At 44.9% G+C, this 56,286-nt stretch carries 60 protein-coding genes and 5 pseudogenes (2 of these 65 cut by a window edge); 54 read left to right on the top strand and 11 right to left on the bottom strand.

Annotated features, from left to right (window positions below):
- Both BLHYD_RS16800 and BLHYD_RS16795 read right to left on the bottom strand, forming a co-directional pair.
- A protein-coding gene (locus BLHYD_RS16800; RefSeq protein ID WP_005952195.1) for a hypothetical protein crosses the window boundary here: on the bottom strand, positions 1-1,143 show its 5' portion. 225 nt of this gene lie to the left of the window's left edge; only the first 1,143 of its 1,368 coding nucleotides appear in the window; the start codon lies at positions 1,141-1,143; the stop codon falls past the left edge of the window.
- Positions 1,144-1,246: 103 nt separating this feature from the next.
- On the bottom strand, positions 1,247-2,644 hold the full coding sequence (locus tag BLHYD_RS16795; RefSeq protein ID WP_005952193.1) for a hypothetical protein: 1,398 nt from the start codon (positions 2,642-2,644) through the stop codon (positions 1,247-1,249).
- Positions 2,645-2,923: 279 nt separating this feature from the next.
- Here BLHYD_RS16795 and BLHYD_RS16790 point away from each other — a divergent pair, with 279 nt between their 5' ends.
- From BLHYD_RS16790 to BLHYD_RS16755, 8 genes are all read left to right on the top strand, one after another.
- Complete coding sequence (locus tag BLHYD_RS16790) at positions 2,924-3,367, top strand: MarR family winged helix-turn-helix transcriptional regulator (protein WP_005952191.1); 444 nt, start codon at positions 2,924-2,926, stop codon at positions 3,365-3,367.
- Position 3,368: 1 nt separating this feature from the next.
- On the top strand, positions 3,369-4,784 hold the full coding sequence (locus BLHYD_RS16785; RefSeq protein WP_005952190.1) for an MDR family MFS transporter: 1,416 nt from the start codon (positions 3,369-3,371) through the stop codon (positions 4,782-4,784).
- A 198-nt stretch (positions 4,785-4,982) separates the two neighbouring features.
- Positions 4,983-5,933: a N(5)-(carboxyethyl)ornithine synthase gene (locus tag BLHYD_RS16780; protein WP_005952188.1), complete on the top strand. Its 951-nt coding sequence runs from the start codon at positions 4,983-4,985 to the stop codon at positions 5,931-5,933.
- A 22-nt stretch (positions 5,934-5,955) separates the two neighbouring features.
- Positions 5,956-7,503, top strand: a complete 1,548-nt coding sequence (locus tag BLHYD_RS16775; RefSeq protein WP_021844344.1) for a Na+/H+ antiporter NhaC family protein — start codon at positions 5,956-5,958, stop codon at positions 7,501-7,503.
- 27 nt (positions 7,504-7,530) lie between these two features.
- Positions 7,531-8,403, top strand: coding sequence for a YitT family protein (locus tag BLHYD_RS16770; RefSeq protein WP_005952184.1), 873 nt, complete (start codon positions 7,531-7,533; stop codon positions 8,401-8,403).
- Between the two features lie 649 nt (positions 8,404-9,052).
- Positions 9,053-9,730: a hypothetical protein gene (locus tag BLHYD_RS16765; RefSeq protein WP_005952180.1), complete on the top strand. Its 678-nt coding sequence runs from the start codon at positions 9,053-9,055 to the stop codon at positions 9,728-9,730.
- Between the two features lie 19 nt (positions 9,731-9,749).
- Positions 9,750-11,087 carry a hypothetical protein gene (locus BLHYD_RS16760; RefSeq protein ID WP_005952178.1) on the top strand — a complete coding sequence of 446 codons (1,338 nt, stop codon included), beginning with the start codon at positions 9,750-9,752 and terminating at the stop codon, positions 11,085-11,087.
- Positions 11,088-11,117: 30 nt separating this feature from the next.
- On the top strand, positions 11,118-12,083 hold the full coding sequence (locus BLHYD_RS16755) for a D-2-hydroxyacid dehydrogenase (protein WP_040350904.1): 966 nt from the start codon (positions 11,118-11,120) through the stop codon (positions 12,081-12,083).
- On the opposite strand, the gene BLHYD_RS16750 is transcribed toward BLHYD_RS16755, so the two are convergent.
- Positions 12,077-12,919, bottom strand: coding sequence for a helix-turn-helix domain-containing protein (locus tag BLHYD_RS16750; RefSeq protein ID WP_005952174.1), 843 nt, complete (start codon positions 12,917-12,919; stop codon positions 12,077-12,079). The genes BLHYD_RS16755 and BLHYD_RS16750 overlap by 7 nt on opposite strands.
- Positions 12,920-13,112: 193 nt before the next feature.
- Here BLHYD_RS16750 and BLHYD_RS16745 point away from each other — a divergent pair, with 193 nt between their 5' ends.
- The 7 genes from BLHYD_RS16745 (at position 13,113) to BLHYD_RS16715 (ending at position 20,169) form a co-directional block, all read left to right on the top strand.
- The gene (locus tag BLHYD_RS16745) at positions 13,113-14,183 is read left to right on the top strand and encodes an Ldh family oxidoreductase (RefSeq protein WP_005952172.1); all 1,071 of its coding nucleotides are present in this window, start codon (positions 13,113-13,115) and stop codon (positions 14,181-14,183) included.
- A 97-nt stretch (positions 14,184-14,280) separates the two neighbouring features.
- Positions 14,281-15,093: an HpcH/HpaI aldolase family protein gene (locus tag BLHYD_RS16740; protein ID WP_005952169.1), complete on the top strand. Its 813-nt coding sequence runs from the start codon at positions 14,281-14,283 to the stop codon at positions 15,091-15,093.
- A gap of 250 nt (positions 15,094-15,343) precedes the next feature.
- On the top strand, positions 15,344-16,861 hold the full coding sequence (locus BLHYD_RS16735; RefSeq protein ID WP_005952165.1) for a xylulokinase: 1,518 nt from the start codon (positions 15,344-15,346) through the stop codon (positions 16,859-16,861).
- A 75-nt stretch (positions 16,862-16,936) separates the two neighbouring features.
- Positions 16,937-18,307 (top strand): APC family permease, encoded by a 1,371-nt coding sequence (locus BLHYD_RS16730; RefSeq protein WP_021844397.1) that lies wholly within the window; start codon positions 16,937-16,939, stop codon positions 18,305-18,307.
- A gap of 45 nt (positions 18,308-18,352) precedes the next feature.
- Positions 18,353-18,679, top strand: a complete 327-nt coding sequence (locus BLHYD_RS16725; protein WP_005952161.1) for a cupin domain-containing protein — start codon at positions 18,353-18,355, stop codon at positions 18,677-18,679.
- A 49-nt stretch (positions 18,680-18,728) separates the two neighbouring features.
- Positions 18,729-19,559 (top strand): HAD-IIB family hydrolase, encoded by an 831-nt coding sequence (locus tag BLHYD_RS16720; protein WP_050769944.1) that lies wholly within the window; start codon positions 18,729-18,731, stop codon positions 19,557-19,559.
- A gap of 7 nt (positions 19,560-19,566) precedes the next feature.
- A complete protein-coding gene (locus BLHYD_RS16715) occupies positions 19,567-20,169 on the top strand; it encodes a sugar O-acetyltransferase (protein WP_005952159.1) in 603 nt (200 codons plus the stop codon).
- Here the strand turns inward: BLHYD_RS16715 and BLHYD_RS16710 are convergent.
- Positions 20,166-20,870 carry a FadR/GntR family transcriptional regulator gene (locus tag BLHYD_RS16710; RefSeq protein ID WP_040350903.1) on the bottom strand — a complete coding sequence of 235 codons (705 nt, stop codon included), beginning with the start codon at positions 20,868-20,870 and terminating at the stop codon, positions 20,166-20,168. The two genes, BLHYD_RS16715 and BLHYD_RS16710, sit on opposite strands and share 4 nt — an antisense overlap.
- Before the next feature lie 266 nt (positions 20,871-21,136).
- Here BLHYD_RS16710 and hypB point away from each other — a divergent pair, with 266 nt between their 5' ends.
- The 8 genes from hypB (at position 21,137) to guaA (ending at position 31,749) form a co-directional block, all read left to right on the top strand.
- Positions 21,137-21,805: a hydrogenase nickel incorporation protein HypB gene (gene hypB / locus BLHYD_RS16705; RefSeq protein ID WP_005952155.1), complete on the top strand. Its 669-nt coding sequence runs from the start codon at positions 21,137-21,139 to the stop codon at positions 21,803-21,805.
- 28 nt (positions 21,806-21,833) lie between these two features.
- A complete protein-coding gene (locus BLHYD_RS16700) occupies positions 21,834-24,581 on the top strand; it encodes an FAD-dependent oxidoreductase (RefSeq protein ID WP_242648415.1) in 2,748 nt (915 codons plus the stop codon).
- A gap of 5 nt (positions 24,582-24,586) precedes the next feature.
- Positions 24,587-24,940 carry a hydrogenase maturation nickel metallochaperone HypA gene (locus BLHYD_RS16695; RefSeq protein WP_005952151.1) on the top strand — a complete coding sequence of 118 codons (354 nt, stop codon included), beginning with the start codon at positions 24,587-24,589 and terminating at the stop codon, positions 24,938-24,940.
- Positions 24,941-25,454: 514 nt separating this feature from the next.
- On the top strand, positions 25,455-25,712 hold the full coding sequence (spoIIID, locus tag BLHYD_RS16690; protein WP_040350960.1) for a sporulation transcriptional regulator SpoIIID: 258 nt from the start codon (positions 25,455-25,457) through the stop codon (positions 25,710-25,712).
- 443 nt (positions 25,713-26,155) lie between these two features.
- The gene (locus tag BLHYD_RS16685) at positions 26,156-27,202 is read left to right on the top strand and encodes a macro domain-containing protein (protein WP_005952143.1); all 1,047 of its coding nucleotides are present in this window, start codon (positions 26,156-26,158) and stop codon (positions 27,200-27,202) included.
- Between the two features lie 76 nt (positions 27,203-27,278).
- Complete coding sequence (locus BLHYD_RS16680; protein WP_005952142.1) at positions 27,279-27,920, top strand: vWA domain-containing protein; 642 nt, start codon at positions 27,279-27,281, stop codon at positions 27,918-27,920.
- 814 nt (positions 27,921-28,734) lie between these two features.
- Positions 28,735-30,096, top strand: a complete 1,362-nt coding sequence (locus BLHYD_RS16675; RefSeq protein ID WP_005952138.1) for an MATE family efflux transporter — start codon at positions 28,735-28,737, stop codon at positions 30,094-30,096.
- A gap of 108 nt (positions 30,097-30,204) precedes the next feature.
- Positions 30,205-31,749, top strand: coding sequence for a glutamine-hydrolyzing GMP synthase (gene guaA, locus BLHYD_RS16670; protein WP_021844388.1), 1,545 nt, complete (start codon positions 30,205-30,207; stop codon positions 31,747-31,749).
- Between the two features lie 76 nt (positions 31,750-31,825).
- On the opposite strand, the gene BLHYD_RS16665 is transcribed toward guaA, so the two are convergent.
- Together BLHYD_RS16665 and BLHYD_RS16660 are read right to left on the bottom strand one after the other, a co-directional pair.
- Positions 31,826-32,896, bottom strand: a complete 1,071-nt coding sequence (locus BLHYD_RS16665) for a site-specific integrase (protein ID WP_005952134.1) — start codon at positions 32,894-32,896, stop codon at positions 31,826-31,828.
- Positions 32,897-33,331: 435 nt separating this feature from the next.
- A complete protein-coding gene (locus BLHYD_RS16660; protein WP_005952132.1) occupies positions 33,332-33,706 on the bottom strand; it encodes a helix-turn-helix domain-containing protein in 375 nt (124 codons plus the stop codon).
- A 145-nt stretch (positions 33,707-33,851) separates the two neighbouring features.
- On the opposite strand from BLHYD_RS16660, the gene BLHYD_RS16655 reads away from it, so the two are divergent.
- The 18 genes from BLHYD_RS16655 (at position 33,852) to BLHYD_RS16570 (ending at position 42,073) form a co-directional block, all read left to right on the top strand.
- Positions 33,852-34,052, top strand: coding sequence for a helix-turn-helix transcriptional regulator (locus tag BLHYD_RS16655; protein WP_260785128.1), 201 nt, complete (start codon positions 33,852-33,854; stop codon positions 34,050-34,052).
- Positions 34,053-34,095: 43 nt separating this feature from the next.
- Entirely contained in the window at positions 34,096-34,263 is a 168-nt protein-coding gene (locus BLHYD_RS16650) for a hypothetical protein (protein ID WP_021844290.1), read from the top strand.
- A 14-nt stretch (positions 34,264-34,277) separates the two neighbouring features.
- Positions 34,278-34,484: a hypothetical protein gene (locus tag BLHYD_RS16645; protein WP_005952127.1), complete on the top strand. Its 207-nt coding sequence runs from the start codon at positions 34,278-34,280 to the stop codon at positions 34,482-34,484.
- Positions 34,465-36,315 (top strand): bifunctional DNA primase/polymerase, encoded by a 1,851-nt coding sequence (locus BLHYD_RS16640; protein ID WP_005952125.1) that lies wholly within the window; start codon positions 34,465-34,467, stop codon positions 36,313-36,315. The genes BLHYD_RS16645 and BLHYD_RS16640 overlap by 20 nt, the downstream gene beginning before the upstream one ends.
- 193 nt (positions 36,316-36,508) lie before the next feature.
- On the top strand, positions 36,509-36,655 hold the full coding sequence (locus tag BLHYD_RS16635; protein WP_005952122.1) for a hypothetical protein: 147 nt from the start codon (positions 36,509-36,511) through the stop codon (positions 36,653-36,655).
- Entirely contained in the window at positions 36,655-36,825 is a 171-nt protein-coding gene (locus BLHYD_RS16630) for a hypothetical protein (RefSeq protein ID WP_005952120.1), read from the top strand. Before BLHYD_RS16635 ends, BLHYD_RS16630 begins: the two co-directional genes overlap by 1 nt.
- 105 nt (positions 36,826-36,930) lie before the next feature.
- Positions 36,931-37,191, top strand: coding sequence for a hypothetical protein (locus BLHYD_RS16625; RefSeq protein WP_005952118.1), 261 nt, complete (start codon positions 36,931-36,933; stop codon positions 37,189-37,191).
- Positions 37,188-37,376 (top strand): hypothetical protein, encoded by a 189-nt coding sequence (locus BLHYD_RS16620; RefSeq protein WP_005952116.1) that lies wholly within the window; start codon positions 37,188-37,190, stop codon positions 37,374-37,376. The genes BLHYD_RS16625 and BLHYD_RS16620 overlap by 4 nt, the downstream gene beginning before the upstream one ends.
- 227 nt (positions 37,377-37,603) lie before the next feature.
- Complete coding sequence (locus BLHYD_RS16615) at positions 37,604-37,780, top strand: hypothetical protein (RefSeq protein ID WP_005952112.1); 177 nt, start codon at positions 37,604-37,606, stop codon at positions 37,778-37,780.
- 195 nt (positions 37,781-37,975) lie between these two features.
- Complete coding sequence (locus tag BLHYD_RS16610) at positions 37,976-38,809, top strand: DUF2971 domain-containing protein (RefSeq protein WP_005952109.1); 834 nt, start codon at positions 37,976-37,978, stop codon at positions 38,807-38,809.
- Between the two features lie 150 nt (positions 38,810-38,959).
- Entirely contained in the window at positions 38,960-39,151 is a 192-nt protein-coding gene (locus tag BLHYD_RS16605; RefSeq protein ID WP_081447178.1) for a terminase small subunit, read from the top strand.
- 211 nt (positions 39,152-39,362) lie between these two features.
- Positions 39,363-39,563: a cold-shock protein gene (locus BLHYD_RS16600; protein WP_040350902.1), complete on the top strand. Its 201-nt coding sequence runs from the start codon at positions 39,363-39,365 to the stop codon at positions 39,561-39,563.
- Between the two features lie 12 nt (positions 39,564-39,575).
- The gene (locus BLHYD_RS16595) at positions 39,576-39,794 is read left to right on the top strand and encodes a hypothetical protein (protein ID WP_005952102.1); all 219 of its coding nucleotides are present in this window, start codon (positions 39,576-39,578) and stop codon (positions 39,792-39,794) included.
- Positions 39,795-39,811: 17 nt separating this feature from the next.
- Entirely contained in the window at positions 39,812-40,300 is a 489-nt protein-coding gene (locus BLHYD_RS16590; RefSeq protein WP_155799599.1) for a hypothetical protein, read from the top strand.
- A gap of 70 nt (positions 40,301-40,370) precedes the next feature.
- A complete protein-coding gene (locus BLHYD_RS16585; RefSeq protein WP_242648414.1) occupies positions 40,371-40,880 on the top strand; it encodes a hypothetical protein in 510 nt (169 codons plus the stop codon).
- The gene (locus tag BLHYD_RS16580; RefSeq protein WP_005952094.1) at positions 40,858-41,031 is read left to right on the top strand and encodes a hypothetical protein; all 174 of its coding nucleotides are present in this window, start codon (positions 40,858-40,860) and stop codon (positions 41,029-41,031) included. Before BLHYD_RS16585 ends, BLHYD_RS16580 begins: the two co-directional genes overlap by 23 nt.
- Positions 41,028-41,888, top strand: a complete 861-nt coding sequence (locus tag BLHYD_RS16575) for a sigma-70 family RNA polymerase sigma factor (protein WP_005952092.1) — start codon at positions 41,028-41,030, stop codon at positions 41,886-41,888. The genes BLHYD_RS16580 and BLHYD_RS16575 overlap by 4 nt, the downstream gene beginning before the upstream one ends.
- Positions 41,879-42,073 carry a hypothetical protein gene (locus BLHYD_RS16570; protein WP_005952090.1) on the top strand — a complete coding sequence of 65 codons (195 nt, stop codon included), beginning with the start codon at positions 41,879-41,881 and terminating at the stop codon, positions 42,071-42,073. The genes BLHYD_RS16575 and BLHYD_RS16570 overlap by 10 nt, the downstream gene beginning before the upstream one ends.
- Before the next feature lie 542 nt (positions 42,074-42,615).
- Here the strand turns inward: BLHYD_RS16570 and BLHYD_RS16565 are convergent.
- Both BLHYD_RS16565 and BLHYD_RS16560 read right to left on the bottom strand, forming a co-directional pair.
- The gene (locus BLHYD_RS16565) at positions 42,616-43,569 is read right to left on the bottom strand and encodes a hypothetical protein (RefSeq protein WP_005952049.1); all 954 of its coding nucleotides are present in this window, start codon (positions 43,567-43,569) and stop codon (positions 42,616-42,618) included.
- 221 nt (positions 43,570-43,790) lie between these two features.
- On the bottom strand, positions 43,791-44,162 hold the full coding sequence (locus BLHYD_RS16560; protein ID WP_005952048.1) for a helix-turn-helix domain-containing protein: 372 nt from the start codon (positions 44,160-44,162) through the stop codon (positions 43,791-43,793).
- Between the two features lie 139 nt (positions 44,163-44,301).
- Between BLHYD_RS16560 and BLHYD_RS16555 the strand changes: the two genes are divergently transcribed.
- The 6 genes and pseudogenes from BLHYD_RS16555 to BLHYD_RS17465 all read left to right on the top strand — a co-directional run.
- Positions 44,302-44,496, top strand: a complete 195-nt coding sequence (locus BLHYD_RS16555; RefSeq protein WP_005952047.1) for a hypothetical protein — start codon at positions 44,302-44,304, stop codon at positions 44,494-44,496.
- A gap of 17 nt (positions 44,497-44,513) precedes the next feature.
- A pseudogene (locus BLHYD_RS17475) lies at positions 44,514-45,552 on the top strand (tyrosine-type recombinase/integrase); the annotation flags it as partial.
- An 18-nt stretch (positions 45,553-45,570) separates the two neighbouring features.
- Entirely contained in the window at positions 45,571-45,951 is a 381-nt protein-coding gene (locus tag BLHYD_RS17470) for a plasmid mobilization protein (RefSeq protein WP_040350949.1), read from the top strand.
- Between the two features lie 101 nt (positions 45,952-46,052).
- Positions 46,053-46,250 (top strand): annotated as a pseudogene (locus BLHYD_RS16540) (AAA family ATPase); the annotation flags it as partial.
- 286 nt (positions 46,251-46,536) lie between these two features.
- Positions 46,537-46,878 (top strand): hypothetical protein, encoded by a 342-nt coding sequence (locus tag BLHYD_RS16535; protein ID WP_021844646.1) that lies wholly within the window; start codon positions 46,537-46,539, stop codon positions 46,876-46,878.
- A 41-nt stretch (positions 46,879-46,919) separates the two neighbouring features.
- Positions 46,920-47,557: pseudogene (locus tag BLHYD_RS17465) on the top strand (plasmid recombination protein); the annotation flags it as partial.
- 981 nt (positions 47,558-48,538) lie between these two features.
- Here the strand turns inward: BLHYD_RS17465 and BLHYD_RS16525 are convergent.
- Complete coding sequence (locus tag BLHYD_RS16525; protein WP_040350899.1) at positions 48,539-49,021, bottom strand: GNAT family N-acetyltransferase; 483 nt, start codon at positions 49,019-49,021, stop codon at positions 48,539-48,541.
- A gap of 341 nt (positions 49,022-49,362) precedes the next feature.
- Here BLHYD_RS16525 and BLHYD_RS16520 point away from each other — a divergent pair, with 341 nt between their 5' ends.
- The 3 genes from BLHYD_RS16520 (at position 49,363) to BLHYD_RS16510 (ending at position 51,237) form a co-directional block, all read left to right on the top strand.
- Positions 49,363-49,779 (top strand): YjdF family protein, encoded by a 417-nt coding sequence (locus tag BLHYD_RS16520; protein ID WP_005952025.1) that lies wholly within the window; start codon positions 49,363-49,365, stop codon positions 49,777-49,779.
- 581 nt (positions 49,780-50,360) lie between these two features.
- Positions 50,361-50,969, top strand: a complete 609-nt coding sequence (locus BLHYD_RS16515; RefSeq protein WP_005952023.1) for a nitroreductase family protein — start codon at positions 50,361-50,363, stop codon at positions 50,967-50,969.
- A 4-nt stretch (positions 50,970-50,973) separates the two neighbouring features.
- Entirely contained in the window at positions 50,974-51,237 is a 264-nt protein-coding gene (locus tag BLHYD_RS16510; protein WP_005952022.1) for a DUF1294 domain-containing protein, read from the top strand.
- Positions 51,238-51,267: 30 nt separating this feature from the next.
- Here BLHYD_RS16510 and BLHYD_RS16505 read toward each other — a convergent pair whose 3' ends face one another.
- Complete coding sequence (locus tag BLHYD_RS16505) at positions 51,268-52,158, bottom strand: Na+/H+ antiporter NhaC family protein (protein WP_260784610.1); 891 nt, start codon at positions 52,156-52,158, stop codon at positions 51,268-51,270.
- 45 nt (positions 52,159-52,203) lie between these two features.
- Positions 52,204-52,401: pseudogene (locus BLHYD_RS17580) on the bottom strand (Na+/H+ antiporter NhaC); the annotation flags it as partial.
- A 484-nt stretch (positions 52,402-52,885) separates the two neighbouring features.
- On the opposite strand from BLHYD_RS17580, the gene BLHYD_RS16495 reads away from it, so the two are divergent.
- The 4 genes and pseudogenes from BLHYD_RS16495 to BLHYD_RS16480 form a co-directional block, all read left to right on the top strand.
- The gene (locus BLHYD_RS16495; RefSeq protein ID WP_005952019.1) at positions 52,886-53,995 is read left to right on the top strand and encodes a helix-turn-helix transcriptional regulator; all 1,110 of its coding nucleotides are present in this window, start codon (positions 52,886-52,888) and stop codon (positions 53,993-53,995) included.
- An 84-nt stretch (positions 53,996-54,079) separates the two neighbouring features.
- The gene (locus BLHYD_RS16490; RefSeq protein ID WP_005952017.1) at positions 54,080-54,517 is read left to right on the top strand and encodes a zinc ribbon domain-containing protein; all 438 of its coding nucleotides are present in this window, start codon (positions 54,080-54,082) and stop codon (positions 54,515-54,517) included.
- A gap of 268 nt (positions 54,518-54,785) precedes the next feature.
- Positions 54,786-56,007 (top strand): annotated as a pseudogene (locus BLHYD_RS17460) (DEAD/DEAH box helicase family protein); the annotation flags it as partial.
- Positions 56,008-56,260: 253 nt separating this feature from the next.
- Positions 56,261-56,286: the 5' end (the start) of a nucleotidyltransferase domain-containing protein gene (locus tag BLHYD_RS16480; RefSeq protein WP_040350898.1), read on the top strand. 1,003 nt of this gene lie beyond the right edge of the window; 26 of the gene's 1,029 nt are visible here — the first part of the coding sequence; the start codon lies at positions 56,261-56,263; its stop codon lies off the right edge, out of view.

The raw sequence follows: 56,286 nt of genomic DNA, 5'->3' as shown, positions 1-56,286 counted from the left end.
ATATTCGTAACGCCACTGCACTCTGACAATCCTGTCATCGGTAAGGGTTAGAATCAAAGATGCGGGCCGGTCCATTAAAGTCTGAACGGGAATATAATAGGTATTTCCGTCCTCGCTTATTTTATAAGCCGGTTCCAAGCATTCTAGCATTTGCTCCTTGGACCAGCCGTAGAGCTCATTGAGTTTTCCGATACTTCTGCTGATTTCATCGTCTGTGGTGGTGACAGCGTCGGTGTCAGCGGTGGAGACAGGGGCTTTGCCGGAAACTGTCTGGGTGAGAGGGGCCTGGCCAGAGGTAGTGAAGGTCTGTACGGAACCGGGATATTCGATGCCGTCCTGAACAACGAAGAACTGATATTTGTAAGTAGTTCCCGGAGTCAGGGAAATGCCGAGTTCTCCCTGCACGTCGTACCACATATTAAAGCGGCTTTCAGGGCGAGTACAGTTTTCTACATGTTTTTTCAAAAGATTATCATTGGCGTCCCAGAGATAGCAGCCTACCTGGCTTACGGAATACCGGTTTGGATTGTCAACTTTGGCCGAGAGGACAGCGGTTGTCTCCTGAATTTGGGGATTTTGGTAGTTGACAGTGTAATTGCCGGCAGGTGTCTGGGACTGTGTATTTTCGCTCCAGGTGAAGAAGGTATACCTGGAATCCCCGTTTTGGACAGTGGCTCCTACCCATGCTTTGGTGTAATCTCCATTCCAGGCATTCTGCTGAATCACTGTGATGGTGTTGCCAGAGACTTCTTTGACAATTGCCCAGTGTACGCTCTGATTGTCGCGGAGGATATCCCCTACTTTCGGTGAACTAGTAGCCTGGAAGCTTCCTGAATCGATGACAGGCACGGAAGTGGTGGAATTCAGCCCGGAGACATCGCGACCGTACACCTGGCTGTAGAAGCGCTTTACGAAGGCGGCACAGCTGTAAGTGGAGTCGCTGTTTACGCTGGAATCATAGGGGCGGTAAAGAGCCTCTACGGTTATTCCGTTAACGGTGATACTGTCTGTAACTCCTGAGTCGATGGATACGAAATTATAATTTCCCATATCGGCGGATACGCTTTCAGGCTGGAAAGAGAACCCCACAGCGATCATAGCAAGGGCGCCGCAAAAAATAGATTTCATTACTTTACTTTTCATATAGATTTCCTCCTTCAAAAACGTTGCTTGATCTTGATGAGTTTAGTCTACAGCATTAAGAGTGTAAATTTGTTTTAATGGAGGCTTTTTTCAAAATTTCCGATTAATTTAATCCCATAATTTTTTTGTACTCTTGCTCATAGCTTTTGGAGTCCTTATACATATTGTAGAAAAAGAAATTCTCCTCATTCTGGGCATACCGGGTAACTTCTTCCATGAGAAGATCTTCCGGGGTGGAACTAGTCAGGTAACTGAGGATAAAGCTGTCAAAAGGTTGCTTATCAGTCAGTTTTGGAAATCCACATTCCAGGAGAATCGTATTCAAGCGTTCAGGAGTGATTTCAAGCTCTTTCGGCAGGAGACAGGAGTGGTTGAAAAATAAAAGAAAACAGATGAAAGTGGTTCGGTCTATATCCAAAGTACCTTTGATATACTTGCGGACGGTGTTTTCCCCGGAGCGGTTACGCTGATACCCTCGACTGTCTCCGTCCAGAGAATAGATGCTGTCGAGACGGTCCTCTTCTTCTTGCATCTGTCTCAGCTTCAGGCTAAGAATTTCCTGATCGCTGAGTTTTTTTAGTTTGGGGTCATAATGGCGGAGTGACTCGGCCAGTTTTTGCCTTTGTAGGTCGGAGAGAGCGTTAATATTCCCATAGTATTCCATCAGGACTTCCAGCCAGTCCAATGAAATGTAGCCGAAATAGAAATAATTGAGGCTGTCGAAGATTTCCCGGCAGGAGATTCCTGTATGCATGAGAAAATCCCGGATTTCATTGATGGACATTTTCTTTCTCTTCAGCTGTGTGATTCCTTTGAACACAGAGAGTTCGGATAGAGCTTTTGTAGAGTTCATGGAAGAATTCTGAGAAACTAGAAAGTCTTCTATCTTCTGTCTGAGATAGAAATACAGATATTTGCAGAAGTAATAGCGGGCTTTCTCGCGCACTGGGCTAAAAGACCTCAGATTAGCGTCCAAAAATTGTCGGAAATCTTCTTTTGAGCTTCCAAGCTGGGAGATTTTCTGGTTCAATACCTGGGTCAGATGTTCGGTCCGAAGATCAGCGGAGTCTTTTTGTGAGTTGGATTCCAGATATCGTTCTAATTCAGATAAGGTGATATGCTTTTCAAAATAATTTTCTTCAGATTGGTTCGTATCCAGGATGGAGCTGCATATGTCCTGGAGCTCTTTCCACTCTTGGTAAGAGAGACGGTTTAGGAACGCGAAAATCAGGCTGGCTTCCCAGAGACTTCGAGAATACAGCTGGGCGCATCCTTCCTGGGACAATTTCTCGTTGAGCTGGGAGAGAGATTCTTTTTTGATGAATCCTAGAGCGATCAGGCGGTAACGCAGTGGAACCTTCTGCATAATTTTTGTCCGAGACGCCGCGCCACGCCGAGATGGGCCGGCGGGCATACATTCTTCCAGCATTTGTCCGCCTAACGGTATATTCAGGATGTCATTTATCATTTGATCAAAGACAGAAGCAGGGTGTTTAGACATGATGTGATACCTCCTTCATTGGAATATTTATTTTCGTATAATACCTATGAAAAATAATATCACAGGAAAGGTGAAAAGGACAAGAGTCTCAAATACAAAGCCGGGGAAAGATACAAGAGGATACGCTGTCCAAAAGGCGAGTTGCCATATCTGATTATAGATGAAAAAAACAGTTGCGCTCATCGTAAGAACATGATAGAATACAAAACCAGATTGCTAATAGTGTTAGCTATTTGTAGAAGCTAGATTTAAAATAAAAAGATTAGGAGATGAAGAAACTTGGATTACCAGAAGTTGATTTATGAATTTGGAGATATTCAATACGAAATTGCGAAGCTGAAAGAGCTTAGCACGATTTTTGAGACTACGAAGGGGGAGAACCTTGTTCTTTCTTATCTTATGCAGCGTCGGTGTAACGTGAATCCAAAGGAGATCAGTCAAGAGCTGAACCTTACTTCCGCTCGTGTCGCGGCAGTCCTGAAAAAATTGGAAGAACGAAACTTTTTGGAGCGTTTCGAAGATCCTGAAAATCATCGGCAGACGCTTGTGAGGGTTTTGCCCGAAGGGGAGGCTTATCATCAGACCATGCATGATAACTTTTCCCTAAGTGTCAGAGAATTGCTGGAGATGTTAGGTAAGGAGGACGCGGTAAACTATCTGAGAATCCGCAGACGGATTGTATCCTACTACAAGGATAAGAACAAGAGACAAGGGGGAGATTGACATGAATATGACGAAAAAACAGAGAAACCTGACTTTTGCAGTTCTTTTGGTTTCATCCATAGGAACTTCTCTGCTCCAGACTGCCCTGACGACTGCTCTGCCGTCCATGATGAGAGACCTCTCGATCTCGGCTGCAACGGCTCAGTGGCTTACCAGTGTCTACAGCCTAACAGTGGGAATTATGGTGCCCGCAACGGCTTACTTGATAAAACGTTTTCCTACCAGAAAATTATTTTTAAGTGCGGTGACTCTGTTCGCGGCAGGTACGTTACTGGCAATTGTGACGCCTACATTCTCGCTTCTGATGGTGGCTAGAGTTATGCAGGCGATGGGAAATGGAATTGTACTTCCAATGACTCAGGTAGTGGTCCTGACTATATACCCGGTGGAGCAAAGAGGAACTGTGATGGGAATCTATGGTCTGGCAGTAGGAGCAGCTCCTGTCGTGGCTCCTACGCTGGCAGGCATCATCATTGATCTATGGAGTTGGAGGACTATTTTTGAGATCGTTCTTGTGATTGTGACTGTCGATATTTTGATGGCGCTGAAGGTGATGAGAGATATCACAGAGACAGAATACCAGAGCTTTGATATACTTTCTATGCTGCTTTGCACGGTCAGCTTTAGCGGAATTCTACTCGGACTTGGAAATTTAGGGGCTGCTGACTTTATAAGCCTTCAAGTGGGATTTCCTCTGCTGGTGGGGGCAGCAGCTTTGGTGCTCTTTAGCAGAAGACAGCTGCGGCTGGAAACGCCATTTTTGGAGCTGCGGGTATTGAAGGTGAAGGATTATCTGCTGGCGGTGATAATCAGTATGCTGCTCTATGCTGTGATGATGGCAGGTTCCACGTTGTTTCCCATTTATATCCAGACGGTCTGCGGCAAATCTGCGACGGTTTCCGGTTTAATCATGATGCCGGGCTCTTTGGTGATGGCTTTAATCAGCCCGTTTACCGGGAGATTTTACGATAAGTTCGGAATCCGTAAGCTGGTGGTGGGCGGGAGCCTTCTGATGCTGCTGAGTTGTTTTGGCGTTGTATTTGTGAATGCGGATACCTCCGTATTCTATATAGCATCGGTCTATATCCTGAGGCTGATCGCCATTGGCTGCATTATGATGCCGGTTGTGACCTGGGGAATGAGTGTGCTTGGACCAGAAAATACAGCTCATGGAACCGCGCTTTTGACATCGCTGCGCACGATAAGCGGTGCTTTTGGCTCGGCGGTCTTTGTGGCTGTTATGAGCAAAGTCACAGAGCTGACTAGCAGTCAGAAGGGTGTGGCAGCTAACGCCGCAGGGATTGATTTTGCCTTTGCAGGCATTACCGTAGTTGCGGCAGTTTTATTTGTAGTATGTGTATTTTGTGTCCGCAAACAGAAATTTCGTGGAGATTCTGTACAGAATGCAGTGAGTTAAAGGAGGAAAAACAACCAAATAAGGATAAGATTTTTGCTGTTTTGGGGTCAGAAGTCCTAAAAATTGCAGGGTAGATTTGACATATATGAGGGAAGAATTAAAAAAAAGTTTATGAAATTAAATAAGCATTAAAGTGGTTGTAATCTCCGCTTGAAGTGATATAACTATTGCAAATCATTAAAAAGCGAGGTTGCTGACATGAGAACGATAGGGTTTGTGAATAGCCATAAAGAAAATGAACGAAGGATTGCGCTTCTTCCGGAAGACTTGGATAAACTGTCGGATATTGCTTCACAAATTGTCTTTGAGAAGGGATATGCGAGTAGAATGGGAGTTTCTGATGAGGAATATCTCTCGAGAGGTGCGAAGATTTTATCACGTGAGGAGATTTTAAATAAGTGTGATATCATCTGTGATCCCAAGGCAGGTGATGCCGAATATTTAGAGGATCTCCAAGAAGGGAGAACAATTTTTGGGTGGGTGCATCCCCATGTGTGTGAGAATGTAAAAAATCTCTTGTTGAAAAAACATTTTGAGGTCTATGCTTGGGAAGAGATGATGGAAGACGGTATGCAAGTGTTTTACCGTAATAATGAATTGGCGGGAGAAGCCGCTGTGAATCATGGATGTCAGTGCTGCGGAATTTTACCGGAAGGAAAAAAGGCAGCGGTGATAGGAAGAGGGAACACTGCGCAGGGAGCGATCAGAGCTTTGGTCCGTGGAGGTGCTTATGTGACTGTGTATGGAAGGAAAAATGAGGAAAAGCTCAGGAAAGATATCGGACAATACGATATTATTGTAAATGCAGTGCTCTGGGACCCTAAGAGAACAGATCACATCATCAGCAGAAAGGAACTAAGACAGGCGAAACAGCAGGCTTTGTTGGTCGATGTCAGCTGTGATGAGCACGGGGCAGTGGAGACTTCTAGACCTACAGATTATGCACAACCGACTTTTGTGGAGGAAGGTGTCATTCATTACTGTGTGGACCACACGCCCAGTATTTATTATCGAGAGGCTTCTAAGTTTATCAGCAGCCAGGTGAAAAGGTTTATCCGTCCTCTGGTGACCGGCGAGACAGATGAGGTGCTGGAGAGCGGATGTGTGATACGTAACGGAGAAATGATTTTGGAAGAGAGCTGCCGATAGCGGAGAAAGGTGGTAAATAAATATGGTCGGAAGTGTATATACCTTGATACCTCCTCTGATTGTCATTCTTATGGTAATTGCGACGAAGAAAATTCTATTGTCAATTTCCTCTGGTATTGTAGCCAGCGCATTGCTGCTGAATCAGCTTCAGCCGACAGACACAGCCAAGGATATTGTGTCTACTGCAGTGGGAATCTTTTATGACGGAAAGACGGTGAATACAGATAATATTCTGTTGATATTGTTTATTTTGGGCCTGGGAATTATTACGGCATTTATTGAAAAAAACGGTGGAACAGTAGGCTTTGCCAGATGGGCTCAAAAACATGTGAAAAATGCTGCTATGGCGCAGATGGTAGCCGTTGTTTTGGGCATACTTATTTTTATAGATGATTATTTTAATGCACTGACAGTAGGTGAAGTGTCCAGAAGCCTGACAGATAAATATAAGGTATCCAGGGAAAAACTGGCTTATCTGATCGACTCTACCAGTGCTCCGGTATGCTCTATCTGTCCACTATCGAGTTGGGGAGCATACATCATCGCTCTTTATGCAGTATTATTGCCGCCAACGGCTGCTCCGCTGAATCAATTTATCAGCACAATCCCATATAATTTCTATGCAATTTTTGCTTTAGGGGTTGTTATTTTCAGCGCAGGGTTTAATATTAATGTAGGGAAAATGAATGATGTGGCGTCTATTTACCGCAAAGCTGCTCAGAGCCGCAAGGATGAGGGAATGGTACAAAAAGAAGGAGAGGAGAAAGCCTCTGACCTGGTGGTTCCTATCTTACTTTTGGCTTTTGTGAGTATGGCGATGATGTATGTGACCGGCTTTGTGAAAGCAGAAAGCTTTAACATCTTTCAGATTCTGGAAAATGCATCCACGTATTTGGCTCTGTTTATCGGCTGTCTGACGGCGTTGGCTTACTGTGGAGTCCGTTACTACAGACTGCATGGACACCATCCTCTGAAGGTGGCAAAAGAAGGCGTGCGAGCAGTGGCTGGGGCAACTATGGCTCTGTTGTTTGCATGGGTATTGATTGATATGATTTCTGCTATGGAGACGGGAACGTTCCTGTCAGGGTTGATTGTAAAATATGCAGTTCCGGCTGTAATGCTGCCATTTCTGCTGTTTGTGCTTTCTAGTGTCATGGCCTTGGCAACAGGATTTTCCTGGGGTGTGTTCGGAATTATGCTGCCGATCAGCGTACAGATGACGCAAGCACTGGGAATGCAGGATCAGATGGTATTCTGTTGCCTGGGGGCCGTATTGTCCGGTTCAGTATTTGGCGACCATTGTTCGCCAATTTCCGATACGACGATACTCTCTAGTGCAGGAGCTCAATGTAACCATGTGGACCATGTGGTTTCACAGATGCCTTATGCACTGTATTCAGGTATGATCGCAGCCTTGGGATTTCTTGTGATTGGCTTTACTGAAAATCTGTATTTAGCACTGGGAATTCAAGTTGTACTTTTGATTGTGACCATATTGCTGTTTCGCATCTCTGGTTCAGGTAACCGTGTCAAACGAGTCAAAAATAGAAGGGTGGCTGCAAGTATGTAGTGAAGAAAAGGGAGTGAGGTTGGCAAAATGAGAGACAAAAATGCTGTAAAAAATGTTGTGATGGATTTGCTGTGTGATATTGGTGGGAGTGTCCTATATTCAATAGGTATCTACACCTTCGCCAAAATGGCGAACTTTGCACCGGGAGGTTTGTCCGGCCTCGCTCTTATTATAAACTATCTGTGGGGGATTCCCATCGGTATAATGACTTTGATTTTGAATATTCCGTTTGTGCTAATCAGCTATAAGATTGTGGGAAGAAAGTTCATGTTCAAGACGGCCCGCACGATGATTATCTGTACGATTTGTTTGGATGTCATCTTCCCATACACACCAGCTTATACAGGTTCACCATTCTTGGCGGCTTTGTATTCTGGTGTTTTTCTGGGAGCAGGACTTGCGATGTTTTATATGAGAGGGTCTTCCTCAGGCGGGACAGATTTTCTTACGATGTCCATTAAGGTTCTGCGTCCGCATCTGTCCATCGGTTTTGTGACGATGACGATAGATTTGGTGGTCATTCTCCTTGGATGGCCAGTGTTCGGAAATGTAGATTCTGTGCTGTACGGATTGGCAGCAACCTTTGTGACTTCTGTTGTGATTGATAAAATTATGTACGGCATGGGGTCAGGTACTTTGGCGATTATTATCACCAATCATGGCCTTGATGTGGCGGAGAAAATCGGAGAGATCACTGGACGAGGTTCTACAGCAATCCGAGCCATGGGAACTTATACCCAGAAAGAACGGGATGTAATTATGTGCGCCTGCTCCAGTTCGCAGGCATACACGGTAAAAAAAGCCGTACATGAGGTAGACGAGGACGCGTTTGTTATGCTGACTGAGACGAACCAGGTATTTGGAGAAGGGTTCATCGAGACCGGAGGCGAGAGGCGATGACGAAAGAAATAGACTCTTGCATCAATATATGCGGGTTCGTAAAGTTGAAAAAGACAGGAGGCCGATGCGTCTAAAAGGCAAAATAAGAAATATAGTGAACAAAATAAAAAATCAGGAGAGCTTCTGCATTGCGCAGAAGCTCTTTTTTATGTAATAGGAAAGACCTTGTCACGCTAATGCGTGAAAGCCCTTTCCTATTACATAAACGCTCTGCTAGGGATGCACACGCCGTAATAAGGTAGTACACCGCAAGGCGGTGTTGCGGCGGCGCGCAAAGTGGGACTGCGCCCCTCAAAGATTGAGGGGTGGGGGGGGGAGTTGAAGTGGGCTTGCCCACTTTATTCTATATAAGCACGCAGGCGTATGTGCCGGAGTGCGAATGCCTGTCAGAATTGCGGGAGTGCGATGCGCGGAGCAATCCGCAGCTTATACTTTTTGAAGATACTGCCGACAGACGGCAGCGAATAGCAGAGCTGTGAGCTGGCTGAGGAATCGCAGCGGATAGGGGAAGAAAGTCTGCGTCATTCTCCTGAGCAAAATAAGAAATATAAATGACAACAGTCGGAATGGTTTTTGAAGAGGTGAAAATTTATAATAGCCTCAGATAAACGAAAAGCTAAGTTGATCTTTTATATGGAGGAATGAAGAGATGTTAGAGAAGTTAATCGTAATGCTGACACACAATGACGTGACGGTGGAAGACGCAAAAGAGATTTTTGAAGCCAACAAAGACTTGCCGGTTCAAAACTGGGGCTTCAAAGACGTGGGATTAGAGCCGGGAAAGATGAAAGAGCTCTGCGCCATGATGAAGGAGGCAGGAAAGACTACCTATCTGGAAGTGGTGACGTATTCAGAGGAAGAGTGTCTAAGAGGTGCGAAGCTGGCTGTGGAATGTGGCTTTGACTGCTTGCTGGGAACCATCTACTACGACTCGGTGATGGACTACGTGAAGACCACAGATCTGAAGTATTTCCCCTTTGTGGGAAAGGTATCCCAGAGTCCTTCGATTTTGGAAGGCTCCTGCGATTATATGCTGGAACAGGCGGAGAAATTTAAGAAAGCAGGTGCGGTAGGCGTGGACTTGTTGGGTTACCGTTATGTGGAAGGGGACGCAAACGTTCTCTCTGCCGCCTTCGTCAAGGCAAGCTGCATCCCCACGGTACTGGCGGGCAGCATCGGCTCAAAGGAACGGATGAAACTGGTAAAACAAATGAATCCCGCATACTTCACCATGGGTTCCGCTTTGTTTACCAAGAATTTCGTAAAAGACGGAACATTCAGAGAAAATCTGGAAGCAGTTACAGATTTTTTGAGAGAGCAGGCATGAGATAGGAGGGAAAAAGACTATGACAAACGCAAAGACAGGTCTGGTGGTGGTGGCCAGCCAGTATGAAAGCGGCGGACAGCGCGCGCAGGAGCTGGCAGCGCTGGCGAAGGCTTCCCTGGAACAGAGAGAGATCACAGTAGCTGAGGGGGCCAAGGTGGTCTGGGACGCGGCGGACGCCATAGATGTGTGCAAGGAGTTAAGAAAACAAGAGATCGATTCCCTCACGATTATTCTGAGCACCTGGGTGACGGACTCCCTGCTGTATGTGTTGGTACATGAGCTTCCGGTTCCGGTGGTATTCTGGGCGGTGCCCTACACGGAGACCTTCTCCATCGGCTGTATTCAGCATTTTGGCAGCGCGCTTACCACCCATGGAATTCCTTATGAGTATGTATACGGGCTTACTGACGATGCGAAGGCAGCGGACAAGGCGGCAAAAATTGCGGAGGCGGGCCGGATTATAAAGGCAGTAAAAAGCATGAAGCTGGCCCTGGTGGGACCGAGACAGACCTGGAGAGTGGCTGGGCCGCAGGATACCACCAATGAGGAGTGGGAATTTTCTCAGAAATTCGGGCCTACGCTGGTGCACATCGAGATGGAGGAAATCATGGAGCTGGCGGAGGGCATCTCTGATAAAGAGGCAAAGAAGGTATACGGCTGCCTGAAAAAACGCACGGGCAGAGTTTTGGCAGGCGAAGAGACCATGCTTCATATGACTAAGGTGTATATGGCGGTCAAGGAGACGGTGAAAAGATATTCTTTGGATGCTCTGGCGGCAGAGTGTTATCCCTTCTACAGCGGGCAGATGAATCTGCCTTCCAGCTGGCTGGCGGATGAGGGGATCATCGTGGACACAGAAGGAGACGTCGGCCATACCATGGTGATGTATATGCTGAATTTGGCTGCGAAAGGCGGAGCGACTGCTCTCGGTGAAGTGGGAAGTATGGATGATGAGAATCGGATTCTGGCTTTGGCCCACGAGGGGAGCACAGCACATTCTCTGGCGGAAGATGTGAGCAAGGTACAGATTTCCCCCAGCGGAGAAAAAGGCTGTTTTGTGGGACTGCCGCTGCGGGAGATGGCCCAGGTGACTGTATCGAGTATCCAGGGAAATGGACACGACGGATACCAGATGCTGGTGGAAAAAGGTCGGGTGATAAAGGCAGAGGAGCAGGAATGGATAGACGGAGGAGAAAAGCTGCTGGTGAAACTGCAGCTTGACAAAAAGGCAAGTGAAGCGGTGGACAGCCTGATGAGAGTGGGAATGGACCATCACCTGCTGGTGAAAGAAGGAGATCACAGAGAGTTGATGGCCCTTCTGTGCAAATATCTGAAGGTAAAGATGGTGACTTTTTAAAGGATGAAGAGCAGAGAAAGGAAGAAGGTCATGAAAATTGTGGTATTGGACGGATATACAGAGAACCCGGGAGATTTAAGCTGGGAGGAACTGGAAAAGCTCGGGGAGGTGACGGTCTATGACAGGACCTCCTATGAGGATTCTCCGCTGATAGCCCAGAGGCTTGAGGATGCCGAAATCGCGGTAGTCAACAAGACACCCATCACTAGGGCGACCATAGATCAGTGCCCAGGACTGAAGCTCATTGCGGTCCTGGCTACAGGATATAACGTGGTGGACTGTGCCTATGCAAAGGAGAAGGGAATTTCCGTGGTGAATGTTCCCACCTACGGTACGCAGATTGTAGGACAGTACGCGGTAGGTCTGCTGTTGGAGATCTGTTCCCATTACGGACATCACGCCCAGACAGTAAGAGAAGGAAAATGGGAGAAGAATCCAGATTGGTGCTACTGGGATTATCCGATGATCGAGCTCTACGGCAAGACGGCCGGAATCATCGGTCTGGGGAGAATCGGCCAGGCAACGGCTAAAATTCTAAACGCTATGGATATGAAGGTTCTGGCTTTTGACGCACATCCAAGCGACGCTGGGAAAGCGCTGGCAGAATATGTGGATTTGGACACGCTGCTTGCCCAGTCAGACGTGATCTTTTTGCACTGTCCGCTGTTTCCGGATACGGAAGGGATGATCAACAGAGAGAATATTGAAAAGATGAAGGACGGCGTGATTCTCATCAATAACAGCCGCGGGCAGCTGGTAAACGAGCAGGACCTGGCGGATGCCTTAAACAGTGGAAAGGTATACGCGGCCGGTCTGGATGTGGTGTCCACAGAACCGATCAAGGGGGATAATCCTCTGCTCACAGCAAAGAACTGTTTTATCACGCCGCACATCTCCTGGGCGGCCCAGGCGTCTCGGCAAAGGATTATGGACATTACCGCAGAGAACATCCGGGCGTTTTTGGCGGGAAAACCAGTGAATGTGGTGAATCAATAACGCGCCTGGTAGTCGGCAGGATTACAGCCGATGATTTTCTTGAAGGTCTTATAAAAATAGCTATAGTTGTTAAAGCCAACCTGTTCAGCCGCCTGGTTGATGGGAAGTCCGCCGCGAATCAGACAGGAGGCTTCCTCAATTCGCTTTTCCTGTATGTAGTTCGTCAGAGTTTTGCCGGAGATTTTCCGGAAAAGACGGCTTACATAGTATTCGCTGTAATTTACTTCGGCGGCCAGCTGCTCCAGGGTAATTTCCTCATTTAAATGGGTATTGATATATTTCAGGAGGGCGGCGATGGTCTGGGCGTGCTGGGCTTCTTTTTCATCAATGTGGCGGCCGCGGTAGCAGTCGCTGTAGATATAGGCCAGAAGCTGATGAATCAGCGCTTTTTCTAAGATGTCCTTTCCATTTTCCAGCTTGATCTTTCGATACTTGTCCAGAAGAGTCAGGTATTTTTGCAGCTGCTCCTGACTCAGGTGGTAGACCGGGAGACGGTCGCTGCAGTTGTGAAATACGTCCAGCAGGTTGGAACGGGAGGTGCTGAAGGAGATCAGTAAGCTTAAGTTGATGGACAGGCTGAACCTCTCGTAGAAGTAGTTTTTGTTGTAGGTGAGGGTGTGGGGCTTGAACATATCAATCAGAACGATATCTCCCCGCTTAATCAGGTACTCCTGATCTTCAATGCGGAAGATGCCTGCGTTTCCCAGATAGAGGACGCATTCGTAGAAATCATGGTAATGAAGTCCATAGTTAAATTCATTCTGAGGATTCCTCAGAATACAGCTGTAATCATCCTCATAGAGGGAACGCTGGGATAAAAATAATGAGCTGCTCATAGGACGGCCTCCTTTTTCATGGAATGTAAGATTAGGAATATTGTATGGGAAACATTGCCGGATGTCAAACGATCGGGAGTCACAGGACAAAATAGGAAAGGTTCTATGCAAGATTAAGTATGGCTGAAAAAGGGAAGCAGAGCTACAATAGCAGTAACAAAAATGAATAAGCAAAAAGAAGGAGACGGGTGAAATGCAGAACTATGTGGTAGATTCCGGTAAATTAAAAGAATATACGACGAAGCTGTTTTTGGCGGCAGGGCTGGCACAGACGGATGCCCAGGCGGTCTCAGAGCTTCTGGTACATGCAGATCTGAGAAATGTGCGCAGCCATGGAGTGCTTCGTACAGTTCCTTATCTGGAGAAGATTCAAAAGGGCGGAGCGTCTAAGACCAGCGCTTATCCGGTGGTAAAAGAGACTACCAACAGTGCGGTGATTGACGCACAGGGCGGCTTAGGAGCTTTAGCGGGAGAGAAGGCGGTGGCCATTGCCCGCGAAAAGGCGAAAACGGCTTTGATGAGTATGGTGGTGGTTCGAAACAGCAACCATTTCGGTATGGGAGCGCACTGGGCTCTGAAACTGGCAGGAAATGATATGATCGGATTCGCGTGTTCCACGACAGATTTGACCATGGGCCCTCCAGGCTGCAAAGAGCCGTTCATGGGCAACAATCCCTTCGCGGTGGCTTTCAAGGCGGGGGAAAAGTATCCGGAGTTCTGCGTAGACATGGCGACCAGCGGCGTAGCCCTCGGAAAATGCAAAGACTTGGCAAAGAGAGGAAAGCCGATTCCCAGCGGTTGGATGCTGGACAAAAATGGAAATGATACGACGAAAGTGGAAGACTGTTATATGATGACGCCCATGGCAGGGCATAAGGGCTTTGGCATTGCCTTGATTGTGGAATTGTTCGCGACTTTGCTCTCCGGTGGGGTGCTCTCGCCGGATATCAACAATCAGGATTTGCCGGATGTACCAGAGCTTTCCAGCCAGTGCTTCGGCTGTATCAACATCTCTGCATTCCGCGACCTGGCAGAATTCCAGGAGACGGCAGAGAATTACATTGACCGCCTGCACCAGATTCCTATGAAGGAAGGCGCCGGTGATGCGAAGTATCCAGGAGAGATTGAGTATACAAGTAAACTTATCAATTTGAAGGAAGGCGTGGTGCTTCCGGAGACTCTGACAGAGGATTTGATGGCTATTGGAGGAGAGTTGAAGGTGGACGGTAGCTTTTTGAGAGAACATAAGACGGAACGTCAGTGACGCGGGAGCTTTTCGTCGGCGGCACGCGGACGCGGGTCTTAAAATTTGAGAATAGAAGGTTTCAGAGAATAGAAAGGAAGAATCAGGAGGATAAGAGATGGTGACAATGGAAAATAAAATCCGCAGGTTATTGAAGGAAGGAAAACCAACGGTGAATACCAGAATTTGGAGTACCTGGGGGACTACTGTAGAAGCGGCGGCAGCCACAGGGAATTTTGACTATTTTGAATTCCTGGCGGAGTATGCGCCATACACCCTGCCGGAGCTGGAGAACTTCGTGAGAGCCTGTGAGCTTCATGGATGCGGCTCCATGATTAAAGTGGATTATCAGAATCGTTTCTTTGTGGCTCAAAAAGCGATTGCTATGGGATTTCAAGCGGTTTTGTTCACCGATCATCAGAATGCGCAGCAGGTAAGAGAAACTTTAACGGCAGTATCTCCGGAAGCGCCTGCTTACGGCGGCCGTTTCGGATATCCGAACGCACGCTGGCTGGGATATAACCCGGAACCAAAACAGATGGAATACGCTGCGATGAACGCCAGCGCGGTGAAGGCATTCATGATCGAGAAAAAAGAGGCGGTGGACAATATCGAGGAAATCTGTTCTGTGCCAGGCGTGGACATGATTCAGTTCGGCCCGTCCGACTACTGCATGAGCCTGGGGTGGAATACCTGTGAACACAAAGAGGAAGTAGCGGCGGCCGAGAAACACTGCATTGAGGTGGCTCTGGCCCACGGCGTACAGCCGCGTGTGGAGATTTACCATGTGGAAGATGCCGAGAGATATAAAGAGATGGGCGTGAAGCATTTCTGCATCGGGGATGAATTCGACATCCTAAAGGACTACTGGACTAACGTGGGGGCAGCCATGAAAAAATCGGCTATGGAGATGACAGCTGCGGAAATCTAAAAGACAAAAAAAGAAATGTAAAAAATATAGTTATTTTAGAATAAGACAAAAAAGGCTTGGATTTTATAAGAAATAATTCCAGGCTTTTTTTGCTGTTTATATCCTGAAAAAATGATGACAAAAAAAGAAATGCCCTATACAAGAATGACAATCGTGAGAGGGAGGATATTATGCTAGAATAAGCACAGAGATTAAGAAAGGCCGGCCATTTCAAGAATCGTGTTTTAAACATGGAAAACAGGAGGACGAGATGAAACTACTGATAGGACTGGATATTGGAACCACCGCATTGAAGGCGGCGCTGTTTGATACTGCCGGAAAACTGCTGGCGGTATCCACACAGGAGTATTCCCTGATTACGCCTCAGGTGAACTATGTGGAGGAAGCGGGGGAAGTGTATTGGTCTGCCTTTCAAGAGGCGGTAAAAGAATTAAAAGAAATTCATCCGATTCATGAAGATGATGAGATAGCGCTGGGAATCTCTGCGCAGGGTGAGACACTTTTCTTTATGGATAAAGAAGGCAGGCTTTTGAGAAACGCCATCGTGTGGATGGACAATCGAGCGGCAGAGGAAGCAAAGATGCTGAAAGAAACGTTCACGGACGAAAGATGCTTTCAGGTAACTGGACAGGTGAGTTTTGAACCTTGTTGGCCAGCATCGAAAATCCTCTGGGTGAAAAGACATGAACCGGAGATATTCGAGAAAACCGATAAATTTCTGTTAATCGAGGATTACTTCATTTACCGGATGACCGGGAAGTTTGCGACAGAAGGGTCTTTAGTGTGCTCTTCCACCTACTGGGATATCATACAGAAATGCTACTGGAAGGAAATGCTGGACTATTTGGGGGTAAGAAAAGAGCAGTTTCCGCCGGTGTATGAATCCGGTGAGGCTATTGGCCAAATCACCAAAGAAGCTGCACAGGAGCTGGGACTTCCCGGAAATCTTACAGTCTGCACCGGGGCTTTGGACCAGGCGGCAGGGGCGATCGGAGCCGGCAACTGCGAGGAAGGTATGTTTTCAGAGACGATCGGAGCAGCTTTGGCCATCTGTGCGCCGGTATCCCGTCCAGTGTTTGACCCTAACCGCAGAATGCCTCTTCACTATTTTGCGGTTCCTGACACCTATATGATTCACACGTTCACCAACGGCGGGATGACTTTGAGATGGTTCCGGGATAGGTTCTGTCCCATTGAGATGGAAGCCCAGAAGCTCGGGGTGGACGATGCCTATAATATGATTAGCAAAGAAGCTGCCAAGGTTCCGGCCGGGAGCGAGGGGTTGGTAATGCTTCCTCATCTGGCAGGTTCTAATGCGCCGGACGTGAACGCGAAGGCAAAAGGCGTCTGGTTCGGTTTTACACTCCAACATACCAGAGCACATTTTATGCGTTCAGTCATGGAGTCTTTGGGGTATATCGTCAAAAGAAATATAGATTCCCTGGGGGATATGGGGATTCAGGTAAAAGAAATCCGAAGTCTTGGCGGCGGTTCTAAGAGTCCGGTGTGGAATCAGATAAAATCCGATATCTGTCAGATACCTCTGGAAACCGTGACTTCCGTGGAAGCAGCTTCCCTTGGAGCGGCGATTCTGGCGGGCAAGGCGGTGGGGATTTTTGGAAATCTAAAAGAAGCAGTGGAGAATATGGTTGCGGTGAAGGAACGTACGGAGCCGAATCTGGATAATCAGAAGATCTATGAGGAAGGCTATGAAAGGTATCAGGAGCTCTTTCAAGATCTGTCCGGGTGTTTCGAAAAATCCATTTAGAGATATCTTTGAAAAAAGGTTCTCTACAACACAGTGCGTCAAGATGTGCGCAGACAAAAAGAGGAGGTAAACAGGGTGAAGAAAAAAGGATTGCTTACCACATCGTCTCTGGTGTGGATTACAGTTGGAAATATGGTAGGATCCGGTATCATGGTGTTGACCGGAGCAGCCGCCGAGGAGACCGGCTATGCGGTCTGGCTGGCGTTTGTCGTGGCGACGATTCTGGGATTTGTGGGGAGCTGGCCGCAGATTCTGGCTGCAGGCACTTCCGTCTTGGACGGCGGAATGTTTTCCTTGAACTCGTATTTCGGTCATCCGGTATTCGGCGGGCTTTATCTGATGGGAACCATACCGGAAATTATGGGACAGGCCTCTGTGGCTCTGGGAATTGGCATGTACATACAGACGATGATTCCCTCTACGAATGTCAGAATCGTGGCGGTTCTTGTGGCTGTTTTGTTTTATATCTGCAACATCCGAGGCGTCAGCATCATCGCTGGTGTGCAAAAGTACATGGTATATATTCTGTTCGCGGGACTGGGGATTTTTACGATCTTTGGACTGATGAATTTAAACCCGGAAGCGCTGGATTTCACCGGGCCTCAATTTATGACCAACGGATGGATGGGCTTTATCGTGGCGGTAAATATGCTGACTTTTTCCACCCAGTCTTACTGGGCGAGCCTTTCCTTTTCAAAATACGCAAAGAATCCAAAGAAAACGGTGCCAAAAGCGATGCTGATTGCCTTTCCGATCATTATGGCGATCTATGGTCTGGTCACCCTGGCGGGCGTCGGCGGTGTGGACCTGGAGACCTTTGCAGGAAATACGCTGGGTGATGTGGCTAAGGTGATTTTCCCTACCTGGATGTTTTATCTGTTCATTATCTGTGCGCCGATGATGGCTCTGGCGACTACGCTGAATGGAAATCAGTCGGCTTACTCTCTGATGATTGCCCCGGCGGCGGAAGAAGGGTGGCTGCCCTCTGTATTTGCGAAGACCAACCGAAAAGGAATGCCCTATGTATCGGCGTCTCTCGTGGGTCTGATTATTGTCCTGCCTGTGGTGTTTAACTGGGACATCACGTTTATCACTGCCAATGTGATGCTGTTTACGAACCTGGCGGGAATTTTACAGTACTTTGCGATGTGGAGGATGCCGGAGAAATTCCCGGAGCTGTGGGAAAAATCCACTTTCCATATGAAAAAGTGGAAATTCCACGGGTTGATGATTCTGGCCAGTCTTGTAAGACTCGTACTGTTAGGAGCGGCGGTCATCAGCCTCACACCGACCAGCCTGGCGGTGAATGTCCTTGTGGCTGTGGTTTTGGCGGCATTTTGTATCATCCGCTTTAAGATGGGGTGTGTGAATCCCACCACAATACAGCCTCAGAGAGAATATCTGTCAGAGGAAAATGTGCCGGATGAGGGAGAGCTTTGCCACTGAGAGTATTGATGAGAAGAAAAATATGAAAATGACGAGGAGAAGACAATGAAAGTAATTCATCCGCAGGATGCACAGTTTTTTATGGACGGACCGGAGGTGTGTCGTCAGTATATTGCCACAGAAAAAATTACCTTTGGGACGTCTACTTTGCTGCCTGGGCAGACAGGAGGAACCGACCCGGGACACGGTGAAGGACATGAGATCTTTTATTGCAGCAGAGGACATGTGGCAGTCTTTAACAGAGACAGTGAGAAGTATTATGAATTAAGAGAAGGGGATATTCTGCTGATCGAGGAAGGGGAACCCCATCAGATTTCCAACATAGGGACAGAGACGGCGGTAATCACGTGGAGCTGCGCGCCCCATGCGTAACGGCTTTGAGCAGGACAGTAAAAATTTATTCACCTGGGGGATTTACGATATGAAAAATACGTTGTATGTATCCGACTTGGATGGGACTTTGTTCAACAGCAGCAAAAAAATTTCAGAGAGAACCGTTCAAATTTTGAACCGCTGTATTGCAAAAGGAATGAAATTCGCGGTGGCGACCGCCAGAATGCCCTATGGCTGTGACTATCGCCTGAAAGAGATAAACATGGACACACCGGGAATTCTCACAAACGGGGTTTTTCTCTATGATTTTCAGAGGGAAAAAATCATTGCCGCTGAAGCGGTCAGCCAAAAGAGTGCTTTGGAAGCAGTGGATGCGTTCAGAAGGCATGGGCTGAGCTGCTTTGTCTACACCTATGAGGAAAACGGAATCTCGATCTATTATGAGGACGAGGTTCTTCAGGCCCAGACTCAATATTACAGCGACAGGGCGTTGGAAAGCTGTGAGGAAGTAAAGCTTGTGGAAGATGTGAGAGAGGTTTTGGCGGAAAAAAAGCCGGTCTACCTCGCCTATACCGGTTTTAAAGAAGTTTTGGAGCCAGTCTGTGAGGAACTGGACAATATAGAAGAAATCAGTTATTCTTTTTATCTGAATGTCTATAACGGCTGGTACTGTCTGGAAGTGTTCAGCGAGAAAGCCAGCAAGAAGAATGCGCTGCTGAAATTGCAAGACCTGCTGAAATGCCAGGAGATCGTAGTGTTTGGAGATAATCTGAATGATATTTCCATGATGGAGATTGCTGACAGAAGCTATGTACCTGCCAATGCGCTGGCAGAAGTGAAAAAGCTGGCGGCGCGGATTCTTGCGGACTGTGACCACGATGGGGTAGCGGAATTTCTGGCCGAAGAATGGGAGGTATAAAGTGGATATGACATTGGAACAACAATTGGAGAAAATAAAATCCGGAAAAATGTATAATGATTTGACCGAGGAGTTGATTCAGGCCAGGGCGGACGCGGTCGCCCTGACCAATCAGTACAATCAATCTTATGGACAGCCGCCGCAGGAGAGAGAAAAGATTCTAAGACAGCTTTTGGGGGCCATGGGAGAGGATGTATTTTTCGAGCCATCTTTTCGCTGTGAGTTTGGCCGGCATATTAAAATCGGGAATCATTTCTATGCCAATTTTGACTGCGTGATGCTGGATGGCGGCGGCATCGAGATTGGAGACAACGTATTGTTCGGGCCGAGGGTGAGTATTTATACTTCGAGGCACGCCTTTGACGCCGAGGAACGCAGCAAAGGCGCTTGTTTTGCCAAACCTGTCAAGATCGGCAATAATGTATGGATTGGCGGCGGGGTTCATATCGACTGCGGCGTGACTATCGGAGACAATACCGTGATCGGAGCGGGGAGTGTGATTACCCGTGATATTCCTGCAAATGTGGTAGCCGCAGGAGCTCCTTGCAAAGTTATCCGGAAGATAAGGGAGGATGAAAAGACCGGGTATCTGGAGGAGCTGAACAGTTAGAAATAGATGGTATATTTCCCCTCCGTAACTTCGTAAGTAAAGGTTTCAATCCAATCCAGAGCTGCCTGCAGATTTCTGTCCTTTAAGGCGTTCCAGATATGCAGGCTGTTCTCGTAGATCAGGTGAGCGCCATTCAGTTCATAAAAGCGAATCCATACGTCCATGACTGCTAAGTAGTATGAGCGAAAAATGAACGGGAGCAATGTATTTCCGGATAAAACAGAAAGCTCATGGTGAAATTCAAAGCCAGCGACCAAAGTGTCGTTGGCATTTTTTTGTTTTTTAATATTTTCAAGCTTCAGATATAGGGTTTGCAGATCTTCTTCTGTGATTCTGGGAATCAGGCGTGTCATAGTCAATCGGTCCAGGGCGCTGTGCACCTCAAAGATAGAGCGGATTTCCGCCTTGCTCAAATGGCCGTGGCTGAGCTTTAAGATGGCCTTCATCATTTCAAGATTGCCCTTTCTGCGGTAATCGGCCACAAAGGTTCCGCTTCTGGGTTTAATTGTGAGAAAACCCATTCTCTCGAGTTCTACGATACCGCTGTTTACCACGGAGCGGCTGATTCCCATGGAGTCAGCGAGTTCTCTCTCAGGCGGCAGCTTCTCTCCGACAGTCAGCTCACCGGAAAGAATCAGGGATTCCATCTGATCGATGAACATTTCTTTCAGGGAAGGGGCGACTAATTTTTTATATTTCATGTCAGAATTCTCCTTAAATTTTGAAAATGAACACAGGGGTATAAAAATCGGCATATCTGCGTCAGCATTTATAGTGTGAAAGTTTCTTGTGATATTGGTTGAACCATATACCAGTATTTGAATTATACATAGATATTATGAAAAAGTCAATAAAAATCCTTTATATTTTAAGGGGAAAGTAAATGCGTATAGTTGACGAAGCTTCCTTTTTTGTGCTAGAATGATAAAAACAAATATCTGGTTCAACCAGATGGAAAGGAGAAGGAATGGAAAAATACAGGGTGTTGGAAGTAAAAGAGAGTATCTTTAAGAATAACGATGAGCGGGCGAAAAAGTTAAGGGAAGAGATGAAAGAGCGCAAGGTATTTCTCCTGAACCTGATGTCTTCTCCCGGTTCGGGAAAGACGACGACGCTGTCCAGAACCATTCAGATGCTGGGAAATGACTTGAAAATCGGTGTGATGGAGGCTGACATAGATTCCGATGTGGATGCAGAGACGATTGCGAAGACGGGGGCAAGGGTTATTCAGCTTCACACAGGAGGAATGTGTCACCTGGATGCAGAGATGACCAGACAGGGTGTCGAGGCGCTGGGAACAGAGGAGCTTGATTTGGCTGTCTTGGAGAATGTGGGAAATCTGGTCTGTCCAGCGGAATTTGATACCGGTGCGGCGAAAAGCGCAATGATTCTGAGTGTGCCGGAGGGGGACGACAAACCCCTGAAATATCCCCTGATGTTTTCTGTGTGCGACGTCCTTTTAGTGAACAAGACCGACGTGCTGCCGTATTTTGACTTTGACCTGGCCAAGTGCGAGGAGAGAGCGAAAAAACTGAATCCCAATATTAAAGTGATTCCCATCTCAGCTAAGACTGGGGAAGGGATGGAAGAATGGGTGCGTTGGTTAAAAGAACAGGTGAATGAGTGGAAAAAATAACAACTATAAGGGTATGGAGGGTTTGAAAATGAGTAATTTGACAAAGATGCAGTTTCCAGAGGGCTACCAGTGTCAGTACAAAGAGACGGTCATGAGGCTCGCCAACATGATTGGACGCAAAAAAGAGGGAGTACAGCCGGGAGGAGAGGGGTCCTACCAATGGGACGATCCGGAGTATGTCTGTCTGGAGGCTGGAGTCACAGATGAGATGGCAGAAGTCGGGCTGTGCCTGGGGTCTTTTCAGAAAAAGACGGCGGCGCAGGTGGCCGAGATGATGGGGAAGCCGGAGGAATACTGCCGTGAAGTATTGATGGATTTGGCGGTGTACGGGGCCTGTAAGGTGGGAACTTTGAACGGTGAGGATGTCTTTTGGACAGAGACGTGGATTCCGGGACATATGGAGATGATTGTCAACAATCCCAACAATATTAAGAAATATCCTATTGTCGCCTACGCCATGGAAGCGTATGGGCGAGTGCGGGGCGGCGGCAGTGTCGGTTCATTTCCAGTGGGTGTGGGACTGATGCGGGTAATACCTATAGAATCCGCGATAGACGGAGACAGCCGGAAGGCGGACTACGAGGAGATCTCTAAATATGTGGAGGAGAATACAGTGTTTTGTGTCTCCGATTGCTCCTGTCGGACAGACCGGGAGGTCATGGGAGAGGGTTGCGGCCATCTGAAAGAGGATATGTGTATCCAGATGGGGACAGCCGCTGAGTATTACATAAGAACTGGACGAGCCAGACAGATTACCAAGGAAGAAGTCTATGAAATTTTAAAGCGGGCTGAGGAAAACGGACTGATGCATGAGATTCCCAACATTGACGGCTCGGGAAAAACTCATGCAATCTGCAATTGCTGCGGCTGCGGATGTCTGTCCATGCGAACGGCGACTATGTTCAAGAATGTAGATATGATACGTTCCAATTATGTGGCTAAGGTTGACGCGAAAAAGTGTACAGCCTGCGGCCAATGTGTGGAAAACTGTCCGGTAAACGCTCTGAGGCTGGGACAAAAGCTGTGTTCCTCTGAGCCTGTGGTGGAGGACATCACCACGACGGTCACGCCGCGGGATGAAGAATGGCCGGAGGAAAAGTGGACGCCGGAATATCGGACAAGCCGGGAAAATGTGGTTGATTCAGGCACTTCTCCTTGCAAAACGAACTGTCCGGCCCATATTGGAATCCAAGGCTATATCAAGCTGGCGTCACAGGGAAAATATCAGGAGGCACTGGATCTGATCAGAAAAGAAAATCCACTTCCCGCGGTTTGTGGCAGAATCTGCAACCGCAGATGCGAGCAGGCATGCACGAGAGGACAGATCGATCAGGCAGTAGCCATTGACGATATCAAGAAATTTATCGCACAGCAGGAGCTGGACCCTCAGAAGAGAGTGATTCCAAAGAAACGCCACGACTATCACGACAAGAAAATAGCGATTGTGGGCTCTGGACCGGCAGGTTTAAGCTGCGCCTATTTCCTGGCATTAGATGGCTATACCATCACTGTGTTTGAGAAAGAAGAGCGCCTGGGTGGTATGCTGACCCTGGGAATTCCAAGCTTTCGTCTGGAAAAAGACGTGGTGGACGCAGAGATCGAGATCATCCGCGGGATGGGTGTGGAATTTCGCACAGGAGTGGAGGTCGGCAAAGACATCACCCTAGATCAGCTGCGGGCTGAGGGCTATGACGCATTCTACGTGGCGATCGGAGCTCAGGGAGGAAGAAAGCTGGGCGTCGAGGGGGAAGAAGCCGAGGGCATATACTCCGGTATTGAGTTTTTGAGAGGAATCAACGCCGGAAACCGCCCATCGCTGAGAGGAAAGACCATCGTGATCGGCGGCGGAAATGTCGCTATAGATGTGGCACGCTCGGCAGTGCGCTGTGACTCTGGCGAGGTTTCCATGTATTGTCTGGAAAGCCGGGATATCATGCCCGCCTCGGAAGAAGAAATTCTCGAGGCACAGGAAGAAGGGGTCAGACTCAATAACGGCTGGGGGCCGAAACGGATTCTCACGGAAAATGGGCGTGTGAAGGCGGTAGAGTTCAAAAAATGTCTCTCGGTATTTGATGAACAGCATCGGTTCTCACCAAAATATGATGAAGATGACTGTGTTGTTGTGGAGGCTGACCAGGTGATTGTCACAATCGGACAGTCGATACAGTGGGGAGGGCTTCTCGAGGGTGCTGATGTTGAATTTAACCGGAATATGACGGTTATAGCGGATGCCTTTACCTATCAGAGCGGACAGGCCGACATTTTTGTCGGAGGAGATTGTTACTCAGGGCCTAAGTTTGCCATTGACGCCATTGCGGCGGGCAAGCAAGGAGCGATTTCTATTCATCGTTTTGTACATCCTGGCCAATCGCTGGTGCTCGGCCGTGACAGAAGAATCTACAGAGAACTGAATAAAGACGCGGTACTCGTGGATGACTATGACCATACGCCGAGACAGAAACCGGATACGATCAAAGAGGCTTCTTCTGACCGTTTCCATGATAACCGGGGAATTCTGGATGAACAGCAGATCCAGAAGGAGACTGCGCGCTGCCTCGGCTGCGGGGTGACGAAAGTCGATGAGTATATGTGCGTAGGGTGCGGCCAGTGTACCACGAAGTGTAAATTTGACGCGATTCATCTAGAGAGAAAATATGACGCGGAAGGAGTAGAATTTACCCAGATGCCTCCGGTAGTCTTCAGACATGTGATGAAGCGGAAGGAAAAAATCGCCCGGAAAAAAGAAGAACAGTTGGCTCAGAAGGAGGAACGGTAGACGGGATGCATGAACTAGGGCTTGTCTTTGAAGTGTTAAACAGGGTGAAAGGTGCAGTGGAGGAAAACCAGATAGAACCTCAGCAGGTGGCGGCTGTCGTCCTGGACGTGGGAGAGGCTTCCACAGTTGTTCCGAAGTACATGAAGGAGTGCTGGCCGGCAGCCGTTGACCGGACCGAGTATGAGCATGTGGACTTGAAGATCAATGAGCTGACGGCGGTTGTGGAGTGCAAGCAGTGCGGCAATCTGTATGAATACCTGAACAATGACAGGAAATGCCCGAAGTGCGGCTGTGAGAAAGCAGCGCTGGTGACGGGCAAGGAATTTCAGTTAAAGGAAATTCTGCTGTATGACGATTGAAGATAATGGACTTTGAGGATGCCGGCGGCCAGGTTAAAAGGCCGCCGGCGATTTGCTGCATAAGCTTCCGGATAGCGACTGGTAAACTTGCTTGCCGAGATGCACAGACATTGGACGTGGCAACAGGCAAGAGTACGCAGGCGTATGCATCAGAGTGCGAATGAGTGTCAGGATAGTGGGAGTGCGATGCACGGAGCAATTTGCAGCTTATACTTTTTGGAGATGCCGCCGACAGATGGCATGAGGGTTATGCAATAAAGCCTGGCGAACAGTGCTGCGTGCTAGTGGCACGCGTCTAGCACGGACTGTAGCGGAGAGAAGACCTGCCGTGTTCACACGAGTCGACATTAGCCGGGCAACGGACAGCAATGTTGAGAGCTTGTACAGGAGGCAGAAGCCGTGAACGGTTGTGTTTGGTGTGAAAGAGAAGAAAAATCTGCCGGGGCAAGTTAAAGAACATAAGGGGAAGGACCTCCGCATACATTGTAAAAACAGCAGTTTCGGGGGACCATCCTTGAAGGATTATATCGAGGAGAGAGCTATAGAGATAGCCAATTATATTGTCAAAGAAAATGCGACAGTGAGACAGACAGCAAAAAAATTTGGAGTTTCCAAATCTACGGTACATAAAGATGTGACAGAACGGCTTTGCCAACTGAATCCGATGCTGGCCTCTCAGGCCAGGAAGGTGCTGGATGTGAACAAGCAGGAGAGACATATCCGGGGCGGGCTGGCCACAAGGGAGAAATACCGACATATACATCAGAGATGATGCGAAGAAAAGAAGATATCTGAAAATCAGTATCAGTAAGACGAGTTCAAAACATAAATATTGAAAGGGTAGATTATACACGAAATGTATAACCTACTCTTTTTTATGTTATAGGAAAGACATTGCTACCCTAATGCGTGAAAGCCATTCCCTATAACATAAATGCTCCGCTAAAGATGCGCATGCCGCAAGAAGGTAGTGCACTGCAAGGCGGTGTTGCGGCGGCGCACAAAGTGAGCTGCGCCCCTCAAAGATTGAGGGGATGGGGAGATGAAGGGGAAGACGCTTTTTGGGTTAAGGGGGAAGAACAGCCATATGCTTCTGGCCGGAAGAAAGTTTGTGTGGAAGTAGAGATGAGTTTGCTATAGTAAAAGCGAGACGAGCTAAGGTGGTCTTGTCCACTTTATTATGATATACTGAAGAAAAGTTCAGGGGTGAGAAGTATGGGATTTTATATAGTGCATAATGATATTGTCAATATGGAGACAGATGCCATTGTAAACGCGGCAAACTCGGCTTTAGAGATGGGCGGAGGGGTTTGCGGAGCTGTATTTCGGGCAGCAGGAGTAAAAGAATTGCAGGAAGAATGCAGAAAGAAAGCTCCGTGTCCTACAGGGAAGGCAGTGCTTACAGCGGGGTATGGGCTGAAAGCCAGATACATTATTCATGTGGTGGGACCAGTATGGAAGAATGGGGAAGCAGGGGAAGAAAAGCAGCTGAGGATGTCCTACCGCAGCGCGCTGAAACTGGCGGAGGACTGTGGATGCCAGTCTGTGGCTTTTCCACTGATTTCCAGCGGCCTTTACGGGTATCCCAGGAGGGAGGCTTTGAAGGTTGCAGTAGAGGAATTTCGTAGATTTCTTCAGGAGAAAGAAATGGAAATCTACCTAGTCGTGATGGACCAAAAGGTGATTGTGCTGAGCGAGAGCCTGTATGGGAAAATCCAGCATTATATAGATACTTATTATACAGGGTATACGGGGAGCTCGGACAGGCGCAGGGATAAAGATTGGGAGATGATGTATGAGGCCCATGCCGACATTTCCAGGAAGGAGCAGAGTACTTTTGATGGGTTAGCCATTCCCAAGGAAACGGAAAAGTTCTCTGTCCGGAAGATCAAGAGGAGCTTGGAAGAGCTTTTAAGGGGACGGGGAGAGACATTTCAGGAAATGCTGTTTCGTCTGATCGATGAGAGAGGATTCACCGATGTGCAGGTCTATAAGAGATCGAATATGGACCGGAGGCTTTTCTCAAAGATTCGCAGTAACAAAGAATATGTCCCAAAGAAAACGACAGTGCTATCCCTGGCTGTTGCGTTGGAGCTATCCTTGGATGAAACGGTAGACTTGCTGGGAAAAGCAGGCTACAGTATGACCGATCATCTGAAGTCAGATATTATTTTGAGATATTTTTTGGAAAATCAAAGATATGATATTTATGAAATAAATGAAGTTTTATTTTGTTTTGGAGAGTCTTTGCTGGGGATGTAAATGTCGCCTGTCGTGCGACCAGTGTTTCCCATGATTTTGCTATAATGAGGGCAGAATAGAAAAGGAGGAAACAAAGATGAAGAGTACGAAATTGGTGTTTATTTTGGATAGAAGTGGTTCTATGATGGGACTGGAGTCTGATACCATCGGAGGATTTAATGGGATGTTGGAAAAACAGAAAAAGGAAAAGGGAGAAGCTTTTGTGACGACAGTCTTGTTTGACGATCAGTATGAGAGGATTCACGAGAGAATTCCCATCGCCGAGGTGAAGCCTCTAACTGACAAAGAGTACTATGTGAGAGGGTGTACCGCCTTATTGGATGCTGTTGGAAGGACCATCGGGTATATAAAAACTGTTCAAAAGACGCAGGAAAAGAAAGCGGATCAGGTGATCTTTGTGATTACCACAGACGGATATGAGAACGCCAGCCGGGAGTTTACCTATGAGAAGCTTCAGCAGATGATTCTCCATGAAAAGGAGCAGCACGGATGGGAATTCCTCTTTCTCGGGGCGAATATGGATGCAGTACAGGAGGCCGCACGATTTGGGATTGCACCAGATCGTTCTGTGACATTTTGTAATGACCAGGAAGGTATTCAAGCTAATTATGAGTCTGTTCACACGGCTTTAAGTCAGATGAGAAGCGGAGCGGCTCCCGTGGGAAGTCAATGGAAGGAGGCAGTGAAACGGGATATGGAAAGGAGAAAGAGGCGGTGAAGCGATGCGAAAGTGAGCAGTACTCTTCGAGATGGAGAGACTAGGAAGTCGAAGCGAGATTATCTATCCATTTTGTGCAGCTTAGTCGTGCTGTCTCGGATTCTCAGTTAACGCTTTTATTTCGCAGCTTATGCAGTTAAAATTTCAACGATAGTGAAACAGCCATGTGCTTGATGGTGTCAATAATTTTCGGTAAGTAGGTTTATACCGAATTTTGTCTTCGTCAGCCGCATGGCTGTCCGTTATTAAAAATTGTAACTAAATTCAGATTCGCAGCAGTAGTGTTTTTTATTGTATACGAATTTTGGTTTATAGTTAAGTGCCACATGTCAGATAAGATCAAACCTCCTTTGCAAGCAGACTTGCGCTGGATTATTGAGTGGATGGGGAGTTGAAGGGAGCTTATCTACTTTGCCTTTATGCAGCGTGGTTGAATAATTATCAAGAAATGTAACTATTCAGCCATAACAGCTCGGATTAGCTGCTGCGCAGCTTATATCGCCGCATATGCGGCGATATCCTCGCTTATGGCTAAGCGCCATATGCCTGATAAGAGCAAAACTCCTCTGCAAGCAAGCTTGCTCCGGATTTTTGTTCTTATCAGTCGCATGGCTGAATAGTTACCAAAAAATTAATGAAATTTTTATTTTCTATTGATTTCAATAAAATACAGGCATATAATAAATTTGCATCGAGTAACAGAAGGGAAAGAACCTGCACAGACAGGGCCTTCTTATTTTTTTGCTTAGAATTTAATTTTGCATAGTAAAGTGTTAAAAAGTCTTGTTTATTCAAGAGAGGGTGGAAAGAAAGTATGGGAAAGAAACAGAATGTGGACAGGAGCCAATACCTGTTTGACAATCACGCGTTGTTTGCTTTGATATTGCCTCTGGTAATTGAGCAGATGCTGGCGGTCTTGGTGGGGATGGCAGACTCCATCATGATTGCCAATGTGGGTGAATCAGCGGTGTCGGGTGTCTCGCTGGTTGACAGCGTAATGCTTTTGCTGATCAATGCGTTTTCCGCGCTGGCCACGGGAGGAGCGGTGGTTACAGGTCAATATTTGGGACAAAGAAATACTCAAAAAGCCCAGGAGGCAGCTCAGCAGCTCATCTGGTTTTTGGCTTTTTTGGCGATTGGCGTTATGGCGCTGATGTATTTGGCAAAAGGATTTATTCTGCATACAGTATTCGGTCAGATTACGGCTGAAGTTCGCAGCTATGCAGAAGTATATCTGCTGATTGTGGCGGCATCCATCCCGTTTGTGGCCTTGTATAATGCAGGTGCGGCAATTTTCCGTGTCATGGGTAACTCCAAGGTTTCCATGCAGGTATCCATAGTGATGAATATTATCAATGTGGTGGGAAATGCAATTTTAATTTATGGGTTTCATCGCGGCTCAGAAGGTGTGGCAATTCCGACTCTGGTATCTAGGATGGTCGCAGCGATAATGATACTCTGGCTGCTTGGAAATAAGGACCTGACAGTCTCCGTTCCAAGGACAATCCATTATCATTTTGATAAGAATCTGATTAAGAAAATTTTGTACATAGGTATTCCCAATGGCTTGGAAAATAGTATGTTTCAGCTTGGAAAAATTATGGTGCTTAGCTTAGTGGCGACGTTTGGAACTTATGCGATTGCAGCGAATGCCGTCAGCAACGTTGTAGCATCTGTACAAATCCTGCCGGGTATGGCAATGTCTTTGGCCATCACAACAGTGATTTCCAGATGTATTGGGGCAAATGCCTACGACCAGGCACAGTATTATACCAAAAAGCTGCATATGATATCTTATTTGTGTATGTGGGTTTTGATTGGTATCACTGTGCTGGCTCTTCCGTTGATTCTTAAAGTTTACAACCTTTCAGACATTACTGCCAGTGAGACCAGACGGATTTTACTATTTCATGGAGTAAGCGCTAGTTTGATCTGGCCGGTTGCGTTTAATCTGCCTTCTGTATTTCGAGCGGCTGGCGATGTGAAGTTCAGCATGGTGACTTCGATCATCTCCATGTGGATTTGTCGAATCGTGTTTAGTTATATTTTGGGCAAATATATGGGATTCGGGGTGTTTGGCGTCTGGATGGCGATGATCTTGGATTGGATTGTGAGAGCTATTTGCTTTATTATTCGTTACCGTAGCGGAAAATGGAAGGGCAAGTCTTTGGTCTGAAAAGATGAAGGCAGGATGATACTTTGTAATAAAAATAACTTGTCATTCCAGAAAGGCTAATTTATAATAAAAACAGACAATAATCGCGAATTAATAGGAGGAAAACTTGTGAAGAACGAAAAGATTATAGTTCTCGATTTCGGAGGTCAATACAATCAGCTGATCGCAAGACGCGTCAGAGAGTGCAACGTTTACTGTGAAATTTACTCCTACAAAACTGATCTCGAAAAAATCAAAGAAATGCAGCCTAAGGGAATCATCTTTACTGGCGGACCTAATAGCGCTTATGAAGCAGATTCTCCTTCCTATACAAGAGAAATTTTCAATTTGGGAGTTCCGATTTTGGGCATCTGTTATGGAGCTCAGCTGATGATGCATTTGCTTGGCGGCAAAGTAGAGAAGGCGCCGGTGCGGGAGTACGGCAAAATTGAAGTGACCGTTGACCGCAGTTCCAAATTGTTTGAAAATGTTTCAGAAAAGACGATCTGCTGGATGAGTCATAATGACTATATTTCTCAGGCGGCGCCTGGTTTTGCAGTCAGCGCCCATACAGCAGACTGTCCAGTAGCGGCAGTGGAGGACGTGGAGAAAAGGCTCTATGCAATCCAGTTCCATCCAGAGGTACTGCATACGCAGGAAGGTACTAAGATGCTTTCAAACTTTGTATACAATGTATGCGAGTGTAGAGGAGATTGGAAGATGGATTCTTTTGTGGAGGAATCCATCAAAGCAATCCGAGAGAAAGTGGGCAGCGGCAAAGTGCTGTGTGCGTTGTCTGGCGGTGTGGATTCCTCTGTGGCGGCAGTGATGATGTCAAAGGCAGTGGGAGATCAGTTGACCTGTGTCTTTGTAGACCACGGTCTTCTGAGAAAGAATGAGGGCGATGAGGTTGAGGCAGTATTCGGACCGCAGGGCCCGTATAAGCTGAACTTCATCCGCGTGAACGCCCAGCAGCGTTTTTACGACAAGCTGAAAGGTGTGGAAGAGCCTGAGAAAAAGCGTAAAATCATCGGTGAGGAGTTCATCCGTGTCTTTGAGGAAGAAGCGAAAAAGATCGGTGCTGTGGATTATCTGGTACAGGGAACGATCTACCCGGATGTGGTGGAGAGCGGCTTGGGCGGTGAGTCTGCTGTGATTAAGTCTCACCACAATGTCGGTGGTTTGCCGGAGTGTGTGGACTTCAAGGAGATCATCGAACCGCTGAGAGATTTGTTTAAAGATGAAGTGCGGAAAGCAGGGCTAGAGTTGGGTATTCCGGATTATCTGGTATTTCGTCAGCCGTTCCCTGGTCCGGGCCTGGGAATTCGAATTATTGGAGAGGTCACGGCAGAAAAGGTACAGATGGTACAGGATGCCGATGCAATTTGGCGTGAGGAGATCGCCAAAGCTGGCTGGGACAAGAAAGTGAATCAGTATTTTGCAGCTTTGACAAACATGAGATCGGTGGGAGTCATGGGCGATGAGAGAACCTATGACTACGCGATTGCGTTACGCGCGGTGACTACGACGGACTTCATGACTGCCGAGAGTGCGGAGATTCCCTGGGAGGTTATTGGGAAGACGACCAGCAGGATTGTCAATGAGGTGAAACACGTGAACCGAGTGATGTATGACTGCACGGGGAAACCTCCGGCGACGATTGAGTTCGAATAAATGAAAAAGAGCCGAGAAACCTTGAATTTACAAGGAAAATCGGCTCTTTCTTTATGCTTGTGGTACTAAAACGGTACTATTTTAATTTTTGGAGCTTTTCAGCTACTTCATCCCGCTTGTGGGGAAACAGGTGTGAATAGGTGTTGAGCGTGGTTTCTACTTTCTCATGCCCCAGGCGGTCAGCAACAGCCAGAGGAGAGAAACCCATCTCGATTAAAAGGCTGGCATGGCTATGGCGTATATCGTGCAGCCGGATTCGCTTTACTTCCCCGTCTTTGGTTCCCCTCATTATTTCATGTTCAAAAAAGTGTTTCGTGCAAGGAAAAATGCGGTCATGCTTGTGAAGCCCGTAGAGCCGTTCTGTATAGCTTTTAATCTCGTCCCGTAGAAACTCCGGGATAGATATGATACGGACGCTTTTAGGCGTCTTAGGCGGCGTTACAACGTCTTTCCCATTGATATGCTGGTAGGATTTATTCACATTGATGGTACAGCCATCGAAATCTATATCACCATATTCCAGGGCCAGCAGCTCCCCTATGCGCAAGCCGGTATAATACAAAATGAGGAAGCCGGCTCTTGCGGGCGGTTTGTCTGAAATCTTTTCTAGGAATCGTTTAAATTCGTCTGTAGTCCAAAATTGCATTTCATCAGCGTGACCTTTGCCTATGCTCCCGGCTTTGCGGCATGGGTTTTCTTTTAAATCGTAGTACCGGACAGCGTAATTCATTATAGCGGAAAGCTGGTTGTTGATAGTCCGCAGATAGGTTTCAGAATAGGGCTTGTCTTTTTTATCACGGTAGGCAATCAGTGCATTTTGCCATTTCCGCACATAGGCGGGGGTGATCTGCGACACTGGCAGCTTTCCGAAAAAGGGCAGAAGCTTTGTGTTTATGATATATTGTTTCTGAATAAAGCTATGCTCTCGGAGGCGGTGTTTCATATCCTCGTTGTATATCTTCACAAAGTTTTCAAAGGTCATAGACAGATCGGCCTGTTGGGTTTCCAGAAAATTTCTTTCCCATTCTTTGGCGTCCCTTTGGAGCTTAAAACCTCGCTTCTTTTTCTGTTTTCGGGTTCCCGTGTGGTCCGTGTAGTAGCATTTTACAAAGTATGTTCCGCGTTGTTCGTCTTTAAATACTGGCATAATTTCCTTCCTTTCCTGCTGGGCGGCATGGATGAAGGGAAAGGGTTTGACAATATTTTGTTATTGACATATAATATACTTAACAAGGGAGCCGATAGCTAGCTGAAACCTAGCCACCTCGGCAAATATGTATTACAAAATAGCGCTACACTTTGCGGGTGAGGGCGCTATTTTTTGTGCTTAGAAAGTGTTACAACAAGGGTTATAACAGCACAAAGCATGATAACAAACGTGAATAAGTCGCTGTATGTAACCATAAGCACCAGCCCCTTTCTCTTTAGAGTAGGTGGCTACACATCGCCCCATCGGTTCCCCGGGTAAGTATATTATATTGTCAATGTGCGGTGTAAGATCGTGACTTTTACTCAATTTTGAGTATTATTCCTTGTCTTTTCGACCTTAGCTTTGCTACCCAGATATGGGAAGTAAGCGACCTTATTCGTTATCTTTGCGGTATTCGGGAATCTTTATTATGTCGTCTGCATAATCAGACATCTTCTGTATCCCATCGTCATTGAGCTGATCTATTTTTTTATCTAAGGCTTTTCTTTTGCCAGAAATATTGTTTTGAGTGGATTGTTTTTTTTCTTTAATCCATAAGCGCAAACCATCATCAAAAGGAACTAAATTGTCAAAAGGAACATCAAGAGCTTTGGCTATCCGTCTAATGGTTTCAAGTTTAGGATAATTTTCACTCTTTTCGTATTGTGCAATAGTTTGTTGGGTTATTCCCCCCATTCTTTCACCAAGTTCACGTTGCGATAATCCCTTTTTTAAGCGTAATTCTTTTACTCTTTCACCAAATGTCATATCCTGTATACCTCCATTGCAATTACTTTATCATATTATGTGCAGAAACACAATAAAAAAACTGTATTTCTGTATTGACACAATAATAATACTGTGATATATTATGAAAAACAGTAAAAATACTGTTGGAAAAGAGGTGAGAAGAATGAGAATCGACCGTATCAAGCTTGTATCGGAACTGACCAGGCAGGACATGACGCAGAAAAGACTTGCAGAACTAAGCGGGGTATCCAGAGTAACGATTAACTACATAAAAGGAGGGAAAAGTTGCTCTGATGAAGTGGGCCAAAAGATTGCCAAAGCTCTTGGCGTGGATGTAACTGAAATCATCGAAACAGAAGAATAGTCTATATGCTGGGCGGCATGGATGAAAAGAAAGGAGCGGTATTATGTATACATATAAGATCATCAAAGAAGATTTTTACACGGGCATCTGTGCAAAGCGTACTAGAACCATCTGCCGGAACCGTCCGCTTGAAGTGGGGGGCTTGTATTCCCATTTAGGGAAAGGCTATCCAGGGACGTACAGAGTACTGGAATTAATTGAAGAAGAATAGAGAGGAGAGAGATTATGACAAAACAGCTTTATAATGCTCATGATGTGATGAATATTCTGTGTGTGAGTGAATCAAAAGCCTACAAAATTATTAAACAGCTGAACAATGAACTGGAACAGGATAATTTTCTTACAGTTCGAGGCAAAGTACCGATAGCCTACCTACAGAAACGTTTCTTTGGGTTGAATGGCGGGGAAGTATATGACGGAAAGGGTGACTGATGCAGTGGCGAGCATGAAAGAATGGGCTTTGCGATATGCTCATTTAGGTCTGGCAGTGTTTCCGGTCAAAGAAAAGGGGAAAGCCCCTGCAACACCACATGGCTGTAAGGATGCCACCACAGACGCTTTGCAAATAGAAACTTGGTGGAACATCAATCCTCAGCACAATATAGGAATTGCTACCGGCAGCAGATCAGGAGGCCTGGTGGTCATTGATCTGGATATTGATGAGGAAAAAGGAAAGAACGGCTATGAAACATTGAAGGAATGGCAGAAGGAACATGGTGATCTGCCGGAAACCTGGATAAGTATCACGGGCAACGGTGGGTATCATTATTTCTATCGAGATACTGCTGCGAACAAAAATAAGGTCGCTTTATATGATGGGGTTGATATTCGTGGGGAGGGCGGCTATATTGTAGCCCCGCCAAGTATTCATCCAAATGGCCATACCTATGAATGGGAGCAGGAGCCGGGGGAGTATGAAATTGCGCAGGTAAATGGTCAGGTCATAAAGTTTCTTCTGGGGCCAGCGCCGGAGAAGAAGCAATACTTCCATCAGGAAGAAATAATTCCAGAAGGGCAGAGGGTTTCTACTCTGATACAGCTGATCGGCAGTCAGCGGTCTAAGGGCCTTGGAGAAGCGGCAATTCGGGCAGCAGTCCAGGCGGAGAATGAAGAAAAATGTATCCCGCCCCTTACAGATCAGGAGCTGGAACGGCAGGTCTTTCCAGCGCTGAAAAGAGGGTGGATGCCAGAGCGGCCATATACCAAAGCATGTGATAAAGGGAAAGTCCGGCAGCAGAAAAATAACAGCCTTGAAATGGTTACGATGGACAGCGCACAGGAAAAAGAGCCTGACTGGCTTATCACAGGCTATATACCACGGTATCAGATCACTTCTCTGGCAGGGGACGGCGGCAGTGGAAAGACAACAGTCTGGTGTGCTCTTGCGGCAGCAGTGAGCAGTGGCAAAAAGTCATTTCTGGAGGACTTTCTTCCTGAAGATTGTGGAGGTGGGAAGCCCCAAAAAGTAATGTTCTTTTCAGCAGAGGATTCCTTTGAGTATACGCTCAAACGCAGGCTTAGAAAGAACGGGGCAATTTTGGAGAATATTCTTTCGATAGATATCGCAGATGAACGATTCCAAGATATTAAGTTTAATAGCCTGTTCTTAGAGCAGCTATTAGAAAAGTACCGCCCAGCTTTATGTATCTTTGACCCTATACAGGCTTTTGTTCCACCTGAGATCAGAATGGGGGATAGGAATGCTATCCGAAATTGTTTGGCCCCGCTGATTGGTTATGGTGAGAAATATGGTACCACCCCCTTAATTATTGTACACGCCAACAAACAGTCAGGCGTCTGGGGCAGAAAGAGGATTGCAGACAGCGCCGACATCTGGGATATCAGCCGGTCCGTGATTATGGCGGGTGAGACCAATGAAACGGGAATCCGCTACCTGTCTCATGAAAAATCCAATTACGGAATGACTGGCAACACAGTCCTGTATGCAATAGAGGATGAGGTTGTGTGCTTGAAAGGATATACCAAGAAGAAGGATAAGGATTTTGTAACAGAGGTAGATTATACTACCAGGCAGGCCCCGCAGAGGGAAGAAGCGAAGGAGTTTATTCTTGACTTCTTGAAAGACGGAGAAAAGGAAGTTTCGGAGTTGGATGCAATGGCAAAAGCACAGAGTATAAGTGCCAATTCTTTAAAAAATGCTAAGGCTGACTTAAAGAAAGAGGGAAAAATCAAATACCGTTCAGAAGGATTTAACCCTAAGAGGTTTTTTGTTGCTCTTATAGCCACTGAAAAAACCAACTAGTACGATAAAAATACAGTATTTATAAGGGTTTATCGTATTAGAGGGGGTGCTCTAGTACGTACAAAACGGATACCGTATTAGAGGGGGTGCTCTAGTACATAGAAGCCGCATAAAATAAGGCTTTTTACTCAACTAGTTGGTTTGGTTACTGTATATAGGGATGGTCAACGAGTAGAAAAGGAGGAGCGAAGAAGTGAAAGAACAGAATAAGACGGGTTGTGAAAATGGATTTCGTGTCATAAAAGAAGCTGGCTGCATAGAGCTTCCAAGAGAGAAAGCCAAAAACCAGGCTAAAATGTTTCAGTTCATAAAGTCAAAGAAAAAGGGGAGGAGAAAATAATGTACCATATATCACAGGAAAAAAAGGATGAGCTGTTTAGAGGCTGGATTGCGCAGCAGAACCATAGGCTTGAAATATTGCATCTCTATGGCTTTGATCGGAGCCAAGGTATTGAGATGCTGAAAGTTTTAATGCTGGACTCTATTGAGGAAATGTTAAGGTACAAGTAAAAAAGCCTCAAAGATGCGCCAACATCTCTGAGGCAGCAGCCGGAGCTACATAAAAAACTTACATAGTCATAGTAGCATGGATTCTGGTAGAAGGGAAGAGAAAAGATGAAAAATATTAAAGAGATCGAGAAGATTTATTTTAATTTTGAGAAATTAGCGGATGATTATAGAGATCTGCCGGAAACACTCGCGGCGCATCGCAAGACAATGGAATTCCTGACCGCGCACAAGATGCCGGAAAAAATAAAGCTGGAAGTAGATGATCTTCTGTGCGACATCGCTCAGGAGGGCGAACGTCAGGGCTTTCTATACGGTTTCCAGTATGCCATAAGGCTGTTGATTGGGGAAGGTGGTACAGAGGCATGAAAAGAAATTTATTTGAATTGGGTGTTGAGCTGATAGGAATATCTAAAGTCATTTCAGGGCTGTCAAATCAATTAGACCCCTGTGAGAGCGATACTCTGACTCCGGAATCATTGAATCAGGCTCTGTTTAGCTTGGCTCATTATATAGACAGGATTGCAGATGATATAATGAATTTTGAAAAATAACTCGCCACCGCGCTCCCGGGGATGCTGCGCCAACAGTCTGAACCGGGACACAAATCCGAAGATGATACTACTGTACAGACCGTGAAAAACCCGACAAAACCCAACAAAAACCTGAAAAAACCTGAAATAAAAAAAGATATGCTAGTACTTTGTTGAGATCGTGAAAAGCTGCGGCGTGCTACCAATACTGCCGCAGCGACTATATCATTGCGAAAGAAGGTGACCGGATGGATGCCAAGATTGAGAGACTGCCCGTGAAGCTGAAAGTATCCTACCAGACGCAGGAAGACCTGGACTTGGTACTTTGCATCCTGGGGGAAAGAGTGAAATCCTGCAAGGTGTCAAAGAACCAGCAGGGGAAATATAAAAAAGCGTATGTGTGGCTAAAAGGGGGTGTATATTAGTCTGAATGACAAGACTTTTCCTGCTGATTTTGCAACAGAGAAAGCAAGGAAAGCCTGAAAAAGCAAGGGAAAACTGTTGCATATCCCCCCCTTGGGAAGTGTATTTTGATAACGGAGAATAAGAGATCACCAAGGCACCCTGTAGCAATATAGGGTGTTTTGGTGTATAATTTTAAATTAATGGGAGGAAGGTGTATGGAAAGAAAAGAATGGGTAGGGAGCTATTATGATGCGATGGGAAATAACTCAGGCTTCTTACGTGAAAGCAGCAAACAAAAATGTATTTTAAACAAAAACGCACCAGAATTTATTTATCAGTATAGAGGATTAGGGATACATGATCTAAAGAATATAGAAGGGAATTATGTGTGGGCCGGAAAAGCATGTAATATGAACGATCCGTATGATTGCTATTATTCTGATTCTATTTTTTCTGATTTGGAGAAATTAGCAAAAGAAAAAAATTCTGCATTCCTAATTGAAATGTGCAGGAAAGAAAAAATGAAATTCAAAGATACTTGTGAGAAAATACGAAATATGATAGTTTTGTCCTGTTTTAGCGAGACTTTTGATTCTATTTTGATGTGGAGTCATTATGCAAATCAGCATAAAGGAATTTGCGTTCAATATAGAAGAAGTGATTTTACAGCTCCTTCTTTATTATGTTCATCAGCTGTATTACGGCCAGTGAGTTACGGCCGAAAGATATCTGTGTTCGATGAAAGTATTCATGAAGTAAATAAAAAAGAGAATTTTAAAATATTAATCAGAAAAGCGGAGGAATGGCAATATGAAGAAGAATGGAGACTTCTTTGCGTTATTCCCGAGGGAGATTTAGATTCAGTCAATAAAAGCGGAGGAATGTTGTTAAAAACGCCTAAGCCATGCAAAATAATTCTGGGAACTAGAGCAGATGATAAATCTAAAGAAGAAGTTAGAAGTTTGTGCGAAAAATTAGGCATAAAGTTAAGTCATATGAAAATGAAGGATGATGAATTCTTTTTAGAAGAAATATATGATATCCAATAAAAAGATATTTAGGAAATTTGGGTGTTGTTAAGCAAAAGTATTACAGGAAGCTTTGAGTAAAATGGCTCAGGTTAAATAAAAGAAGGAATCTCATTTGATCTATAAAGGCATCTGGTGAAAGCTGGGTGCTTTTTCTGTGCAGTAAAGGAGGTGAGCCTGAATGATGAAAAACAGAAGAGATTTGTAGAAGAGTATTTGATTGATCTGAATGCCACTCGGGCTTACCGGGTGGCTTATACGCCTGTTAAGAAAGATGAGACGGCCAGAGCAAACGCCAGCAGATTGCTATCGAATGCTAACGTTGCAACGTATATTTCAGAGCGGATGCAGGAACGCCAGTAGCGTACTGAAGTTACGCAGGATATGGTCATCAGGGAATTGGCGGCTATTGCGCCCTTCTGCTATATTTGATATAATAAAGTCAAATAAAGAAAGTACCCCAGGCGGCGAGCCTGGAAGCCTTAAGGCGTGGGAATGACTGAACGCATTATTGCGTTAAGTTGTTCTTGCGCCTTTTTGCGTGGGCGGATCTAGAAAGGAGGATAGGGCAACAGTGGAACATGGAACAGTGAAGTGGTTTGATCCGGTCAAGGGATATGGATTTATTGCAGGAGACAATGGCAAAGAAACTTTTGTGCATCAATCTGATATCCTGATGAGAGGGTTCCGACATCTGGAGACGGGTGAGCGGGTCAGTTATCGGGTTAAGGCAACGGAAAAAGGCGATAAAGCTATTGATGTAATAAGCGAGTAAGGAGAGAAAAATATGGCATTTTTAGAAGAAGAGAGAGAAGAAATTAAGAAAATGATTAAGGAAGCCCTGGCGGAAGGATTTGAAGCAAGTAAACCGGAGTTTATAGAAGGTGTTAAGACTGCGATCCTTGGCGCCCAGGATGGAAAGCGTCTGACGAAAGAGCAGATCATGGCGGTCAAGAGCCGGTCAGAGCGCCAGAAGCTTATCAATGAGAATATGGATTTATTTTAGTGATGGGAGGGCAGGACGTGAATACAGAATCAAATATTAACATTAACGGGGAAATGATGCGTGTTCGAGCGGAAGAAATGAAGATGTGCGCGGTAACGATTGGTAATACCCAGTATATAGCGCCCCAGGCAGTAGCAAAACTGATTGCCGATCTGGCCGATCAGCTTAGAGTCGAGCAGCAGCGCCGCCGTAAAGACGATGAGGATATTTTAAGGTTTATAAAGAAACATGCCAGCTATATCGCTTACAACCTTGGAGGCGGCGAAAAAGAACGTGTTAGCGGGAACCCGGCTTTTTGCGGGGAGAATCTTTTGAAGTATCCGGTAGACCATCAGGTGCCGCTGCCCGATGGCGTAGAATACGACGATGGGAGAAAAACACAGGACTTTAAGCAGGTTGTCGCAGAAAGGATTTACCTGGCTTTGAGCCGAGTAAGAGATATGCGAGGAAAAATGTTAGAGAAATTGGATGGATCGGAACCATCTGACCCGGCAATGTTTTCGTAATCAGGTGAGTATGGCCCTGGGCTTTTCGGTATGGATTGCCTAGGGCGTTTTTTGGATGAGGTGTTGTAACTTGGATCGCATACATAGGCTATTTGCAAAAGCTTTGCAGTGCAGCAGAGAAGTGAAATTTATAAAACTGTGGGAGCAGGCAGAAAGATTTATGTCGGTGTGGGCCAGAGCCATGAACTACTGCTACCGGAACGGCATAGAAGTGCCAAAGGAGCAGGAAGCAGAAAGGAAAGCGCTGGAAAAAGCTATCCGGGCGTGCGGCATGGAGGAAACGTCAGAAGCGTTTTTACCTGGTATTTTGATGAAGATAATGACTGTCCCTTTATTACGATGGACTATGGAGGAGGTGAACGGTATGCCTACCCGTTTACGGATGAAGACCCCGACGGAAATCAGAAGGACGCTGGCCAGAGTGGCCAATATGGCCCTGAATGGGGAAATTGACAGTAAAACGGCCAATACCATTATATTGGCCTGCAATGCTGTTCTGGGCTCTATACGGACCGATGAGCAGCAGAAGAAGATAGACGAACTGGAGGTGATCCTGAATGATATCACAAAGAAACCATGAGGGGTACCATGATCCGACCGCAGCACAGGCAATTCGGCGGGAACACAGAAGAAAGAAGACCAGCTCAAAAGTGAGCAGGTTGACCTATCGGATCGGAGACTTGCCGGCCTTCCTGTCCGCAAAAAGGATGATGAAAGCGTGCAGAGTATGAGCAATGAGCAGCTTGTAGTCCTGATTCAGGACGGCATAGACGAGGCGGAAAATATGAGTCTGCTCTGGCAGCAGAATGAGGGATTCATTGGAAAGCTGGCGCTGATTTATGCAGGGCAGGCAGAGATGGAAGATCTGAAGCAAGAGGGATATCTGGCACTGTGCGAGGCTGTGAGGGGTTATGATGTCACCAGAGAGGTCCCCTTCCTAAGCTATGCATCGTTTTGGCTCAAGACAAGGATGCGCCGGTATGTTGATCAGAATAAGCCGGTGCGGCTGCCCTCATATCTTGGTGATGAGGTACGGCAGTACCAGAAGACTAAGAGTGACTTTTTGAAAAGATATGGTTATGAAGCCTCTGATCGGGAGTTGTGCGGGCTTTTAGGCGTGAATGAGAAAAAGATCAGGAAGCTGAAACGGGCAGCCAGTATGGGGCAGATACAGAGTCTGAATGAACTGCTGCCAGGTACAGAGGACTTCACGTTGGAAGAAAGCATTGCCTCAGAGGAAGACTTGGAGGAAGAGGCTGCCGCTCGTCTGGATAGGGAGCGGATGAAAGAGGAGCTGTGGAGATCGGTGGATGAGCTGCCGGACAGGCTGCCCGTGGTTGTCCGTATGCGCTATCAGGAGGAAACCACCCTGAATGAGGTGGGGGAACGTCTTGGTGTGAGCCTAAGTCGGGCCGCACAGATGAATAAGCAGGCAATGAGGACCCTGAGGCAGCGGGTACACAGGTATCAATATAAGCAGTACTATGACCAGTATCTAGCAGCGGCGCCTATTCGCCATGTAGGGCTAGAGAGCTTTAAACGGACATGGTACAGTGCTGTGGAAAGAGAGGCTTTGGGATGGAGATGAGAAACCATGAGGGATATCATGACCCAACGGCAGGAAAAGCGATCAGGAGGGCCGATAGAGTAAGGCAGCGGGGCAGGGGTGAACGAAATGGTCACCGCTTAACTTACCAGATCAGAGATGTAAGGGGTTTTTCTGCAGTTGTGGCAGCCTTGAAGCAGATTCCCAAAATGGGAATGTGGCACTAAGATGGTACTAAAAATAGGTACAGACAAGATAATAAACGTAAAATGATATATCATGCTGCGTTAAAAACGTGGGAAATAGCTGATATTATAGAAAACCATACGAGTGGAAATTGAGTTTGAATAACGGACATATTCCGAGGTACTCCAGACTATTCTCACAAGGGCAAAGTTGGGTAGTCTGAAAAAAGAATAGAAACATAAAAAGAACGACCTTAGACAAGGCAGAAAAGCCAGTGTCAGGTCGTTCTTTTTATGTTCAGAAAATCCTCAGAAAAAGTACAAGAAACCTTATAAACAGGGCATTTCAGGGAGATATCAGGGAATAATATCAGAGGTTATCAGCAGGAAATAGTCGGGAAAATAACAGAGAAAAAACAGGGGCGGAAAAGGAAAGAGAGAATACTCGATTTTGCCCTTTGAAGAATAAAGGGAATTGCCCTTTGACAGGACAGAAGCCCGGAAATGCTGATAAAATGGGCATTTCCGGGGTTGTTTTATGTCCTTTGGATCTAAAATGGCTCTAATTTTTTAGGAATATTGAATTACACTTCTTGAATCTCAATAGCGTCAATGATAATAGTTTCTTCTTTCGTAGAGTGGTACTTAGGGTTACTTAACAGTGTATCACGCAAGGATTCTTTTAACTTATCACAACAAGGCTTAAATGATAAATATGTAATACCACCGCCTATTACGCCTCCAACAACGGGAATCGCTTTTTTGAAGAAGCCAGCAAATACCTGTTTTGTCATATTAACACCAAACCATTTTGAAACACTTTTTACAATTGGGTAGATTGTTCCCTTTGTAAGAGCGGCATTCATCAATTTCTTTTCCACGCCTTTTCCTAAGGCGGTTGCCATTGCTTTAAGGGCTGTATTTGTTCCCTGAACACCATACATGACTCCGAGGCAGATAATTAGCAAATTCATAGTTTCGGAATCAAATTTGTACTCCTTTTCGGTTGTGTCGATTTCTGGAAAACCGTATAAGTACATAAGTTTCTGAGCAGCACGAAGCATATAGCCATAGTATTGAACTAAGTCAGCGGGGATAGTGGCAACCATTGCAACACCGCCGGGTACTCCCAGTGCAGCGGAAATTCCAGAAACGCAGTTTCGCTCAAATTTTATTACTTCATCTGCGATTTTGTCAATTTCACAAGCCGGTATCTGAGTGTAAGCTGGATTATGTGTAATAGCCGATTCAATCACGTCTGGAGGATAATTTTTCATTAGTTCTCGCTGCAAAAAATCTGCTCGGTTGACTTTAATTCCGGGAGTTTGTAAGCCGATAATAATGAAATCCTCAATACCAATTTCTCCATTTCCATTTGTGTCAATCGTTTTCAGAATAGAATCTTTAGATTTTGTAAGAGCTGTTTTAGCTTTTTCGGTTGTAGAAGAAGCCGCTGTTCCTACATTTTTGACTGCTTGATTTAAGGCTTCTTTAAAGTTTTTTGTGTCTATTGAATTATGTTCTATGTTCTTTTTCATCCCTCATTCCCCTTTCCAGAACAGTACATGTAATTTTAGTGAATAGTGTCTTATTCGGAATATACTTTGACTGATATTCCAGAAGTTCCTTTTTTTACAACTCTGTTTGTATCAACTAAATGCTGTTTGATTTGTTCGCACGTTTCGTTTATCTGCTCTAACTCATGCTGAAAAGCCTCTTCACTTGGAAAAGCATCTTTGGAAGCAATCAGATTTTGCTGTTATTTTTTTGCTTTAGCGAATTTGGCAAGCCGGTTGTTGATTTCCGGGTGTTTGAAGCGAATACAGATTGTATCAGGAAGCAGATTCCCGTCTGTATCCTTTTCTCCGTCAATTTCCATATCTATTTGTTCGTCCATTTTGAAAAGTAAGGTAAGGACATCAGAGGCTGTTTCTATATCAAAGTCTGTAAGAACGTTAATACTCACACCCAAAGCATTGGCAATTTTCAAAAGCTGATCGGGTTTTGGGTTCTGGCTTCCTAATTCATATTTAAGGATGGTTGTGCCGCCTATGCCAGCCAATTCTCCTAACATATTTTGTGAAATTCCCCGGATAGTTCGGAATGTCTTTATTTTTTCACCTACAGTCATGGGATAACTCCTTACAATTGAAAACATAAAATAATAGGGACATTTATATTCTAACATATCATAAGTAAATAAGAAAATAAATCTTGAATAATATGTTTGGAAGGCACAAAAGTACCTATAAGGAAAAGGAGGACAATGTATGGAGAAATCAAAGAAGATGTATGTGACAGCAGAAGAAGCGGCAGAAATGCTGGGGGTATCAACCGGATATGCCTACAAGATTATCCGAGGGTTGAATGAAGAATTAAAAGTGAAAGGCTATCGAACAATCTGCGGCAAAGTTCCAACAAAATATTTTAAAGAAAAGTTTTACGGCTTGACCGTAACCGTGTAGGAAAGGAGATAGAGTTTATGGCAGCAACAAGAGATGGAAAAATGTGGTGTTGTCAATTTTATTATAAGGACTGGCAAGGTGTGAGCCGCAAGAATAACAAAAGAGGTTTCAAAACAAAATCAGATGCCGAGCAGTGAAAAAGAGATTTTTTGCAACAACAGCAGAAAGATTTGAACATCAATTTTGAGAACTTTGTTCAAATTTATTATGAAGATATGGAACATTGCTTGCGTGAAAATACCATGCGGACAAAGAAATTTATCATTGATTTGAAAATCATTTCTTATTTTAAAAAAAGAATATGAGTGAAATCAAAACTTCGGATGTTCGTGCATGGCAAAATGCGTTGATGAAAAAGGGATATTCACAAACTTATCTGAAAACGGTTAATAATTAACTGGCTGCAATTTTCAATTATGCAGTTCGGTATTATGACTTAAAGTACAATCATTGTAGGAAAGCCGGGAGTATTGGGAAGAGCCATGCCGGAGAAAGAGAGTTTTGGACAAAGCAGGAATTTAAGCAGTTCCTTGCAACCGTTGAGGATAAGCCGGAAACGAAAATGGCATTTTTGCTTCTCTACTGGAAGGCATGAGAATAGGAGAATTACTGGCATTGACGTATAAAGATATTGATTTAGAAAAGCGGACAATTTCAATCAATAAATCATATCAGAGTCTGGATGGGAGGGACATTATTACACCACCTAAGACGCCTAAAAGTAAACGAATTGTGACGATTCCGTCTTTTCTGGCAGAAGAATTGCGGGAGTATATTTCACATTTATATGGAATTATGGCAGATGAAAGAATGTTCCGTTTCACAAAGTCCTATATGGAACATGAAATTATCAGAGGTATTAAGGCTTCTGGTGTAAAAAGGATACGCCTGCATGGCTTACGTCATTCACATGCTTCTCTGCTTGTGGAATTGGGGTTTACACCACTTGCAATTGCAGAAAGGCTGGGACATGAGAAAATCGAAATAACATTAAACACTTACTCTCACTTATATCCAAACAAGCAGGGGGAACTTGCAGATAAGCTGGAAATAGAAAAAACAAGGAGGACGAGAATGAGCGGAGTTCATAAATACCCAACAATCAGCTTTCGTATTTCTCCCAGAGAAAGGGAAGAAATTGAGGTGAAGATTTTAGTAAGCGGAATGTCAAAAAAGGATTATTTTGTACGCTCCTGTATTTATAACAGGGTGTGCGTGGTTGGCAGGAAAGAACTGATTTATCAGCTGGTAGAAGAAGTAAAAATCATGCAGACAAATATCAGAGAAGTAACAGAACAGTTTGAACAGACAGAGGTCCCATTATCCTCAGAGTACTTGCAAGATATGAGAAATGAATGTCTGGATATGCTTAAAGCAATTCTTTGGATGTTAGACGGTGCAAAATATTTATGGCAGGATGGAAATGAAAAAAGCCCCGACAGCGGCAACTGTTAGGGCTGTGATAACCGGAAAACTTCTGTTATCAATATTCGCAAGTTAAGTATAGCAGAGATTGCTTCCACAGACGATGAGAATTTCAAAAAATGGAGGACATTATGGAAGAAACCAGAACAGAATTACAGATGATTAAAATGTCGGAGATACAGTCGCAAGTAGTAACATGGCTGTGGTATCCGTTTATCTCATATGGAAAACTGACGATTGTGCAGGGCGATCCGGGAGATGGAAAGACAACACTGGTATTGAATATAGCGGCAAAGCTGTCAAAGGGCGAGGCTTAGACAGTGATATGGAACTGGAAGAAACAAACAATATCATGCAAAGTAACGAGATTTTTAGTCTTGCGGAGGAACAGGGAATATCCAGACGGACATTGGAAAATGCCAAAAAGAAATTAAATATCAGAGCGAGGCGGATAAATAATAGTTGGTATTGGGAGTTGGATAAATCAAATTAGAATAAAGTAACAACGCAACAATACAAAGTATATGAAATTTGCGAACTTGGTATCTGCAAGGTTGCAAAAAGTATAGACATTGCGTTGTTGCGGTCTTGCAAATTCAGTAGAGGAGGATGTTTATGATAAAGCAACCAGAGTGGAGAGCTCGGAATGTAAATAAATATTTTTATGAAAGTGAAGCCCGGAAAATCGCTGGCCTAAATGAAATCTTCGGAGAGGTAGGATTGACTGCTGATGAAGAAAGAATATTGATAGGGCTTGCTGGATGGGATGAATATACGATAGAAAATGTGCTATCGGCTATCCGAAAAGCTATGGCAGTGGAAGCAAAGCGGCTGGAAGCCTCCGGCAGGACGCAATGGCAGCTTTTGATGGACGGAACGGCTGTCAAAAGTGCTTTTGCACTACTTTCGACGAAAGTAATAAAGCTATGTGCCGTATCCGGCACTGATTACCCCTAAACAGGGAGAAAGGATAAAGCTTGGAGACAACAATTAGCGGTATGAAGGGAAAGGGTTCTATTAATCTCATAATACAAGAGCCTTTAGTGCGAAAAATGTGGATGTGGAACGAAGTATTTACAATGTGCAGTTTTGCCATGCAGAGATTGAAGAAGTTTATCTCGAATTATTTGATGAAGCTTTGGAGCGGTATAATGCGAAGCAGAAACGAAATGACAGGAAGATTGATAATTATTACGAAAAAATCCGGCGGGGCAAGCAGGATAAGCTATTTCATAAAGCAGTTTTTCAAATTGGAAATAGGGATGATATGAATGCAAAAAGTGAGGAGGGGGGACTTGCAAAGGAGATCCTGATTGAATATATGAAAAATTTTCAGAAACGGAATCCATATCTTCATGCATTTTCTGCTCATCTACACATGGATGAGGAAACGCCTCACGTTCATGTAGATTTTGTTCCTGCTGTTTGTAACAGCAAGCGTGGTCTTGATACCCGAGTTTCCTTAGAGGGAGCATTGGGAGAACAGGGCTTTAAGAGCGGTACGAGGGGAGCAACGGAATGGAATCAGTGGATAGAATCAGAAAAGCGGGAGCTTGCCCAGATTATGGGACGGTATGGAATCGAATGGAAGCAGCTTGGAACGCATAATAAACATTTGTCGGTACTTGATTTTGATGATTATATTTATGTTCTTAAATCATTTGTAGATTATATGATTGAACAGTATGAAGGAAACAGGGAGCAAAAGACAATTAATGTAGGTCAGAATATAAGGCATAAGCGTTTGGGTGAGGGAGTGATTACGAAAACTACAGGAGAGGAATTATTTGATCTTGTTACTGTGAAGTTTGCGGATTGTGAAAAAACTGTTTTAAGGAATATTATAGATAAGGGAGGATATGAAGAAAATTTAACTAATGTAAAGAGAAAACTGTCTTCGAATCGAAATCAAGAGATTATAAATCTGATATATGAAAAATTACAATAATATTTTATGACGCTAAAGTTGTCGTATAACAAAAGTAGTTGCATATTTACTTGGCGGTATAATTACATGGTGCTTGCACCATGTAGATAAGGTAAACAAGAGAGAATAACCGTTTTGTCTGGCTCTATTTTGGCTCTAAAAATTTGGACTGGCATAAATATGAGAGTATTTTTTGAAGAATACGGATAATAAAATCACTAAAATTTAGAGAGATACAGCCAGTTCAATCTATCCGCCGAGGAGTTCGAATAATTAGCAAATCCCGAGAACCCTTGAAAATAAAGGGGTCTCGGGATTTTTTTCAATCTGTGATGTTAATGTGATGTCTTTTTGAGATCTGTTTATTGAATAAATAGATTTTCTTTTTCAAATTTTAAATTTAGATATTTATGGATAGCAATTTCTATATCGGTTATATTTTGAATAAGTGCTTTGCCGTTAGAGAAGCCCTCATCAATGCTATTGCTGTAAGCGGGCCAATTGATTTTCTACTCAAAGTATTTATCCTCTGAAAATTTTTCATATTACCGCTGGTGCATTTCTACAAACAGGAATGGCGGCACACGCTAAAACAAATATATACCGTTTGTCCGACTGGTACCCGTCCTATTGAGAATCAAATGCTCAGGACGGCACTGATAGTGTTGTGTATGCGTTTATTATAGTATATCAATGTTTGCCCTCCTGCCATAGCATAATCCATTCTTCTTCGTTTCCCCGTACAATATCAAAACCGATTTTTCGATACATTTCAACCGCATAATTAGTCTTTTGAACGGAAAGGGAAACACGTTTGTAACCATGTGCTTTCAACAAAGACAACATTTCTTTCATCATATCGGTTCCTATCCCTTGTCCTCGATATTCTTTGTATAGGGAAATTGCAAGGGAGGGAGTTTTATCATCAATATGCCCGTAATCGTTCATAATGCGTACCCAGACAGCACCGACGACTTTTTTCTCTACTTCTGCAACTAATGCAAAATCATCTTTTAATTCTCCGAAACGATCAACATAAATCTGCAATTCGGGAGAAGTAATAATATTTCTAGGTGGTGGTTCGATTCCGTCTGGAATAAAAATAGCTTCGTATAGAAAATCATTCAACATTGGATATTCTGATACTGTCATTTTCCGTATAGAATATTCCATAAACTTCTCCTTATAAAATGCCATTCTGTTTTTCATAGTGTAGCATATCTCAAATAGTATGAAAACAAAAAAATATTAGAAATATATAGTTTAGAAGAAAGATAAGCTTAACAAAAAAGAGTAGGTATATTTGAAAATGATTTATATGCTGCGCTCTCAATTGATATAGATAAATATTAGAGTAAGTGGTAAAATCAAGGGGCAAAGATAAAAACGCAACGTAAGAGATAATCTTTTACAGAGCCGGTAGGTAGCCCGGCCGCACCGTTCGGTGTAAGTAACCCTCCCTCCTTAGGGTCGTCCGTTCTTTGTTCATTACAAGCATTTAAGGAGGAATTGTCATGGACAAAGTATCAGGCAGGTTGACAGTATTTTTTGAGGAACCTTTTTGGGTCGGCATTTTTGAATGCACATCGGAGGGAAAGCTCTCTGTATGCAAGGTTACGTTTGGTGCGGAACCGAAAGACTACGAGGTATGTGATTTTGTCTTGAAAAATTATTATCAGTTAAGATTTAGTCCAGCTGTGGCAACTGATGTAAAGGAGGCTGGGCGTAATCCGAAACGGATACAGAGACAAGTACGAAAACAGGTACAGAACATTGGAATAGGTACAAGGTCACAGCAGGCTTTAAAATTGCAGCGGGAGCAGTTAAAAACTAAGCGTAAGACTGTGAGCCGGGAACAACGGGAGGCGGAGAAACAGCGGCAATTTGAATTAAAACAGCAAAAAAGGAAAGAGAAGCATAGGGGCAGGTAACGTCTGTCCTTTGCTTTTATAACAAAAATATACAAAAATAGATAAATATTTTACTTTTATTATGGTTATAGGGTAGTGATAATCAGATGTCATTTGCCAACTTTCGATTGTGTATTTTTGATGAAATCCGTTATCTTAGAGGTAAATGACAGACACAAAAAGTGTTAGAGAAATAGGAGTGAAATCAGACCTTAAAGGAGTCATTCTTTAGGGCCTTTTTTTGTCTGGGAGATGCAGCAGAAGACGTTAGAAACCTTGTAAAGGTGATGAAATGTTAGGACCATAAAAAGCTTTCTGTTTGTGGATTCAATCGTGTCCGGTACCTCTTTCATTCTGTACGTGCCCTTTATTGAATATTACAGTGCGGAAGATCCCTAAATGTCCGGACAGGTGGCTCAAAGAGCCTTGGAATAATCACCTATCATATGTGTATCATGCCGTTCAGGAGAAGAAAGCAGGATGAATATCTTTGAGTATCTTATCGCCGTAAATGACTTCCCGACAGATGTGTACATCCCTATGCTTGCCATTCATAAGGGGGAAACGTATAATTAGTTAATAAAGTCAGAGGAGGATACGGAATGTTAAGAGAAATAGAAACGAGACGGAGCATCAGGAAATTTTCAGATCAGGAAATACCAATGGAGGACATCCAGTATATTCTGGAAAGCGGAATCAAAGCACCCTCCGCGAAAAACCGGCAGCCTTGGAAATTCGTAATCGTTATGGGGAAGGAAAAAGAGGGGATGCTGGAAGCGTTTCGCAGAGGGATTGAGAGGGAGGAAAAGCGGGAAGCACTTCTGCCCGAAAGCCAGCAGTTTCTTAGCGGGGCAAAATATACAGCTCAGATTATGGAGCAGGCCCCGGTCAGCGTCTTTGTGCTGAATTCTCTTGGAAAGGGGCTGTTCTCTTCTATGAATGAGGAGGAGCGGATATTTGAGGTGTGCAATATCCAGTCAGTGAGTGCGGCCATTCAGAATATGCTGCTGGCAGCGGAGCATAAGGGAATCGGCAGTCTTTGGATCTACGATATATTTTTTGCCTATGAAGAGCTTTGCCAGTGGCTTGGCACCGAAGGGGAACTTTTGGCTGCGGTGAGCTTTGGCTACCCCAACGAAGCACCGAAGCCCAGACCGCGAAAAGAGTTGGACAAGGTGGTTGTATGGAAAGATGGGGGCTTAAAGAGGTGAAGCTATGGAATACTTGTTTTATTATCTTTTGGCAGTAAACATCATCGCCTGCTTCTTCTACGGCATGGATAAGTGGAAAGCCAGGCACGGAGCCTGGCGTATTCCGGAGCGAGTTCTGCTCCTTCTGGCTTTTGTGGGAGGTTCCCTGGGGGCTTTGCTTGGTATGCGGATATTTCATCACAAAACCAGAAAGTCCAAATTTGCCATAGGTGTACCGGCATTGCTGGCTGTACAGTGTATAGTACTGATTTATATTTTTATCAATTAGATGCGCCCTTCAAAATTGATGGGAGAGAGTTTAGGTGGGCTTGTCTACTTTGTTTTCCGTATGCCAGACAGCAAGACCTGTCACTGCATAAAGAACTGAAAACATAGGTACTAGGTAACAGAGGAAAGCATATGGGATATATGACATATCTGCATCTAGGGTACTGCTGATAAAGGCAAAGGCCGCTGACCAGGGGATCAAGGGCACGCCGATTGTAGAGGCGTCCTCTAGGGACCGAGATAGAACCCACCTGCTGATATGCAATCTGTCATACAGAGGAGTAAGTGCAATTCCAGGGATGACGATTCCAAGCATTTGGTTGCCGGTAATACAGACCATCAAATAACAAAAAGCAAGGGTAGATAATACCAAGCTGGTGCCAGAATGAATCAGACGAAGTAAAGTGTCCTTAAAGACATCGAGAATCCTGCACGCCTGCAGTGCGCCGCCCATGGCAGCGGAGAAATACACAATAGAAATACTGCTCACACTTGCTGCTATGCCACCTCTTGACAGAATTTCATCTACAAGGAAATAGCCAGAGTGGGACAAATAGCCGGATACGACGCAGCTTTCGAACAAAGAGAAAGGGACATCCTGGATGACGACGGCGAAAAGTATACTTACAATGAGAGTTACACTCATGGCGATCATAACGTGAAGTTTTAAAAAGGACAGAATCAACAGCAGCAGTAAAGGAATGATACAAATGATTTGAATATCAAATGATTTTGAAAGAACCGTCATAATTCGATTGACAGTAGCGGAGCTATAGGTACTATCAGTGTGTTGGATTCCAAGAAAAGTGTATAAAATCAGGCTTAAAATGGCTGCCGGAAGGGTGGTGTAAAGCATGGAATGTACATGGGAGTAAAGGGGAGTGCCGGTGGTGGCGGCTGCCAGATTTGTTGTATCTGACATAGGGGACATCTTGTCACCAAAAAAAGCTCCGGAGACGATTGCTCCAACGATCAGAGGAGCAGGGACACCGATGCTGATGCCAACGCCGTACAGAGCCACGCCCATGGTGGCAATGCTTCCAAAAGAAGTGCCTGTGAAAAGTGACATGATGACGCATAGAAGAAAAGTGAATGGTACAATAAAGGATGGTGATAGAAAGGCAAGTCCATAGTAAATGAGGGATGGGATAGCACCTCCCACCATCCATATGCCGATGAGTATATTTACCAACAGCAGTACGAAAACAGAAATCGTACAGCGTTGGATTAACAGGGCCATATTTTCGTAAATCAAGTCCATTTTTGTGAAATAAATTATTCAGGCAAGCTCGAAGAATAAGATGACCTTGGAGAGTTGTTTAAGTAAAACGGTTGCTATGTTGCAATATATGAAGAGCAGTAAAAAATACAGAACTGGTAAGCATCAGAATGAAATCTTATGTAAAATTCTGGTGAATCACGACTTATTAACCGACGGTTAAAAAACCTCCCTCGTAATTTAAAAACTGTTCAATCGTCACGCAGGCGTTCCCTTGCTATAATGAAAGCAGCTGAAACAAACACTTTCGCGCATTCTGAGGCTGTTAATAGAAAAGGTTTTTTACCGTATATAACCGTACATGTCTCATAGCAGGAGGGCGGTTTCAGCATACGAAGGCCTTCGGAATAAAAGATAAGGAGAGAACGTTATGCAGATGAAGGATGTGATTCGCAGAAAACGTAGAGAGTGTGGACTGACACAGGAACAGGTTGCCGAACGTCTTGGGGTATCCACGCCGGCGGTCAATAAGTGGGAGAATGGGACGACTTGCCCGGATATATCGCTGCTCGCGCCGTTGGCCCGGCTGTTGAGAACGGATATCAATACGCTTCTGTGTTTTCAAGAGGATTTGACGGAAGAAAATGTGGTGGAATACACCACACAGATCACAAAGGCCGCTCAAAGTGAAGGGATAGAAGAGGCATTTCGTCTAATTCAGGAAAAAGTGAGAGAGTATCCGTGTTGTGCCAGATTATTGTATCAGATGGCGTCCGTGCTAATAGGACTTCCGATCGTACTGCCGTGTACAGAGGAGCAGATACGAAAGAGCAATGCCTATGCGATTGAATTATATGAGCGGGTGGAGACGTGTGACGATCCGATCTATGTGAACCGTGCTCGGTATGTGCTGGCTTCTCGGTGGATTCAGGAAGAGAACTATGAAAAAGCACAGAAAATGATTGACTTGCTGCCGGAATATGATGGCTTGGATAAAAGGCAGCTGCGGATTTCCATGCTCATGAAACAGAAAAAGAGTGAAGAAGCTGCGGAACTGTTGGAGAAGAAGTTAAATTCTTCCATTCAAGAGGTATTTTTACTCTTAAACAGCCTGGCGACAGTGGCTGTTTGGGAGGGAGACAGAGAGCGTGCCGGGAAACTAGCAGAGTATGGTGAGAACGTTATGAGAATCTTTCAGTGGGATTACAGTGCGTATACAGTGGCATTCTCTGTCGCAGTGGAAGAACAGGATGCCGACCGATGCCTGGAAATATTGGAGAAAATGCTGAAAGCATTGGAAAAACCCTATAAGCTGGAAGATTCGATCTTGTTTGCGCATGTGAAGCGAAAGGAGTCAGATGCTGAGCAAAAGGAGGCAGACTCCACAATGATGAGAACACGGATTAAGGATGCCCTGCTCACAGCCATAGAAAAAGATGAGACGTTTGATTTCCTGCGGAAAAGACCAGAATTTTGGAAACTGGCGGAAAAATTCAGAGAAACACCACAGGACCTAAAACAGCCTGGCGGCACAGTGTAGTACAGCTTTTGTGAGCATAGCAACTGCGAGTTGCTTGGTAATCCGTGCTGAAAATGTTATTGTATTTTTGGAGGTGGACGAAATATGAAAACGAAGGAAGTAATCTCTGAGCTCAGAAAAGAATATGGATTGTCTCAAGATGAACTCGCAGAAAAAGTATATGTAACGAGACAAGCGGTATCTCGGTGGGAGACTGGAGAAACGATTCCCAACATAGAGACATTAAAATTGTTGTCAAAACTATTTGATGTTTCTATAAACACACTTTTGGGTTCACCAAGAAAATTGATCTGCCAATGCTGCGGAATGCCCCTTGATGACTCGATTACCAGTAAAGAAGAAAATGGTATGTTTAATGAAGATTACTGTAAGTGGTGTTACCATGAGGGAAAGTTTCGTTATTCCAACAAAGAAGATTTAATTTCTTACTGTTCAGAGCATATGGCTGATGAGAATTGGTCGTCAGAACAAGTGCGGACGTATATGGAAAAATTATTACCGACACTGAAACATTGGAAATAGCTGAAGGAATATGTGACAGTCTTATTTGCTGATACAGCGAATATTTAGCTGGAAATTTATTGTTTTCTTTGAAATAATATATACGAAAAGAGTGTTAAACCATTTTCAAACCATCAAATACGAAAAGAATTGAGGTGATTTCTTAAAAAGAGGATTGCAGTTTGATTCTTTTGCGGATGTGGCTATTTCAGCGGAGAGAATACTACATATAGATATGGAAACTAGTGTGATTAACTGTCGTTGGACCATAGAGTTTGCTATCAAATGGATGTATTCTGTGGATGATGCTCCACTGGTAGGGTTGACAGCGACGCCTAAGGATGAGATTGATAAGAATACCTACAATATTTTTGAGTTGGAAATGGCGTGCCGACCTATGGGTATGAACTGGCACAGGCGGTCAAAGACGGCTATCTGGTAGATTTCCTCTCGGTTGAATCTTCTTTGAAATTTATCGAGCAGAGAATTGTGTATGATGAACTGTCAGAGGGAGACAGGGAAACGTAGGAAGCTACATTAAAAAAGGACGGAAACTTCCGGGAAAAAATAAAATCTTCTGCTTGGATTCCTGGTTTTTTAATGAGGACACCATCAAGAAGGTGTTGTATAATTCTTATGACAGACGGAATTCGGATTAACTACGGTGAAACTTTAGGAAAGGCTAGTATTTTTGCCAAAAATCATGACCATACGGAAAATATTTTAGAGATCTTTGGAAAGGAATATCGCAATCTTCCGGGATATGCGAAAGTCATTGATCATTATATGACCGATGTACAGATTGCCATTGATGAATTTTCCGAATCCAACAAACTCCCGCAGATTGCCATTTCCGTAGGTATGCTGGATACGGGAATTGATGTGCCGGAAGTCTTAAATCTTGTCTTTTTCAAGAAGGTTATGAGCAAGGCAAAATTTTGGCAGATGATTGGACGCGGTACCCACTTGTGCCCTGGTTTGTTGGATGGAGAGGATAAGCAGAAATTCTACATTTTTGATTTCTGCGGCAATTTTGAATTTTCCATATGAATAAAGGAAAGGTGACAGCCAATATGATGGCACTGCAGGGAGCAGTCTTTAATCTGGAATTTCAGATCGCTTACAAACTGCAGGATATGGAACATCAGACGGAACGATTGATTGCCTACCGAAATGCATTGATACAGCATATGAGTGGAAAAGTGCAGGAATTGAATCGGGGAAATTTTGCAGTCCGTCAGCATTTAAAATATGTAGATCTGTATTCGCAACAGTCGAATTATCAGACACTCAGCTATGAGGACACGCTGCTTGTAAGGGAAGAATTGGCACCGCTCATTCTTCCGGATGAGGCAAGTGCGGTCCGGCTTGATACCCTAATGTACGGGATTAAATTGGCATATTTGATTGGAAGGAAATATGGAAAAGACCACAGTGACTTATTGAAAAAGGTAAGTGCTATATCCACAGTGGCAAACATACCAGAGATCATGGTGCAGGTAGACTTACTTTGTGAATCAAATCGTTGAGTACATTGTGCATAACGGCCTGATGAAAGATTTTTCAGTGCTATAGGAGTCCCCATTCACAGACCAAGGCAGTATTGTGGATATTTTCACTGACCTGAATGTTTGGATGGGGATAAGGCGGGTGATTGATGGGATCAATGCCAATGCGATGGCGGCTTAGCCAGAAGAAGGTGGTTTCCTGCCGGAAGTGGATAGAATAATCGGGCAAATAGCAGCAGACGGAGAGTTAAATGAGATGGGGGTGTATAAGTTGAAGGATTT

Origin of the sequence: Blautia hydrogenotrophica DSM 10507, from assembly GCF_034356035.1 — a bacterium.
Lineage (GTDB): Bacteria > Bacillota > Clostridia > Lachnospirales > Lachnospiraceae > Blautia_A > Blautia_A hydrogenotrophica.
Note: the sequence above shows the minus strand (reverse complement) of the source record. Positions and strands in the feature narration are given on the sequence as shown.

What these genes read in the sequence shown, in the direction of transcription:
- BLHYD_RS16625 (WP_005952118.1), top strand. Translation starts at nt 36,931, where the DNA reads ATGAAAAATATTAAAGAGATCGAGAAGATTTATTTTAATTTTGAGAAA.
- BLHYD_RS16490 (WP_005952017.1), top strand. Translation starts at nt 54,080, where the DNA reads ATGAAAACGAAGGAAGTAATCTCTGAGCTCAGAAAAGAATATGGATTG.
- BLHYD_RS16665 (WP_005952134.1), bottom strand. Translation starts at nt 32,896, where the DNA reads ATGCCAGTATTTAAAGACGAACAACGCGGAACATACTTTGTAAAATGC.
- BLHYD_RS16570 (WP_005952090.1), top strand. Translation starts at nt 41,879, where the DNA reads ATGGAGATGAGAAACCATGAGGGATATCATGACCCAACGGCAGGAAAA.
- BLHYD_RS16630 (WP_005952120.1), top strand. Translation starts at nt 36,655, where the DNA reads ATGTACCATATATCACAGGAAAAAAAGGATGAGCTGTTTAGAGGCTGG.
- BLHYD_RS16725 (WP_005952161.1), top strand. Translation starts at nt 18,353, where the DNA reads ATGAAAGTAATTCATCCGCAGGATGCACAGTTTTTTATGGACGGACCG.
- BLHYD_RS16695 (WP_005952151.1), top strand. Translation starts at nt 24,587, where the DNA reads ATGCATGAACTAGGGCTTGTCTTTGAAGTGTTAAACAGGGTGAAAGGT.
- BLHYD_RS16685 (WP_005952143.1), top strand. Translation starts at nt 26,156, where the DNA reads ATGGGATTTTATATAGTGCATAATGATATTGTCAATATGGAGACAGAT.
- BLHYD_RS16780 (WP_005952188.1), top strand. Translation starts at nt 4,983, where the DNA reads ATGAGAACGATAGGGTTTGTGAATAGCCATAAAGAAAATGAACGAAGG.
- BLHYD_RS16765 (WP_005952180.1), top strand. Translation starts at nt 9,053, where the DNA reads ATGTTAGAGAAGTTAATCGTAATGCTGACACACAATGACGTGACGGTG.
- BLHYD_RS16750 (WP_005952174.1), bottom strand. Translation starts at nt 12,919, where the DNA reads ATGAGCAGCTCATTATTTTTATCCCAGCGTTCCCTCTATGAGGATGAT.
- BLHYD_RS16520 (WP_005952025.1), top strand. Translation starts at nt 49,363, where the DNA reads ATGGACAAAGTATCAGGCAGGTTGACAGTATTTTTTGAGGAACCTTTT.
- BLHYD_RS16515 (WP_005952023.1), top strand. Translation starts at nt 50,361, where the DNA reads ATGTTAAGAGAAATAGAAACGAGACGGAGCATCAGGAAATTTTCAGAT.
- BLHYD_RS16740 (WP_005952169.1), top strand. Translation starts at nt 14,281, where the DNA reads ATGGTGACAATGGAAAATAAAATCCGCAGGTTATTGAAGGAAGGAAAA.
- BLHYD_RS16760 (WP_005952178.1), top strand. Translation starts at nt 9,750, where the DNA reads ATGACAAACGCAAAGACAGGTCTGGTGGTGGTGGCCAGCCAGTATGAA.
- BLHYD_RS16650 (WP_021844290.1), top strand. Translation starts at nt 34,096, where the DNA reads ATGTATACATATAAGATCATCAAAGAAGATTTTTACACGGGCATCTGT.
- BLHYD_RS16560 (WP_005952048.1), bottom strand. Translation starts at nt 44,162, where the DNA reads ATGACTGTAGGTGAAAAAATAAAGACATTCCGAACTATCCGGGGAATT.
- BLHYD_RS16555 (WP_005952047.1), top strand. Translation starts at nt 44,302, where the DNA reads ATGGAGAAATCAAAGAAGATGTATGTGACAGCAGAAGAAGCGGCAGAA.
- BLHYD_RS16675 (WP_005952138.1), top strand. Translation starts at nt 28,735, where the DNA reads ATGGGAAAGAAACAGAATGTGGACAGGAGCCAATACCTGTTTGACAAT.
- BLHYD_RS16510 (WP_005952022.1), top strand. Translation starts at nt 50,974, where the DNA reads ATGGAATACTTGTTTTATTATCTTTTGGCAGTAAACATCATCGCCTGC.
- BLHYD_RS16595 (WP_005952102.1), top strand. Translation starts at nt 39,576, where the DNA reads ATGGCATTTTTAGAAGAAGAGAGAGAAGAAATTAAGAAAATGATTAAG.
- BLHYD_RS16535 (WP_021844646.1), top strand. Translation starts at nt 46,537, where the DNA reads ATGATAAAGCAACCAGAGTGGAGAGCTCGGAATGTAAATAAATATTTT.
- BLHYD_RS16710 (WP_040350903.1), bottom strand. Translation starts at nt 20,870, where the DNA reads ATGAAATATAAAAAATTAGTCGCCCCTTCCCTGAAAGAAATGTTCATC.
- BLHYD_RS16700 (WP_242648415.1), top strand. Translation starts at nt 21,834, where the DNA reads ATGAGTAATTTGACAAAGATGCAGTTTCCAGAGGGCTACCAGTGTCAG.
- BLHYD_RS16785 (WP_005952190.1), top strand. Translation starts at nt 3,369, where the DNA reads ATGAATATGACGAAAAAACAGAGAAACCTGACTTTTGCAGTTCTTTTG.
- BLHYD_RS16680 (WP_005952142.1), top strand. Translation starts at nt 27,279, where the DNA reads ATGAAGAGTACGAAATTGGTGTTTATTTTGGATAGAAGTGGTTCTATG.
- BLHYD_RS16620 (WP_005952116.1), top strand. Translation starts at nt 37,188, where the DNA reads ATGAAAAGAAATTTATTTGAATTGGGTGTTGAGCTGATAGGAATATCT.
- BLHYD_RS16745 (WP_005952172.1), top strand. Translation starts at nt 13,113, where the DNA reads ATGCAGAACTATGTGGTAGATTCCGGTAAATTAAAAGAATATACGACG.
- BLHYD_RS16715 (WP_005952159.1), top strand. Translation starts at nt 19,567, where the DNA reads ATGACATTGGAACAACAATTGGAGAAAATAAAATCCGGAAAAATGTAT.
- BLHYD_RS16795 (WP_005952193.1), bottom strand. Translation starts at nt 2,644, where the DNA reads ATGTCTAAACACCCTGCTTCTGTCTTTGATCAAATGATAAATGACATC.
- BLHYD_RS16770 (WP_005952184.1), top strand. Translation starts at nt 7,531, where the DNA reads ATGAGAGACAAAAATGCTGTAAAAAATGTTGTGATGGATTTGCTGTGT.
- BLHYD_RS16610 (WP_005952109.1), top strand. Translation starts at nt 37,976, where the DNA reads ATGGAAAGAAAAGAATGGGTAGGGAGCTATTATGATGCGATGGGAAAT.
- BLHYD_RS16660 (WP_005952132.1), bottom strand. Translation starts at nt 33,706, where the DNA reads ATGACATTTGGTGAAAGAGTAAAAGAATTACGCTTAAAAAAGGGATTA.
- BLHYD_RS16755 (WP_040350904.1), top strand. Translation starts at nt 11,118, where the DNA reads ATGAAAATTGTGGTATTGGACGGATATACAGAGAACCCGGGAGATTTA.
- BLHYD_RS16645 (WP_005952127.1), top strand. Translation starts at nt 34,278, where the DNA reads ATGACAAAACAGCTTTATAATGCTCATGATGTGATGAATATTCTGTGT.
- BLHYD_RS16720 (WP_050769944.1), top strand. Translation starts at nt 18,729, where the DNA reads ATGAAAAATACGTTGTATGTATCCGACTTGGATGGGACTTTGTTCAAC.
- BLHYD_RS16505 (WP_260784610.1), bottom strand. Translation starts at nt 52,158, where the DNA reads ATGTCAGATACAACAAATCTGGCAGCCGCCACCACCGGCACTCCCCTT.
- BLHYD_RS16775 (WP_021844344.1), top strand. Translation starts at nt 5,956, where the DNA reads ATGGTCGGAAGTGTATATACCTTGATACCTCCTCTGATTGTCATTCTT.
- BLHYD_RS16565 (WP_005952049.1), bottom strand. Translation starts at nt 43,569, where the DNA reads ATGAAAAAGAACATAGAACATAATTCAATAGACACAAAAAACTTTAAA.
- BLHYD_RS16655 (WP_260785128.1), top strand. Translation starts at nt 33,852, where the DNA reads ATGAGAATCGACCGTATCAAGCTTGTATCGGAACTGACCAGGCAGGAC.
- BLHYD_RS16615 (WP_005952112.1), top strand. Translation starts at nt 37,604, where the DNA reads ATGGATGCCAAGATTGAGAGACTGCCCGTGAAGCTGAAAGTATCCTAC.
- hypB (WP_005952155.1), top strand. Translation starts at nt 21,137, where the DNA reads ATGGAAAAATACAGGGTGTTGGAAGTAAAAGAGAGTATCTTTAAGAAT.
- BLHYD_RS16495 (WP_005952019.1), top strand. Translation starts at nt 52,886, where the DNA reads ATGCAGATGAAGGATGTGATTCGCAGAAAACGTAGAGAGTGTGGACTG.
- BLHYD_RS16575 (WP_005952092.1), top strand. Translation starts at nt 41,028, where the DNA reads ATGAGCAATGAGCAGCTTGTAGTCCTGATTCAGGACGGCATAGACGAG.
- BLHYD_RS17470 (WP_040350949.1), top strand. Translation starts at nt 45,571, where the DNA reads ATGAGCGGAGTTCATAAATACCCAACAATCAGCTTTCGTATTTCTCCC.
- BLHYD_RS16525 (WP_040350899.1), bottom strand. Translation starts at nt 49,021, where the DNA reads ATGGAATATTCTATACGGAAAATGACAGTATCAGAATATCCAATGTTG.
- BLHYD_RS16735 (WP_005952165.1), top strand. Translation starts at nt 15,344, where the DNA reads ATGAAACTACTGATAGGACTGGATATTGGAACCACCGCATTGAAGGCG.
- BLHYD_RS16580 (WP_005952094.1), top strand. Translation starts at nt 40,858, where the DNA reads ATGATATCACAAAGAAACCATGAGGGGTACCATGATCCGACCGCAGCA.
- BLHYD_RS16640 (WP_005952125.1), top strand. Translation starts at nt 34,465, where the DNA reads ATGACGGAAAGGGTGACTGATGCAGTGGCGAGCATGAAAGAATGGGCT.